The organism is Paraburkholderia tropica (assembly GCF_914484835.1).
GTDB classification, from domain to species: domain Bacteria; phylum Pseudomonadota; class Gammaproteobacteria; order Burkholderiales; family Burkholderiaceae; genus Paraburkholderia; species Paraburkholderia tropica_A.
Window position 1 is genome coordinate 132 of the sequence record NZ_CAJZAR010000050.1, and the last position, 56226, is coordinate 56357.

Consider the following 56226-nt stretch of genomic DNA (forward strand, 5'->3'; position numbering starts at 1 on the left):
TCGCGCTCGGCCGCAAGGTCGCCGACGAACTGATCGCCCAGGGCGCGCTCGAGATCGTGCGCGCGCTGTCTGAAGCGGGTCCTGAAGAACAACGCGTGCCGAATGCCCCTCCGGCCTCCTCCGGCAACGCCAACCGCGCGGGCGACGATCCCGCCGAGCCGCGATGACTGCCGGCCCGTGGCAGCCGCGCCAGGGCGGCCCGGGTTCGGCCCAGCCCGACGAGTGGCGCGGGCCGGCCGATTCGGCCGTGCCGCGTGAGGAAGCGGGCGGTGATATCGCGGGCCATGCCGCCGCTGCCGATTTCACCGTCGTCATCACCCGTCCGGCCGGTCAGTCGGATGCGCTCTCGGCGCAACTCGCCGCACGCGGCCTGCGCGCGCTCGAATTCCCGCTGATCGCCATCGCGCCCGTGGGCGACGACGCGCCGCTGCGCGACGCGCTCAACGCGCTCGACCGTTATGCGCTCGTCGTGTTCGTGTCGCCGAATGCGGTGGATCGCGCGTTTGAGTGCTACCGCTCGATTTCGTCGATCTGGCCGCACGCGCTGCCGGTCGGCGTGGTCGGTCCGGCCAGCGTCGTCGCGCTTGCGCGCCACGGCGTCGCCGCGCCCGAGCATCGCGTGATCAGTCCGGCGGGCTCCGCCGACGAGGAACCGGCGCGCTTCGACTCCGAATCGCTGTACGCCGCGCTCGAAAAGCAGTTCGGCGAGAACGCCTTCGCCGGCAAGCGCGTGCTGATCGTGCGCGGCGACGGCGGGCGCGAATGGCTCGCCGACCGCCTGCGCGAAGCGGGCGCGGAAGTCGAAGCCGTCGCGGCCTACCGCCGCATCGTGCCCGAGCCGCCGATGGGCGCGTGGGCGGCGGTCCACGCGCTGCTCGAAGGCGCGCCGCACGCCTGGCTCGTGACCAGCTCGGAAGGCGTGCGCAACCTCGACGAACTCGCGCGCGAGCACCTCACGGCGGGCGAGATCGTCGAGTTGCGCCACGCTCAACTGGTCGCACCGCATCCGCGTATTGCCGAGACGGCGCGCGGATTGGGTTTTGATAGGATGACGGTGTCCGGCGCGGGCGACGAGCGCATCGTCGAGACGCTGCTGGGGCTTGCCGCTTCTGCGTCAGCGTCCGCCGCCACGGTTTCTTCCGATCTCTCTCCAGCCGCTGCTTCAGCGGCTCAACCGGTTCAGAACACCCCGGCCTCGCCGCCGGCACAACCACGCATGACTGATTCGAACGATTCCAGCCACGTTCCCAATCAAGGCGCCGCTTCGACGGGCGCTTCGCACACCGCATCATCGTCGGCTTCCTCGTCTGCGAAGCCTGCCAGCGCGAGCGCGCGGCCCGCGTCGTCGTCGTCCTATGCGTCGGCGCCGCTGACGCCGCCCGGCAACGGCGGCGCGCGTCGCGGCGCCGGCAACGCGATCCTCTGGCTCGTGGTCGTGCTGCTCGCGGCCGGTGCGGCGGGCGGCGGCTATGCGCTCAACCGCAAGCTCGACCGCGTCGACGCCTCGCTCGCGCAGCGCCAGCAAAGCGCCGACCAGCAGACCGCCGCGCTGCGCGCGCGCGCCGACGAGGCCGCGTCCAGCGCCCAGCAGATCGACAAGCAGATGGCGCAGCTCGAAGGCAAGATCGCCGACGCGCAGAATTCGCAGCAGGCGCTCACGCAGCAATACGCCGACCTCGCGCGCAACCGCGACGACTGGATGCTCGCCGAAGTCGGCCAGATGCTGTCGAGCGCGAGCGAACAGCTTCAGCTCACCGGCAACACGCAGCTCGCGCTGTTCGCGCTGCAAAGCGCCGACACGCGTCTCGCCGCGTCGGCCAGCCCGCAGGCGCTCGCCGTGCGCAAGGCCATCGCCGCGGACATCGACAAGCTCAAGGCCGCGCCGTCCACCGACCTCGCCGGTCTCGCCATCAAGCTCGACACGGCGCTCGCCGAAATCGACGCGCTGCCGCTCGCGGGCGAAGCGCTCGTCGCGCACACGAAGCCCGAAACCGCCGCGCCCGCCGACGTCGCCGTCACGGCCGCCGCCACGGGCGAGCCGCGCTGGAAGGCCTGGCTCGACACCTTCGTGCACGGCATCGGCCAGCAGATCGCGAGTCTCGTCCAGGTGCGCCGCATCGACAACGCCGACGCCATGCTGGTCTCGCCCGATCAGGGCTACTTCATGCGCGAGAACCTGAAGCTGCGCCTGCTGTCGGCGCGCCTGTCGCTGCTCTCGCGCAACCCGGCCACGCTCAAGTCCGATCTCGCCGCCGCCGACGCCTCGCTCGCGCGCTACTTCGACAGCGCGTCGAAGGAAACGCAGAACGTGCGCGACCTGCTCAAGCAGGTGGACGCCGGTTCGGCCGCCGTCGCGCTGCCCACGCTCGACACGAGCCTGAAGGCGCTGCAGCAATACCAGAGCCGGGGGTAAGCATGGCGATCCGTGGACTTCTCTGGCTCGCGCTCCTGTTCGTCGTGGCGGTCGCGCTCGCGACCGTCGGCCGCTTCGACGCGGGGCAGGTGCTGCTCGTCTATCCGCCGTATCGCGTGGATGTCTCGCTCAATCTGTTCGTGGTCGGCATCGTGGTGGCGTTCCTGCTGCTCTACGCGATCCTGCGCTTCGTGCGCAACATCGTGACGATGCCGCGCCGCGTGGCCGCTTACCGGGCGCGCGCGCGCAAGGAAAAGGCGCATTCGGCGTTGCGCGACGCGGTCGGCAATCTCTACGCGGGCCGTTTCTCGCGCGCCGAGAAGGCCGCGCGCGATTCGCTCGCCGACGACAACAACAAGGGCGCCGCGGGCCTGATCGGCGCGAACGCCGCGCATCGTCTGCACGAATACGCGCGCCGCGACGACTGGCTCACGCAGGTCGACGACCCCGAGTTGCAGGAAGCGCGTCTGATGGCGACCGCCGACATGCGCGCCGATGGCCGCGACGCGGACGGCGCGCTCGCCGCGCTCACCGAAATGCGCTCGCAGGGCGGCCGCCGCATCCACGCGCAGCAAATCGCCTTGCGCGCGCAGCAGCAGCTCAAGAACTGGAGCGAGGTGCTCAAGCTCGTCAAGACGCTCGAAAAGCGCGAGGCGCTGCATCCGGCCGTGGCGGTGCGTCTGCGTCAGCTGGCGGCGGAAAACCTGCTGCGCGACCGTCGCCATAACGCCGACGCGCTGCTCGAACTGTGGCACGCGCTCTCGCCGGTCGAACGTCATTCGCCGCGTCTGGCCGATTGCGCAGCCGAACTGCTGATTGCGCTGGAGCGGCCGGCGGACGCGCGCAAGATCGTCGAGGAAGCGCTCTCGCACAACTGGGACGCGCGCCTGCTGCGCCGCTATCCCGACACCGCGGGCGACGACGCGCTGCCGCTCATTCAGAAAGCCGAGGCGTGGCGCAAGGAGCGTCCCGAGGACGGCGACCTGCTGTTCGCGCTGGGCCGCCTGTGCCTGAAGCAGCAGTTGTGGGGCAAGGCGCAGTCGTTCCTCGAAGCGGCGCTGAAGTCGGCCAACGCGCACGGCAACGAGCCGCTCAAGATCCGCTCGCATCGCGCGCTCGCGCGTCTGCACGAGCAGCTCGGCGACGCGGACAAGGCCGCGACGCACTACCGTGAAAGTGCGATGTCGATGAACGTGGTGTGACGCTGCGTTCGCGCACGAAAGCAGCACTCGCTGCAACGAAAAACGGCCGCTAAACCAGCGGCCGTTTTTTTATCGACGGATGTGTGGCGCGTTTATCGATCCACCAGCGCCTTCGGCGCCGAAAGCGCGAGCAGCCCACCGAGAATCATGAACGCCGCGAGCATGTACATGCCCGAGTCGTTGGCCGCGGTAGCCTGCTTGAGCCAGCCCACGGCGTAGGGGCTCAGGAAGCCCGCGAGATTGCCGATCGAGTTGATCAGCGCGATGCCCGCCGCCGCGCCCGTGCCCGCAAGCCACGCCGTGGGCAGGCTCCAGAACAGCGGCAGCGTGGTGAGGATGCCGAAGGTCGCGAGCGTGAGCGCGGCCATCGCGAGCGTGGTGTCGTGCGCCCACGTCACCGAGAGCACGAGGCCGAGCGCGCCCGCCGCCGCCGGAATCGCGATGTGCCAGCGGCGCTCGCGGCGACGGTCCGCGCTTCTCGCCACCAGCACCATGCCGACCACCGCCGCCGCGAACGGAATCGCCGAGAGCAGCCCGATCGCCAGCGCGTCTTTCACGCCGGTCGCCTTGATGATGGTCGGCAGCCAGAAGCTCACGCCGTACAGACCCATCACGAACGAGAAGTAGGTGAAGCTCATCAGCAGCACGCGCGGGCTCGTGAGCACGGTGACGAGCGGCGGATCTTCCTTGGTGGCGTCCTCGGCGGCGATGTTGCGTTCGAGCAGCGCGCGTTCCTCCGCCGTAAGCCACTTCGCGTTGGCGATGCGGTCGTCGAGCACGAAGAACACCAGCACGCCGACGATCACCGAAGGCAGCCCTTCGAGCAGAAACAGCCACTGCCAGCCTTGCCAGCCGTTCGCGCCGTCGAAGGCCTTGAGAATCCAGCCCGACACCGGCCCGCCGATCACGCCCGAGAGCGCGATCGCCGTCATGAACCACGTCGTCATGCGGCCGCGCCGGTGCGCCGGATACCAGTACGTGAGATACAGAATGATGCCGGGAAAGAAGCCCGCTTCGCACAGGCCGAGCAGAAAGCGCATCACGTAGAACATCGTCGGCGTGGTGACGAACATCGTCAGGATCGAGACGAGTCCCCACGTGACCATGATGCGCGCGATCCAGATGCGCGCACCCACGCGATGCAGGATCACATTGCTTGGGACTTCGAACAAAAAGTAACCGATGAAGAAAATGCCCGCGCCGAAGCCGTAGACGGCATCGGAGAGATTGAGCGCGGCGCTCATCTGCAATTTGGCGAAGCCGACGTTCACGCGGTCGAGATACGCGACCACGTAGCAGAGCATCAGGAGCGGCGTGAGCCGCCAGGCGACCTTGCGGTAAGTGGCTTCCTCGAACGCCGACGTCGGCGCGCCCGCGTTGGCGTGCGGCAGGGGATTCGCTGGACTGGACATGGTGTCTCCAATGTCGTGTGTTGGCTGTTTTTGATCTCGACGATGCCAGGCAAAAGCACGACCATTCTAGCCGCGCCGCCGGGGCGCGGCGGCGCGGGAAAACACTCATACGTCAAGCACTTACGATGAGGCCGATGGCGCTCAGACGCAGCGCCCGCCATCCACTTCGAGACACGTGCCGGTGATGAACGCCGCCTCGTCAGACGCGAGATAGAGACACGCGTTGGCCACGTCCTGCGGCGTGGAAAAACGCCCGAGCGGAATCGTCGCGACGAAGCGCGCGCGGTTCTCGGGCGTATCGGGCACGCCCATGAATTCGGCCGTGAGCCCCGTATCGCCGATCACCGGATTCACGCAGTTCACGCGGATGCGGTCCGGGCCGAGTTCGGCGGCGAGCGCCTTGCTCGCGACGATCATCGCGCCCTTGCTGCCGTTGTACCAGACGAGTCCGGGGCGAGGCCGGATGCCCGCCGTCGAGGCGATGTTGACGAACGCGCCGCCGCCGCGCTCGCGAAAATGCGGCACGAACGCGCGCACGCTCCAGTAGAGGCCTTTGACGTTGACGGCGTAGACGCGGTCGAATTCCGCTTCGCTGACTTCCATGACGGGCTTGTTGCGATGCGTGGTGCCCGCGTTGTTGACGACGATCTCCACGCTGCCGAAGCGGCCGATGGCGGCTTCGCGCAACGCGTGCCAGTCGGCTTCGCGCGTGATGTCGCCTTGCACGGCGAGCGCGCTGCCGCCCGCGTGCGCGATCTCGCCCGCCACGCGCTGCGCGGCCTCGGCGTTCAGATCGTTGACGACGACATTCGCGCCTTCGCGCGCATAGGTCTTGGCGATGCCTTCGCCGAAGCCCGAACCGGCGCCCGTCACGACGGCCGTCTTGCCTTTGAGTCGCATGTTGTCTCCGAAATTTTTATGCGTGGTGTAGAAGCGGCGTCAGCCGTGCTTGAGCGCGATGGTTTTCAGCACCGTGAAACCGTAGAGCGCTTCGAAGCCTTTCTCGCGCCCGTAACCCGACTGGCCCGAGCCGCCGAACGGCAGTTCGACGCCGCCGCCCGCGCCATAGTTGTTGACGAACACCTGGCCCGCGCGCACGCGCCGCGCGATGCGCATCTGGCGCGCGCCGTCGCGCGTCCACACGCCCGCGACGAGGCCATAGGGCGTGCCGTTGGCGAGCGCGAGCGCCTGTGCCTCGTCGTCGAAGGGCATGGCGGCGAGCACCGGTCCGAACACCTCTTCCTGCGCGAGGCGGCTTTGCGGCGGCACGTCGCGCAGGAGCGTCGGCGCTTCGTAGAAACCGCCGGACGGCGCGCCCGCGTCGAGCGTGCCGCGCGCGGCCACGGCGATGCCGTCGCGCTGCGCTTCGTCGAGGAAGTCGCGCACGCGCCGCCGCTGCTTCTCGTTGATGAGCGGACCGCAGTCGAGATCGGCGCCCGCAGGCCCGACGCGCAGCGCCGCGAACGCCGTCGCGAGCCGGTCGAGCAAGGGCGCGTAGGCGCTGCGCTCGATCAGCACGCGGCTGCCCGCCGAGCAGGTTTGCCCCGCGTTCTGCACGATGGCGGCGACGAGCACGGGCAGCGCGGCGTCGAAGTCGGCGTCGGCGAACACGATCTGGGGCGACTTGCCGCCGAGTTCGAGCGTGACCGGCACGTGATGGCCCGCAGCGGTCTGCGCGACGAGCTTGCCGGTTTGCGGCGATCCCGTGAACGAGATGTGATCGATGCCCGGATGCGCCGAGAGCGCCGCGCCCGCCTCGTGCCCGAGACCGGTGACGAGATTGAGCGCGCCCGGCGGGAAACCGGCTTCGTGCGCGAGCGCCGCGACACGCAGCAGCGACACGCAGGCGTCCTCGGCGGGCTTCACCACGCAGGCGTTGCCGGCGGCGAGGGCGGCGCCCACGCTGCGTCCGAAGATCTGCATCGGGTAATTCCACGGCACGATATGGCCCGTCACGCCGTGCGGTTCGCGGATCGTGAGGACCGTGTAGCCGTTTTGATAGGGCAGCGTTTCGCCGTGCAGTTTGTCGGCGGCGCCCGCGTAGAACTCGAAGTAGCGCGCGAGCGCGGCGGCATCGGCGCGGGCCTGCCTGAGCGGCTTGCCGGTGTCCTGCGCCTCGAGTTGCGCGAGCGCTTCCTGATGCTGCAAGACGAGACCCGAGAGCTTGAACAGCAGGCGTCCGCGTTCGGCGGGGCTCAGCGCGCCCCATGCGCCTTCATACGCGGCGCGCGCGGCCTGCACGGCGGCGTCGATGTCGGCGGCGTTGCCGCGCGCGAGTTGCGCGAAGGGCTGGCCGGTGGAGGGATCGATGGCGGCGATCGTCTCGCCGCTGGCGGGCGCGCGCCACGCGCCGCCGATGAAATGCTTCGCTTCTTCCATGCATGCGCCTCGTAAATAGGGAATGAAACGAGGGAAGGGGAATGCAAGACGAAACCACGTGTCGACCATCATCAGGCATGCGCCGCGCATGGCGGGCGCGAGCGCCTGGACCGCCGGGTCATTATCGCGCCAATCGCGGCGCGCGCGGGCGTTTTCAGGAGACGCTTCATGCCGCGTTCACGGGGGATTCGCTCGGGGTTCATCCGGGCGCCGCAGCCGATTGGCTATAATGCTGCGAACCTCCGACGTCCGGTTTCGCACCGGCACGCCTTGCGCGAGAGCCGCGTGCTCGCCGCGCGCCACGCGTGAACCGTCGCTTTTTTCCCCTTCTCACAGAGAGCGCTCATGAGCTTCGCAAATGTCCCCGCCGGCAAGGATCTGCCGCACGACTTCAACGTGATCATCGAGATTCCGGCGCAGAGCGATCCGGTCAAGTACGAAGCCGACAAGGAAATGGGCGTGCTCGTCGTCGACCGTTTCGTCGGCACCGGCATGCGTTATCCGGTCAACTACGGTTTCATTCCGCAGACGCTCTCGGGCGACGGCGACCCCGTCGACGTGCTCGTGATCACGCCGTTCCCGCTGCTGGCCGGCTCGGTCGTGCGTTCGCGCGCGCTCGGCATGCTGCAGATGACGGACGAGTCGGGCGTCGACGCGAAGCTGATCGCCGTGCCGCACGACAAGGTCTGCCCGATGACGGCCAACATCAAGTCGCTCGACGACGTGCCCGAGTACCTGAAGGACCAGATCAAGCACTTCTTCGAGAACTACAAGGCGCTCGAAAAGGGCAAGTGGGTCAAGGTCGAAGGCTGGGTCGGCATCGAAGCCGCTCACAAGGAAATCACCGAAGGCCTCGCGAACGCGAAGAAGTAAGCGTCGCAACGCCCGGTTTCCAGGCTGTAAAAAAAACCGCACGTGCCGAAAGGGCGTGCGGTTTTTTCATGGGCGTCGGCCAGGCGAACGCGCTCGCTTCAAGCGGGCGCTTCGGTCTCCGGCTCGCCGCTCTCGGGCGCGTCCACAGGCGCTTCCACAGGCACCGGCGGCAGCACCGATTCGAGCGTGCGCGCGCCCGCCGCGAGCGCGCGCTTTTCGCGCGGCGTGAGGCGCTTGACCCAGTATTCGGCGCGCGAGGCGCTCGCGCGGTCGGCGAGCTCGAATTGCGCGAGCACCTGCACGGGCTTGCGCGAGCGCGTGTAGCGCGCGCCCGTGCCGTCGGCGTGCTGCGCGAAGCGCGCGGCCACGTCGAGGGCGATGCCTGTATAGACGCTGCCGTCGGCGCATTCGAGCAGGTAGAGGAACCACGGCATATTTCTGGAAGCGATGATCGTGAGGCGGGTATAGGTTCAGGTCTGGACGCGTGTCACGCCCGAAACGGATTGTGCTCGTTCAGCTCGTGCATATAGGCGTGAATCTGATTCGTCTCGCTGTCGAGAAAACGCGCGACGGCGTCGGCGAACGCGGGATGTGCGAGCCAGTGCGCCGAGCGCGTGACGGTCGGCATGAAGCCGCGCGCCATTTTATGCTCGCCTTGCGCGCCGCCCTCGAACACGTCGAGTTTTTCCTCGATGCAGAATTCGAGCGGCTGATAGTACGCGGTCTCGAAGTGCAGGCAGGGCACGTGTTCGAGCGCGCCCCAATAGCGGCCGTAGAGCGTGCCGCCGCGCCCGTCGGCGCCGCGCTGATACACCACGAGCGAGCTGGCGATCGGCTTGCCTTCGTATTCGGCGATCACGAGCAGCAGGTTCTCGGGCATCGACGCGCCGATCATGCGGAAGAAATCGAGGTTCAGATACGGCGACGAAAAATGCTCGCGGTAGGTCTGCCGATAGCAGCGGCTGAAAAAGCGCCAGTCTTCGTCGCGGATATCCTCGCCGCGCACGCGCCGCAGCGTCACGCCCGCGTCGCGCACCTTGCGGCGTTCGGCGCGGATGTTCTTGCGCTTTTTCTGTTCGAGCGTCGAGAGGAAATCGTCGAAGTCGCGGTAGCCGTTGTTGAGCCAGTGAAACTGCACGCCTTCGCGCTGCATCATGCCGAGATCGGTGAGCGCGCGCGCGTCGTCCTCGGGCGGAAACAGCACGTGCAGCGACGAGACTTCGGCCTGCTCCGCGAACGCCAGCAGCGTGGCGGCCAGATGGCGGCGCGCGGTGTCGTCGGCGGCCAGCAGGCGCGTGCCTTGCACCGGCGTGAACGGCACGGCGCACAGCAGCTTCGGGTAGTACTCGAGGCCGTTGCGCTTGTAGGCGTCGGCCCAGGCCCAGTCGAAGACGTATTCGCCGTACGAGTGGCCCTTGAGATAGACCGGCGCGGCGGCCGCGAGCTGGCCGGTGCGCGTGTCGGTGAGCGTGACGAACTGCGGCGCCCAGCCCGCGTCGGGCGCGGCGCAGCGCGTGGCGTCGAGCGCCGTGAGGAATTCGTGGCGCAAAAAGGGCGTCGGCTGCGCCTGGCGCGCGAGCAGCGCGTTCCATTCGGCGGCGTCGATCTCGGCCGGTGAGCCGAGAATGCCCGTGCGATAATCGAAATGTTCCTTTTTCAACTTGCGTGCCCGTTCTGGCGTGGCGAGGTGGAGGCGGGCGGGCAGGCGTTCGGCCTGTCGCGGCGAGGTGCGCCGGTTTCGCCGCGCCGCGGCAAGCGGTCATGGTAAAGCAAACCCTCCGAACGGGTGAGCGCCCGCGCGCCGCCGTTCTCACGCCGACCGTCGCCATGACGTCGTTCTGCCGCCGACAGCACGAACAGCACGATTCGCTTGCCAGGCGCCTCGCGCGCCGAATGCCTCAAGGGCCCCAAGGTTATCGACATGAAAGAGCGCTTCTTCAATCTCTATTCGCATGGTTTCGCGCGCGTGGCCGTAGGCGTGCCGCGCTGCCACGTGGCCGATCCGGTCTTCAACACCGAACAGACGCTCGCGCTCGCGCGCGAGGCCGCCGCCAGGGGCGCGGCGCTGGTCGCGTTCCCGGAACTCGGTTTGTCGGCGTATAGCTGCGACGATCTCTTCCATCAGCAGGCGCTGCTCGATGCCTGCGAGCACGCGCTCGCGCAGATCGCCGAAGCCTCGAAGACGCTGCCGCTCGCGATGATCGTCGGCTTGCCGGTGCGCGTCGGGCACTCGCTGTTCAACTGCGCCGCCGTGGTGGCAGGCGGGCGCGTTGCGGGCGTCGTGCCGAAGACCTATCTGCCGAACTACGGCGAGTTCTACGAACGCCGCCAGTTCAGCGCCGCCGACAACGCGAGCGTCGACAGCGTGCGCATCGCGGGCGCGGACGTGCCGTTCGGCGCCGCGCTGCTGTTCGACGTGCCCGAGATCGCGGGCCTGCGCTTCCAGGTGGAAATCTGCGAGGACGTCTGGGTGCCGATTCCGCCGTCGTCGTTCGCGGCGCTCGCGGGCGCTTCCGTGCTCGTGAATCTTTCCGCGTCGAACGTCGTGGTCGGCAAGGCGGGTTATCGCCATCAGCTGGTTTCGCAGCAGTCGGCGCGCTGCCTCGCGGCCTATCTCTACACCTCGGCGGGCAAGGGCGAATCGACCACCGACCTCGCGTGGGACGGCCAGGCGCTCGTCTACGAGAACGGCGAGCTGCTCGCGCAGTCCGAGCGCTTTCTCGACGACTCGCACATCATTTACGCCGATGTCGATCTGGAGCGTTTGCAGCAGGAGCGCATCCGCCAGACCACGTTCGGCGATTCGATCCGCCGTCACGCCGACGAGATCGCGAAGTTCCGCGTGATCGAGTGCGCGCTGGGCGCCGCGCAAGGCGCCGCGCCGTGGCAGCAGGAAACGCTCGCGCTGGAGCGGCGCGTCGAACGCTTCCCCTATGTGCCGGCCGATCCGAAGCGCCGCGACGAGCGCTGCAACGAGGTCTACAACATCCAGGTGCAGGCGCTCGTGCAGCGTCTTTCGCAGGCCAACCTCAAGAAGGTCGTGATCGGCGTGTCGGGCGGGCTCGACTCCACGCACGCGCTGCTGGTCTGCGCGAAGGCGATGGACCGTCTGAAGCTGCCGCGCGCGAACATCCTCGCGTACACCATGCCGGGCTTCGCGACCAGCGAGCGCACGCTGCGGCAGGCGCGCGAGCTGATGGATCTCGTGGGCTGCACGGCGCGCGAAATCGACATCCGCCAGAGCTGCATGCAGATGCTCGAAGACCTCGGCCATCCGTATTCGGAAGGCAAGGAAAGCTACGACATCACTTTTGAAAACGTGCAGGCGGGCGAGCGCACGAATCATCTGTTCCGCCTTGCCAACTTCAATCACGCGATCGTGATCGGCACGGGCGATCTGTCCGAGCTGGCGCTCGGCTGGTGCACCTATGGTGTCGGCGATCACATGTCGCATTACAACGTGAACGCGAGCGTGCCGAAGACGCTCATCACGCATCTCGTGCGCTGGGTCGCGGAAACCGGGCAGATCGGCCAGAACGGCGAGAGCGGCCGCGACGTGCTCGAAGCGATTCTCGGCACCGATATCAGCCCTGAACTGATTCCCGGCAAGTCGGACGGCGCGCCCGAGCAGAAGACCGAAAGCACGATCGGGCCGTACGAATTGCAGGATTTCAATCTCTACTACACGCTGCGCTTCGGCTTTGCGCCCGCGAAGGTCGCGTTTCTCGCGCGTCACGCGTGGCGCGACCGCGAGACGGGCGCGTGGCCGGAGAACGCCGAGGTGGCGCGCAATCAGTACGATCTCGCGGCCATCAAGCGCAATCTGCGCATCTTCCTCGACCGTTTCTTCCGCCAGAGCCAGTTCAAGCGCAGCTGCATTCCGAACGCGCCGAAGGTGGGCACGGGCGGCTCGCTGTCGCCGCGCGGCGACTGGCGCGCGCCGAGCGATTCGGAATCGGTCGTCTGGCTCGCCGATCTGGAGCGCGTGCCCGCGCAGGAACCGGCGGCGTAAAATCACGCATACCGATTGCCCATTTACCGCAAATCACCGCGCCAATCACCGATACGTAACCGATACCGAACGAGGATCGCCATGAAACGCATTACCGCCGTCATCAAACCGTTCAAGCTCGACGAAGTGCGCGAGGCGCTCGCCGAAGTGGGCCTCACGGGCCTGACCGTTACCGAAGTCAAGGGCTTCGGCCGCCAGAAGGGCCACACGGAGCTTTATCGCGGCGCCGAATATGTGGTCGACTTTCTGCCGAAGGTGAAGATCGAAGTCGTGGTCGCCGACGAGCAGACCGACCAGGTGATCGACGCGATCATCGGCGCGGCGCGCACCGGCAAGATCGGCGACGGCAAGATCTTCGTGACCAACGTGGAGCGCGTGATCCGCATCCGCACGGGCGAAGAGAACGAAGCGGCCGTCTGATCGTCCGCACGATCGAGCACCATCGCGCACGATCGAGCACGATCGCGAAGCCATAAAAGAAAAGGGCGGCCAGAAGGCCGCCCAGCAATAAAAAACGGTGCGGTACCCTTTCGGACACCGCACCGATACGCGCCTCTCGCAGCAGCGTGAAAACGTCGATGTAGCTGTTCTGTCTACACTCGCCCTGGATTAGAACGAGTGCTGGATGCCTGCGTACACGCCGGTCTGGCTGTGGCCCGGCAGCGGGTTGCCCGTGGCAGCCGAGTCGCCGTAGTTGTTGGCGTTCAGACCGAAGTTGGCCGACTTGCTGTTCTGCACCGTGGCGACCTGCAGGTCGAGCAGCGTGCGCTTGGACAGGTTGTACGAGCCGCCGATCGTGTACAGCGTGGCGTTGCCGCCGCCGTTGTTCGCGTTGACGTGGTAGACCGCAGCGATCAGCGCGGCAGCCGGCGTGGCTTGCCACGTCACACCGCCCCACTCGTGATCGAGCGTGCTCGGCTGGCCGATCGCCAGACCCGACATGCCCGACGAACGCACGGCTTCATAGCCGCCCTGGACCTTGAACGGGCCGAGGAACACGTTGACCATCGCCATGTAGTCACGCGAGTAGGCGAACACGCCTTGCGACGAATTGGTCGAGTTGATCTGGTCGTACGAGCCGCCCAGCGAACCGTTGGCCGGATTGCGGATTTCGTCGTAGATACCGCGGATCTGGAACAGCGAGCTCGTGTAGGTCAGCTGGATACCGTCCTGACGGCCTTGAGCGGTCGTGCCGTTGCCGTTCCAGCTCGTGGCGTTCGAGAACGAGTACTGGCCGTACACGTCGAAGCCGTAGAACTTCGGCGACTGGTACGAAATGTTGTTGCTCGATTGCGGCCAGTTACGGCCACGGACCATCGATGCCGACGACCAGTTCGACTGACCGAACGGGTCGAAGTCCCAAATGCCGTTCACGAGCATCAGTTCGCGGCCCATCAACAGCGTACCGTACATGTCGTTCGACATACCGACGGTGGCCCAGCGATTGAAGAGACCGCCGTTGCCCGGGCCTGCGCCCGTTGCCGTGCTGAAGCTGCCTTCCAACTGGAAGAGTGCCTTGTTGCCGCCGCCCAGGTCTTCAACGCCCTTCATGCCCCAGAGGCTGGTGCCCCAGTAGCCGCTTTCGAGCTGGACCTGGCTCGAGCCGTGCGTGGCCTGGCCATTCGCACCGGAGCCTGCGCCGATGCCGTTCATCCATGCGATACCCGCGTCAAGACGACCGTAGAGCGTAACGCTGCTTTGCGCATGCGCCACGACGCCGGCCGACATCAATGCTGCGGCGAGCAATGCTTTCTTCATCTTCTCCTCCATACCCTGTCAAAGAGTCAACCTTAGTACTGCGAAAGACGTCCGCGCGCCTTCGGGGTGCTGCGGACAGAAACGGTCGCGTAAAGGGAGTGTGACCCGGAGGATCGGCGTACGGAAACGATGCGAGCAGGACAACCTGATCGAGTCGTCTTGCAGATCCCCTGGTTGACTGGCATCTCCCGTTCTTATTTGAAGTGAAACTACTTTTAAAGAAGTTTGTTTTGCTACTTTGGTTACTAATTTAGCAAAAAAGGTGGACGGTGGCGAACGAAATCGCGCGGCCGTCGCGGGGTGTCGTCAAATTGCCATATCACCTTCCTGGATGGTGGTCACCCTGGTCTCAAAAGTATGTCTAAATCCTTATTGGATAAGGGACACACGGATCAGCCAGGGGACTCCTCAGGATTGCCACTATTGACGCGCGGATGGCGCAGGAGTAATGCGCATAAACGCGTTTTTTACGGCTTTTTGCGGGTGCGGACGGCCCGGCTTGCGGAAAAAAGAAAAGGCGCTGAAAGCGCCTTGAAATACTACTTTTACTACATCGCTGCGTTAGCGGATGGAGTCGACTACAAGCCGACTAAAAGCCGGCTAAAAACGCGGCATCACTTGAGACTGCCCGACAGGAACTGGCGCAGACGATCGCTTTTCGGATTGGCGAACACCTCGGCGGGCACGCCTTCCTCTTCCACGCGGCCTTGATGCAGGAACATCACATGATTCGAAACGTTGCGCGCGAAACCCATTTCGTGCGTGACGACGATCATCGTGCGGCCTTCCTCGGCGAGCTGTTGCATCACCTTGAGCACTTCGCCGACGAGTTCGGGGTCGAGCGCCGAAGTCGGCTCGTCGAACAGCATCACGTCGGGGTTCATGGTGAGCGCGCGGGCGATCGCCACACGCTGCTGCTGGCCGCCCGAGAGATGCGACGGATACTGCTTCTCGACGCGCGGCGCGAGCCCGACCTTCTCCAGATAGACGCGCGCGCGGTCTTCCGCTTCCTTGCGCGAGAGGCCGAGCACGTGCACGGGCGCCTCGATCACGTTCTCCAACACCGTCATGTGCGACCACAGGTTGAAGTGCTGGAACACCATCGCGAGCTTGGTGCGCACGCGCTGCAACTGCTTGACGTCGGCGGCCACGAGCGCGCCGCTGCGGCGGTCGGCTTTCGTGATGACTTCTTCGCCGTCGACGAAAATGCGGCCCGCGTTCGGCTGTTCGAGAAAGTTAATGCAGCGCAGCATCGTGCTCTTGCCGGAACCCGACGAGCCGATCACGCTGATCACGTCGCCGGCGTTCGCCTTGAGCGAGACGCCTTTGAGCACTTCGTTGTCGCCGTACTGCTTGTGGATCGAATCGACGAAAAGTTTCTGCTTCTGGGAATTCATCAAAGACCTCGTTGGCTCACTTGCCTTGCGGTCGCAGGTATGCGAGCCAGCGGCGCTCGGCTTGGCGGAACAGCCACACGAGCGTGAAAGAAATGATCAGGTACAGCATGGCGGCGATGCCGAACGCGCCGAACGACTGGTAGGTCGCCGAGTTCACGTCGCGCGCGATCTTCAGGATGTCCGGCACGGTGGCCGTGAACGCGACGGTGGTCGCGTGCAGCATCAGGATGACTTCGTTGCTGTAGTAGGGCAGCGCGCGGCGCAGCGCCGACGGCAGGATCACGCGGCGATACAGCGTGAACGGGCTCATGCCGTAGGCGCGCGCGGCCTCGATCTCGCCATAGGGCGTCGCCTTGATGGCGCCCGCGAAGATCTCGGTGGTGTACGCGCAGGTGTTGAGCGTGAACGCGAGCAGCGTGCAGTTCATGCCGCTGCGGAAGAACGCGCTCGTCAGCTCATGATTGCGGATGATCTCGAGACTGTAGAGGCCCGTGTAGCAGAGCAGCAGCTGCACGTAGAGCGGCGTGCCGCGGAAGATGTACGTGTAGAGCCACACGAGGCTCGAAAGCCACTTCTTCTTCGAGACGCGCGCCACGGCGAGCGGCACCGAGAGGCAGAAGCCCAGGCCGATCGAAATCACCAGCAGCCAGGCCGTGATGGCGACGCCGGTGAAGTGGTAGCCGTCGGTGTAGAGATAGTTGCGCCAGTACTGCTGGATCAGCTGGATCAGGTCTTGCATTGTCGTTGGCCTTGTCTTGTCTTCTGCCTAAGCCTGGATCAGAGATCCGCCTTGCGCACGCCGGTGGAGTAGCGCTTGTCGAGATACATCAGCACGAAGTTCGAGACCGTCGTGATGCCGAGATAGATCGCGCCCGCGAGCAGCGTGAAGAAGAAAAAGCGCAGCGTGCCCTTGCCGGCGTCCTGGCTGGCCTTCACGACGTCGGCGAGGCCGATGATCGAGACGAGCGCCGTCGACTTCACGAGCACCTGCCAGTTGTTGCCGATGCCGGGCAGCGCGAAGCGCATCATCTGCGGGAACATGATGCGTTTGAATACCTGCCAGTTCGTCATGCCGTAGGCGTGGCCCGCTTCGAGCTGGCCGCGAGGCACGGCGAGAAACGCGCCGCGGAAGGTCTCCGTGAAATACGCGCCGTAGATGAAGCCGAGCACCACCACGCCCGCGAGGAACGGGTCGATGTCGATCTGATCCCAGCCGAGCATGTCGGTGAGATCGTTCAGCCAGATCTGGATGCTGTAGAACAGCAGCAGCATCAGCACGAGATCGGGCACGCCGCGGATCAGCGTGGTGTAGGCCGTGCCCGCGCCGTGCACGACGCGGTTTTTCGAGAGCTTCGCCGCCGCGCCGATCAGCCCGAGCACGAAGGAGAGCACGAGCGAGAGCACCGCGAGCTTGACGGTCTGCCAGGTGCCGGCGAGGATCAGCGGGCCGTAGCCTTGAAGAAACATAGGTGAGTCCTCGACGAAGCGTCCTCGATGCCGAGGGGCGCCTCGCGAAAGGCGCGGCAGCGACTGCCGCGGTTCAAATCCGGTCAAGCGCGGCTGGCGAGGCTTCGCCGCGTGGCCGTCGGTCTCCGTGTCCTGGAGGCGCGTGTCGAACGGCGCCTGGGACTGCGTCTCGAAGGGCGCTTCTCATCGCACTTCGTATTGCGATGGCACTGCGTCTGCACTGCGATTGCACTGTATACGAAGCGCCTGCGCGGTCCATCGGGGCGAGCCCCGGGCGGCGCGCCGGTGACGTGCGCCGGCGCAGTTGCCCGGTTAAGTTGCCCGGCGCAGTTGCGAGGCTTACTTGCCCTTGTAGATCGGGAAGTCGAAATACTGCTTCGCGATCTTGTCGAACGTGCCGTCCTTGTGCAGCGACGCGAGCGCCGCGTTGAACTTCGCCTTCAGGTCGGCGTCGTCCTTGCGCAGGCCGATGGCGGTGCCGTCGCCGATGGTCGCGAGATCCTCGACTTCCGGGCCGGCCCAGCCGAAGCCCTTGCCGCGCGGCGTCTTGAGGAAGCCGTAGTCGGCCTGCACCTCGTCCTGCAGCGTGGCGTCGAGACGTCCGCCGATCAGATCCTGATAGACCTGATCCTGATTCTGGTACGACACCACGTTCACACCCTTGGGCGCCCAGTGGACCTTCGCGTACGCTTCCTGGGTCGAGCCCTGCTCGACGCCGACGTTCTTGCCCTTGAGCGACTCGGGCGTCGGCAGCAGCGGCGAACCGCTGCGCGCGATCATGCGCGCGGGCGCGTCGAACAGCTTGTCGGAGTAGTCGATCTGCTGGCGGCGCTGCGGCGTGATCGTCAGCGACGAGACGATCGCATCGAACTTGCGCGCCTTGAGCGCCGGAATGATGCCGTCGAGGTCGTTTTCCACCCACACGCACTTCACGTTCATGCGCGCACAGAGCGCTTTCGTGAGGTCGACGTCGAAACCGACGATCTGGCCGTTGGCGGCCTTGGACTCGAACGGCGGATAGCTCGCATCGACGCCGATGCGCACGGTATGCCATTCCTTGGCCGCGACGCTGCCCGCCATCAGGGCGAGCGCGACGCACACTGCGAACTTCTTCATCTTTCTCCTGTCGGGGCGGAGTGAGTGGTTCATCACCGACTCCGTCCCATCCATAGCTGAGGCGGGCGCTTCGGGACCGCGGCGCCGGGCGGCGCGCACCGGTGCCGGCGCTCGCTCGCGTCATGCGCGAACCGGCTCGTGGCCGGAGCGCCGCCATTGTAGGCGATCAAAAATACGGGTCGGACGCGCTGGACATCCAGGCTTGCGTCCCAAGCCGGCGTTGCGACGCGCCGTGACGGGCGTGCGCCGGGCGTATGCACCGCGCGACGCGCCGTGCGCGGGGTGGCGCTGGCCGAAAAGCGCGGTATTTTACCCGAAGCCAGCGCCCGCGCGGGCGACTCGGGACCCGGCATGTGGTTCAGGTCTGACAGAGTTGGCGACATCGTCTGACAGGGGCCGGATCAGTGGACGGCGGCGCCGGTGGACGAGAGGCAGCGGCGGAACGCCGCAGCGCCCGCGCGGGCCATTGATGTTGCTGGCGAAACGATCCGGTGCGCCGGTGCGGATTGTGCATCGGGCCGTCCGCCCCTACCTTCGGACATCGACATCATTGAACGGAGAACGCCATGCTTGCCATCCGACGCGCCGACGAACGCGGCCACGCCAACCACGGCTGGCTCGACTCGTATCACAGCTTCTCGTTCGCGGACTATTTCGACGAAGCGCATATGCACTACGGCGCGCTGCGCGTGCTCAACGACGACCGCATCGCAGGCGGGCGCGGCTTCGGCGCGCACGGCCACCGCGACATGGAGATCGTCACCTATGTGCTCTCGGGCGCGCTCGCGCACCGCGACAGCATGGGCAACGGCTCGACCATCCGTCCCGGCGACGTGCAGCGCATGAGCGCCGGCACGGGCGTGATGCACAGCGAGTTCAACGGCTCGCCGGACGAGGAAGCGCATCTGCTGCAGATCTGGCTGCTGCCGACCCAGCGGGGCGGGGCGCCCGGCTACGAGGAAAAGCGTTTCGACGACGCCGACAAGCGCGGCCGCCTGCGCGTGATCGCCTCGCCCGACGGGCGCGACGGCTCGGTGACGGTACAGGCCGACGCCTCGATCCACGCGGCGCTGATCGACGGCGACGAGCGCGCGCAATACGCCGTGCCGGCGGGACGGCGGGTCTACGTGCAGGTGGCGCGCGGCGCGCTGGAAGTGAACGGCGAACGCCTGAACACCGGCGACGCGGCGATGATCGAAGCCGAAACGTCCGTGGTGCTCGCGAAGGGCGAGGACGCTGAAGTGCTGCTGTTCGATGTGGCCTGAGGCGGCCTGACCCAGCCGGAAGCCGACTGATACCGCGCCAGCGTGCGCGGCCATGAAAAAAGCGCCGCGAGTGGCAAGACTCGCGGCGCTTTTGCGTGAAAGGGGCGGCGACGCCCGTGGGCTCTGGCCCGAGCCGACGTCCGGCGGCGCGACCCGCCGGACGCCCGCTCAGACGCGGGCCTGGTCGAACGACTGCGCGCCGGCCCGGGTGCCGGCCGCGCAGATGGCGACGGCGGAGAGGCTTACTGTGCGCCCGGCGCCGAAGCCGCGCCCTTGTCCTTGTGGTGCTGTTCCCAGCGCTGACGCATCTTCTCGTGGCGCTGTTCCATCTTCGCGAAGTGCTCCTTGAGCGCTGAGCTGACGGTGGTCTTCTGCTGGTCGTTCAGGCCGTTGTAGAACGCGAGCCAGGCTTGCGCGGTCTGCTCGCGCAGTTGCGCTTCCTGCTGCTCGATCTGCTGATGCGTGGCGTGCATCGCGTTCAGGTCGAGGATCGGCTGGTTCTTCTGCGCGTCGAACTGCTGCTTGAGCTGTTCGTGGTTCTTGCGCATGGCCTGGCCGTTCTGCTTCATCGTGTCGACGGCGGTTTGCCACTGCTTTTCCTGCGCGGCGTTCAGGTTGAGCTTGTCGTGCAGCTTTTTGGCGCCCATCATGAAGTCGCCGTGCATGCCCGGGCCGCCATGCGGACCGTGCATCATGCCGGGACCGCCCGGGGGCGGCGGCGGCGTTTGCGCGTTGGCGGCGGTGGCGCCGACGGTGAGAGCGAGCGAGGCAGCGGCAATAGCGAGAAGGCGCGACGTAGTCTTGTACATGGTGAAGCTCCTGACAAATCCTTGAAGGTTTGGTCCGGTTTGGCACGGTGCCGAAATAGGGGCAGCCGCAACCGGTGTCCCTAGCGTATAGGCCGTCCAGGAGCGGCGTGTTACGGCCCGGGGCGTTGTCATTACGCGACATTACATGCGCCTTTCGCAGTAACTTCTCGTAACCCAAAGCGCCTCCATGTAAGCGAATGGCTTACATGCGCGCGTTAAACTTCGTCCCATGGCTACTCAAATTCTGGTCGTCGATGACGACGTCGAACTGCGCGACCTGCTGCGCGACTATCTGGCGCGGCAAGGCATGGAAGTGTCGGTGCTGCACGATGCGGGCTCGCTCGAGCGCCGCCTCGAGCGCGAGCGCCCCGACCTGATCGTGCTCGATCTCATGATGCCGGGCGTCGACGGGCTCACCGCGCTGCGCAAGCTGCGCGCGTCCGGCGACGACATCCCCGTGATCATGCTGACCGCGCGCGCCGACGACGTGGACCGCATCGTCGGTCTCGAACTCGGCGCCGACGATTACCTCGGCAAACCCTTCAATCCGCGCGAACTGCTGGCGCGCGTGCAGGCCGTCCTGCGCCGCCGCCGCACGCTGCCCTCGGCCGCCGCGCCCGAACAGCGCGAGCCGTTCTCGTTCGGCCGCTTCACGCTCGACTTCCAGTCGCGCACGCTCCAGCAGGAAGGCAAGCCCATCATGCTGTCGGGCAGCGAGTTCGCGCTCCTGAAGATCTTCGTCAATCACCCGATGCGCACGCTCACGCGCGAGCGCCTGCTCGAACTGCTGCACGGTCCTGAATACGATGGCACCGACCGCGGCATCGACGTGCAGGTGTGGCGTCTGCGCCGCATCCTCGAAACCGATCCGTCCACGCCGCGCTTTATCCAGACGGTGCGTGGCCGCGGCTACGTTTTCGTGCCGGACGGCGAGCAGAGCGGTCATGCGCCGGCCGGTTGATTCGCTGTTCGGGCGGCTTGCGCTGCTGTTCGTCGGCGTGCTGCTGCTCTCGCACGTCGCGTGGTTCGCGCTCATGCGTCTCGAGCGCGACCAGATGCAGTCGCGCTACGCGGTCGAAGAGGCCATGTTCCTCGTCGACGCAGTGCGTCAGCACGTCGAGCGCGAGCCCGACCAGCCGCTGCCCTCGCGGGTTCAGCTGGTGCCGGCGGACAGCCCCGACGTGCCGCCCATGCGCACCGAGATGCCCGAGCCGCTGCATCGTTTCCTCGACGACATGCGCGAGCGCATGCCGCCGGGCACCGAGGTGCGCCCCGGTATGCCGGGCCGTGCGCCCACGCTCTGGGTGAAGGGGCCGCAGGACGCCAAGTGGATCGTCGTGCCGGGCCAGCCGCTGCGCATCATGCGGCCGATCGACCGCGCGCCGTGGTTCATCATCATCTTCGCGGCGGCGCTGGTGGCCGCGCTTGTGGCGGCGTGGATGGTGCAAAAGCCGCTGCGCGCGCTGGCTCAGGCGGTCGCGCGTTTTGGCCGCGGCCAGCCGGTGCCGCCGCTGCGCGAGCGCGGTCCGCGCGAGCTGCGTCAGCTCACGCGGGGCTTCAATCAGATGGTCAAGGAAGTCGAGCGCACCGAGAAAGACCGTGCGGTCATGCTCGCGGGCGTGGCGCACGACCTCAAGACGCCGCTGGCGCGCCTGCGCCTGCGCGCCGAAATGATGGACGAGCAGAAGGTGCGCGACGGCGTGGTGCGCGACGTGGAATCGATGGCGCACATCGTCGACCAGTTTCTGGTGTTCGCGCACGACGGCGCCGACCGCAGCGAGCCCGTCGAAGTCGACGAGCAGTGCGAGCGCATCGCGCGCAATTACCGCACGGTGGGCGGCGAGACGCTGGCGATCGAGCGGCGCTTCAAGGCCGGTGCGGATTTCCGCCTGCCGACCGCCACGCTCGACCGCGTGGTGGCCAATCTGCTCGACAACGCGCACGCTTACGGCGCGCCGCCCGTGGTGATCGAAACCTCGCGCGACGCCGAGGGTTACACGCTCACGGTGAGCGACCACGGCAAGGGCATCGCCGACCAGGATCTCACGCAGGCGAGCCGTCCGTTCGTGCGGCTCGATCCGGCGCGCGGCGGCAACGGCCATAGCGGCCTGGGTCTCGCCATCGTCGAGCGGCTGGTGCGGCGCGCGGGCGGCGAGATCGCCATCGGCAACGGTGCAAGCGGCGGCCTCGCGGTGCGTATGAGTTTTCCGTTCGAGGTGGTCGAGCGCACGGTCGCCGAAGCGGCGCAGATCTGGTGAGCGCTGGCGCGTGAACCTGCGCGCATTGGGCGTGCTACGGAACGGCTGAGGGCAGTGCGGGAAAGTGCGATGGAGAACTGCGCGGCGGGCGTCCGGGCTGTGCCGGAGCCGACCGAAAGTAGTGCGGATGTGATGCAGCGGATGTGATGCAGCGGCTGTGATGCAGCAGACGCGATGCAGCAGAAGTGATTCAGCAGAAGTGATTCAGTGTGACCCGGAGCGGCTGCGAACCAGCCGCTCTTTTTATTTTCAGGCCGAGAACAGCGTGTCGAGCGCGGCGGCGGCTTCGCTGTCGACGGTGTTGTAGACGACGCTGTCGGCTTCGAAAATATAGTGCGTCGTGTACTTGCCGATGCGGGCGAGAATTTCTTCCTGGACCAGCTCGGGCGCGGCTTCGAGCTTCAGATACCACGCGGTCGAAGAGAGGCGCGTCTGGAACGCACCGTATTCCACCATCAACTGGTCGAACGCGAGAGCATCCTGATCGCGGCAGACGATGACCAGATTTCCCTTCATGCATGCCTCCTGATATGTGCTGTGAAACGACCTGACGCGCCGTGCACCGGATTTCGGCGATGCGCTCTGCATGGCGGCGCGTGCTGCGCTGGTCCGATGATACCGCGTCGGACCGGTTTGCCCCGGTCGAGTTCTCCAGTTAAGTGAGTGCGTGCTTGCGGCGCGCCGGTGGGGTGAAGCGATGCTCACCACGTTTCGGCGGCCGCGCGCGGCGGCACGGCGCCGTCAGCGGTCATGGCCTCGCAGCGGTCGCGGCCGCCCGCTTTCGCCATGTAGAGCGCCAGATCGGCGCGGCTCATCAGCCGTTCGGGCTGGTCCTGCGAGGCCGCGAGTTCGGTGACGCCGATGCTCACGCTCAGGTTCGACTCGGCGGGCAATTCGGCGCACGGGCTCGACTTCACTTCGCGGCGTAGACGCTCGATCACGTCGTGCGCGGTCGACAGCGACGTGTCGGGCAGCAGGATGCCGAACTCCTCGCCGCCGAGCCGGCCCACCGCATCGTCGGAGCGCAGTTCGGCGCGGCAGGTCTCCACGAAATGCTGGAGCGCGCGGTCGCCCGCCGGATGGCCGAAGCGGTCGTTGATCTGCTTGAAGTGGTCGAGGTCGGCGATCGCCATGCACAGCGGCTTGCCTTGCGCATAGGCGGCGTCGATCTCGCGGCGCAGCAGGTCGAGGAAGTAGCGGCGCGACAGCGCGCCCGTGAGCGCGTCGTGGCGCGCCTCGGCGGCGAGCAGCGCATTGGCCGCCTGCAATTGCCCGGCGAGGTCGCGGCTCGCGCGATGCAGACGCCGCTCGCGCACCCACGAAATCGAAATCACGGCCGCGAGCGCCGCCGTGCCCGCGAGCGTCAGAAAAATCAGCAGCCGGTCGCGCCGATGATTGGCGAGCAGTTCGGTCCACGCGTTGAGCGGATCGACGAGATGCGCCGAGAGCCCCGAGTTCAGGCCGCCGCGCACTTCGTAGAGCGCGGGCAGGCGCTGGCCGGGCAGATCGACGAGCGACTGCGCGGCTTGCGCGGGCATCCACGGCGCCTGGTTCGTGGCGGCTTCGGCGGCGCTTTGCAGCGCGAGTTCGGAGAAGCGCTCGCGCAGGTAGGTGTTGACGCGGTCGACCGCGTTCATTTCCTCGACGTGCGAGCCCGGCATCGCGAGTCCTTCGATCGCGCTGTCGTGCGCCATCACGATCACGCCGTTGCTGTCGGAGACGAAGGTGCCCGGATGCGTGACCCAGTGGCGCAGCCGCGCGATGCTGACCTTGGCGACCACGGCGCCCACCAGCACCCCGTTGTCGTAGGCGGGCGCGGCGACGAAGATGCCCGGCTCGCCGCTCGACGTGCCCACGCCGTAGGTTTCGGAGAATGCGCCGAGCAGCGTGTCGCTCAGATACGCGCGCGGACGCATGTCGACGCCCACGTAGGAAATCTTGTCCATCGCGTTGCTCGACGCGATGCAGATGCCGTTGCTGTTGACGAGCCAGATCGCGTCGAGGCCGGAGAAGCCTTGAGCGTCGTGCAGGAAGCGGTTGACGGTGGCGAGCTCGGGCGCCTGCTGCAACGCTTCGCGTCGCGCCAGTTCCGTAGATGTGCGCAAAGCGGCATAATGCCCGGCCTCGGTCAGCGCCTGCTGCACCACGTGGGTCTCGGCCATGGTGGCGGGAATCGCGCGCGACATGGCGAGATCGCTGGCGATCACTTCCGCCATGTTGTCGACGACGGAGCGCGTCATCTGACGCTGGACCTTGAGCGCCGTATCGAGCTCCTGACGCACCATGCGGTCGGCGAGCCAGCCGGCGCCCAGCCAGCAGATGAGCGCGGCCGCCACGACACAGAGGGGCCCGGCTGCCTGACGCAAGAGTCTCCTGTTCATCGGCCTTCTGGTTCGTGGATGGGCATGGCGCGCCTGATGCTTGAGCGGGCGGCTGGCCCGATATGCCGGCGCGTGACGCACCGGCCCGGCACAACGGGGCACTGCGTGGCGAGGGGGTGGCCGTCGCCGCGTGACGATTCTACCTCTCGAATGGCGTCAGCGAGCCTCCCAACGCCGTCCAGCGGGCCTTGCGCGTATCTGGCATGTGCGAGGGCGCACGTTTGGGAACCTGCGGGCGGCCGCGCCGGAAGGTTGCCGGAATGCCGCCGAAAGCGCCCGGAAAGTGGCCTGAAAGCCCCGCCGGACGGGCGTTCCCCGATGCCCGGGCGACGCGCCGCGCGAGGTTGAATGTGTCACGGAGGTTGTAGTAGTGTCGTGCCGTTCCGAACAAGGCAAGCCTGCCGGGCGAGCGGGCGGCTCCGGGTGGCAGTGCGCGTCCTCGTGCGCCGTCGCCGCGTCTTCAACGCTAACGAAATACTCAGTCCATGCGCCTTGCCTTTGCTGATTTCCGCTCTCCGCGCGCTGCTGCTCGTGTCGCCTGTGTCACATGTGTCACGTGTGCAACGCGCGCCCCGCGCCGCGAGGCCACCGCATCAATGTTCAACGGAGAGCGCGCCTGATGGAATTCAAGTTCAACCTGAACCGCACGGCCAACGCTTCGGCGTGGCGCGTGCTGCCCAACCGCTGGGACTTCGTGGCGTTCCCGCTCATCATCTGCCTGATCGCGATGGCGGCCGTGGGCTTCCACGAAACGATGGCGCCGATCGCCACGCTCAAGGCGCAGCCGATTTCGCTCGACGCATCGAACCTGCCCGAGTACGCGATGCGCACGACGCTGCGCATGCTGGCCGCGATGATCGCCTCGCTGATCTTCACGCTGGTTTACGGCACGCTCGCAGCCAAGAGTCGCCGCGCCGGACTCGTGCTGGTGCCGATTCTCGACATTCTTCAGTCGGTGCCGGTGCTGGGCTACATCTCGTTCACGGTCACGTTCTTCCTCGCGCTGTTTCCCTCGCGCGTGCTCGGTGCCGAACTCGCGGCGATCTTCGCGATTTTCACGAGCCAGGCGTGGAACATGACGTTCAGCTTCTATCAGTCGCTGCGCACCGTGCCGCGCGATCTCGATGAAGTGTCGAAGGGCTTCCACCTGACCAACTGGCAACGCTTCTGGAAACTCGAAGTGCCGTTCTCGATGCCGGGCCTCATCTGGAACATGATGATGTCGATGTCGGGCGGCTGGTTCTTCGTGGTGGCCTCCGAAGCGATCACGGTCGGCAACAACACGATCACGCTGCCGGGCGTCGGCGCCTATCTCGCGCAGGCGATCGCCGAGCGCAACATGCACGCCATCGGTTGGGTGATCCTGACGATGACGGTCGTGATCCTCGCTTACGACCAGTTGTTGTTCCGTCCGCTCGTCGCGTGGGCCGACAAGTTCCGCATGGAGAACACCAGTTCCGGCGACGCGCCCGGATCCTGGCTGCTCGACCTGATCCGCCGCACGCATCTGATTCACGAACTGCTCGTGCCGCTCGGCTGGATTTTCGCCAAGGCCGCGCGTATTCCGTTCCGCCTGCCCGCGTTCCCGACGATCCAGCGCGCCGCGTCCGCCGCGCCCGCACGCAGCGGCGCGCGCTCGAAGCTCGGCGATATCGTCTGGGCGCTGTTCTTGATCGCGCTCACGCTGTTCGTGGTCTGGCGCGTGGTCGCCTACGTGCGCACCGGCGTCTCGCTCGACGAAGTCGGCCACGTGCTGGTGCTCGGCCTCATCACGCTGCTGCGCGTGGTCGTGCTGATCGCGATCGCCTCGGTGATCTGGGTGCCGCTCGGCGTGCTGATCGGCATGCGCCCGGCGCTCGCCGAAAAGATCCAGCCGCTCGCGCAGTTCCTCGCGGCGTTCCCGGCGAACCTGCTGTTCCCGGTGTTCGTGATCGTGATCGTGCGCTTCCACCTCAATCCTGACATCTGGCTGTCACCGCTGATCGTGCTCGGCACGCAGTGGTATATCCTGTTCAACGTGATTGCCGGGGCGAGCGCCTACCCGAACGACTACAAGGAAGCGGCGAAGAATTTCCGCATCCGTGGCTGGCAGTGGTGGCGGCAGGCGGTGCTGCCGGGCATCTTCCCGTACTACATCACGGGCGCGATCACGGCCTCGGGCGGCGCGTGGAACGCGAGCATCGTCGCCGAATACGTGCAGTGGGGCGACACGAAGCTCGAAGCGCACGGCCTCGGCGCCTATATCGCGCAGATGACGGCCGCCGGCGACTTCCCGAAAATCATTCTCGGCATTGCTGTGATGTCGCTGTTCGTCACGCTGTTCAACCGCGTGCTCTGGCGCCCGCTGTACACGCATGCCGAATCCCGGCTGCGCCTCGATTGATCGCCCTCGGGCGAACACTGCGACAATTCAGCGAATCAACGAAGGATCGAAGGTAACGCGATGCAAAACCCCAAGACCCTGAGCACCGCGCACGGCGACGTGCAAACGGCCCCGAATCCGCCGCGGCTCGGCGAGGAAATCCTGCGTGTCAAGGACGTGTGCCGGGGCTTCAACAAGTCGCAGGGCGAACTGCTCGTGCTCGACGACGCCAATCTCTCGCTGCGCGAAGGCGAGATTGTCGGGCTGCTCGGCCGTTCAGGCTCGGGCAAGTCGACGCTGCTGCGCATCATCGCCGGGCTGATCGAACCGACCGACGGCGAAGTGACGTGGCGCGGCAAGCCGCTCGACGGCCCGGCCGAAGGCGTGGCGATGGTGTTCCAGACCTTCGCGCTGTTTCCGTGGCTCACGGTGCTGCAAAACGTGGAAGCGGGTCTCGAAGCGCAGGGCGTGGGCGCGCGCGAGCGCCGCGAACGCGCGCTGGCGGCGATCGACCTGATCGGTCTCGACGGCTTCGAAAACGCCTATCCGCGCGAACTCTCGGGCGGCATGCGCCAGCGCGTGGGTTTCGCGCGCGCGCTCGTCGTCGACCCGATGCTCATGCTGATGGACGAGCCGTTCTCCGCGCTCGACGTGCTGACCGCCGAAACGCTGCGTACCGACCTGCTCGACCTGTGGACGCAAGGGCGTCTGCCGATCAAGTCGGTGCTGATCGTCACGCACAACATCGAGGAAGCGGTGTTCATGTGCGACCGCATTCTGGTGCTGTCGTCGAATCCGGGGCGCGTGGTCGCGGAAATCAAGGTGCCGTTCAAGCACCCGCGCAACCGTCTGGATCCGGCGTTCCGCAAGCTCGTCGACGACATCTACGCGAAGATGACCGCGCGTCAGACCGACGAGAAGACGAAGAAGGGGCTGGAACTCGGCAGCTGGCTGCCGCGCGTGTCGACCAACCTGATGGCCGGTCTGATCGAAACGCTCGCCGCCGCGCCGTATCACGGCCGCGCCGACATGCCGGAAATCGCGCGCTCGCTGCATCTGGAAGTCGACGATCTGTTTCCGATCGCGGAAGTGCTGCAACACCTCGGTTTCGCCGATGTGCGCGAAGGCGACGTGCTGCTGACGCCGCCCGCGCGCGTGTTCGCGGAATTCGGCACGCAGGAGCGCAAGATGATGTTCGCCGAGCATCTGCTGCGTCATGTGCCGCTGGCGGCGCGGATCAAGAAGGTGCTCAACGAGCGTCCGGGCCATCGCGCGCCGCGCGTGCGCTTCGAGCAGGAACTCGAAGACTTTCTCTCCGACGGCGCCGCTGAAGAAACGCTCGACACGGTGATCGACTGGGGCCGTTATGGCGAGATCTTCTCGTACAACGACCAGTCGGAAATCTTCAGTCTCGAAGACGTGGAGTCCTGATCGATCGACGGTATCGTCCCGATCGTCTTGATCACGTGCAATGAAAAACGGTCGCCTCGGCGACCGTTTTTTTTCGTGCTGCGCGAGCTTATTGCAGCGAGCCCCAGCGCTCCACGGCAGGCTCGGCGGTTGCCCATTTCCACGTGCTCTGATCCTGGCACGCGGTGGCGGTGTACCACTGCTCGGGCGCGTTGGCGGCGTCGCCGTCCTGCACCGAGAACACGAAGTCCTTGCACAGCGCGAGCGCCGACGCGAACGCGCGCGTCACGCGCACCTTGCCGTGGCCGTTTTCCACGGGCAGCGTGTGCTTGATGCGCCAGGTGTCGGTGCCGTCGACGGGCAGACGGCCGGCGGTTTCGGCGATCAGCTCCTGCTGGTCGGCGTGCATGCCTTTCATGAAGCGGGCGACGGCTTCGTCGGTGGCCGCCTGCACGGCGATGCCGACGCCCACGCCCACGGCCGGATTCGCGGTCACGATGCCGGTGGCGGCCGCCGCCGCCGCGCCGCTGGCCGCGCCGATCGAACTGCAGCCGCTCGTGGCGAGCGCGACGCCCGCGCAGAGCGCCGCGAGCGTGACGAGACGCGTCGCGCAATGACGCCGCGCACGTCGCGCCTCTCGTGTAACCCGCGCGTGCCGCGCCGGCGTGCCGTGCGATGTCACGCCGCTCATTGCAGCGCGCCCCAGCGAGCCGTGGCCGGTTCGGCCGACGCCCACTTCCAGTTCTGTCCGTCGCGGCACACCGAGGCCACGTAGAACGCGCTCGTCGCGGCTTTGTCCTTGGTCGCGTTGTGATCGACGGAAAAGACGATTTCCTTGCAGTCGAGCGCGCCCGAGCTGATCGTGCGGCTCACGGTCACGCGGCCGTGTTCGTCGTCTTCGATGGGAAACGAGTGGACGATCGACCAGGGCGCGACGCCGCCGACGTCGAGCGGGCCCGCGGCCTTCGCGATGCTGTCCTGGGTGTTGGTGTGCACGACTCGTTCGGAGTACTGCACGCCGGCTTTCGCGGCCGCCACGGCGCCGAGGCCGATGCCGGTCGCGACCGCCGCGTTGTTCGTCACCTGCGAGGCGATGGCCGCGCCCGCGATGCCCGCGCCGGTTTGCGCGCCCTCGGAATAGAGCGAACTGCACGCCGAGCACGCGAGGCTGGCGGCGGCGAGCAGCGTGAGCGACGCGGCGCGGCGCCAGCGCGCGGACGGCATCGCGCTGCGGGGCAACACGACGTGAATCGATGCCAGCGTGGAGTCGATGCGCGATTCGATTCGCGAGGCCGGCGACGGCGCGTTGCACGCCAGAGCACTTCGTTCTTGCATGGTCCTTTCCCTGCCGCTTGCGGCCGGAAGCCGCGTTGCGCAAGCTTCCAGCACGTTTTCGTGCTGCGGATTGTGCAGGAAGGACTTACACAAGGGGATAGGTAAAGTGCAAGAAATTGCAAAATGCCGTGCACCCCTGACCGTATCGTGATCGCGGTCATGGCAAATTCGCGTAATTTGCTTGCGTTTTGCTGACCACTTGGCGGCTGTTGGCGGTTTTCCTGAAACCGCGACGACGATGCGAGGCGCGCTGCGCCGTCGCGATCGTCATCGTCATGCCATCGTCATTCGGTGTCGCGCGTGTCGTCGGCTTCGTTGATGCCGGTGTCGTCGGGTGCGCCGGTTTCGCCGTCCTCGGCGCCGTAGCTGCCGAGCCGGTTGTAGAGCGTCTTCAGACTCACGCCGAGCGTGCGCGCCGCGAGGCGCTTGTCGCCGCCGCAGTGCTTGAGCGTGCCGAGAATGATCTGCTTCTGCGCGTCGGCGAGCGGCGTGCCGATCCACACGCTCATCGCATCGCCCTGCGTGACGGGCTTCTTCACGCGCGGCACGAGTTGCGGATGCGCGATCTCCACGTGCTTCTCCGCGAGGATGAAGGCGCGATACACCGCGTTCTTCAGCTCGCGCACGTTGCCGGGCCACGACCAGTTGCGCACCGTTTCGAGCGCGCGCTTGCTGAACGCCTTCTGCGTGCCGGCTTCGTCGTTGAGTTCGGTGAGGAACAGCTGGGCGAGCAGCTCGCGGTCGCGCTCGCGCTCGCGCAGCGGCGGCGCGCGCAGCGGAAACACGGCGAGGCGGTACATCAGATCCTCGCGCAGCGCGTTGTCGCGCACGGCGGCCAACGGATCGCGGTTGGTCGCGGCGATCACGCGCACGTCGCCGCGAATCGCCTCGTTGCTGCCGACCGGGTAGTACTCGCCGGACTCCAGCGCGCGCAGCAGCTTGACCTGATGCAGCAGCGACATCTCGGTGACTTCGTCGAGGAACAGCGTGCCGCCGCGCGCGTGCTCGAAGTGACCGTCGCGCGCCTGCACCGCGCCCGTGAAGCTGCCTTTTTCGTGGCCGAACAGTTCGGCTTCGATCAGCTCGTCGGGGATCGCGCCGCAATTCACGGCGATGAACGGGCCGTCGCGGCGATGGCTTTCTTCGTGGATCGTGCGCGCGACCAGCTCCTTGCCGGTGCCCGATTCGCCGACGATCAGCGCGGTCGCATCGGTGACGGAGACGCGGCGGATCTGCTCGTAGAGGTCCTGCATGACCGCCGAGGAGCCGTAAAGGCGTCCGTACGATTCCAGTCCCGCGACGCGCGCGCTGCGTTGCTCGCTCATGCGCGCGTCGTTGCCTGCGTTGTCGGCTTTATCGCCTTTGTCGCTGCGGCGTGCGGCGCGCGGCTTGTCGCTGCGCTTTTCATCGCGCTTCTCGTCCCGCTTTCGATCAACCTTCTCGTCACGTTGTTCATCGCGCATCTCATCGCGTTCGGCGGCGGGCGAGCCCGGCTCGATTGTCGCCATACGGTAGTCGTCCTGCAAAATGGGGTGGGTGGCCCGAAACCGGGCGCGTGCGCTGCGCGCGTCGTCGACGCGGCGCATGACGCAGGCGCGCAGGGCGGATCGGGCATGGCTTGCCGGCCTCGGCGGCTGGCGAGCCGCACGATCGGGCCGACTGGCTGTGCGAAACGGCGCGGGCGATGCGTTGCCCGGCGGCCACGGGATTTCCATCTCGTAAACATTTAACCACTGCCGCGCGTCGCAGGGCAATGGACGTGCCCGGATTGCCGGCGCGCGCGCATGGCCGACAGTGCGCATCGCGTGCGCCGCGCCCGGGCGCGATATCGGTACGAGCGCGGTACGAGCGCGGTACGAGCGCGGTTCGATAACGGTTCAATAACGGTTCGATAGCGGCTTGTCGCTGGCGTGAAATCGGCGTATCACGGGTTTCACGCGCGGCGAGCGTGCAACTTTTGCGCTCGGTCTGCCCGTGCACCCTCGGCCTGGCACGTCTCGTGCTGCGCAACTTGCACTGTGCGCGGTCGTCTATCCTACGTGGCGCGGCTTATGTGCCGACAAAGCATGGGCCGTCCCGCACGCGGACGGCGGCCGATTTCGACATTTCCGACCGCATTTCCGACAACAAACTGGGAGAGTGCGACATGGCGAAGAACAGACCTGGATTGATTGGAACCCTCGTGGCGGTGGGCGCGCTCGGCGCGACGGCGGGCATGCTGGCCTGGCGTTTCGCGCAGCGTCACCGCATGCAGCGTCAGACCGTTCACCGCGAACTGAGCCGCTGGGAAGGCGAGGGCGGCGCGCTGGCGGAGAGCGGCGCAGCGCCGAACGCAGCGGCCGCAGCAGCCGATGCGATGGCCGCGGGCGTGATGGCGCGGCGCGATACGGTCAATGGCACGGCCGACGAGGCCGCGACCGGCGCCTGGCCGTTTCCGCAGAGCGGCAGCGATCCGGCCACGCGGCATTGATCGGGCGTTGACGAGACATTGATGAGGGCATCGATGTGGCGCTTTCATGCGGCGCTGAAGCCGTATCGACGTGGCGCGCGCATCCTGCCGACGCGCGCGCCTGGAGGATGGCGGCGAGGCCGGGGCCGCCATGAAGGCGACGCATCCGCATCTCGAATATGTCTATAATGGCCATATCCACAACAATCGAGGTTCGGGTTGACTGCGGGTCGCGCGATTGTTGCGATCATGCAGCTAAAAGACCACGCTCGCCGTCCTGAGCGTACCCGGCCGTTTCGCACTCCACTTGCCGTGCCACTCACGCGCCGCGCAGCCCGCGGCGTCGGACTCCGTTGTCCGGCGCGCAGGAATTTGCCGCGGCGCGGCCTGCTGTGCGCAAGGGAGCCACTCACCTTTCAGGGCTGACGAGACGCGATGCCACATGTATTGATTGTCGATGACGACGCAGAAACCCGCGAAGCGCTCGCCGCCGTGGTGGGCGAAGACGGGCTCACCACCGCACAGGCCGGCGACCTGCGCGAAGCGCGCATCCAGCTGATCCGGCAGATGCCGGACGTCGTGTTCACCGATCTGAAGCTGCCCGACGGCAGCGGCACCGATCTGTTCCAGGACCTCGATCCGCGCTCGGGCGTGGAACTCGTGGTCATCACCGGTCACGCGACCGTGGAGACGGCCGTCGACGCGCTCAAGAGCGGCGCGATCGACTATCTCGTGAAGCCGATCAACCTCCAGCGCGTGAAGGCGATTCTCAACCGCCTGCCGCGCGCGGGCGACCTCAAGGCCGAAATCGGCACGCTGCGCGGCGAACTGCGCCGCATGGGCCGCTTCGGCCTGATGCTCGGCAATTCGCCGGTCATGCAGGACGTCTACGACCAGATCAGCCGCGTCGCGCCCACGCCCGCGTCGGTGATGCTGGTCGGCGAGTCGGGCACCGGCAAGGAAGTGGCCGCGCAGACCATCCATCAGCTGAGCCTGCGCCGCAAGCACGAATTCCTCGCGGTGAACTGCGGCGCGATTTCGCCGAACCTGATCGAATCGGAAATGTTCGGCCACGAGCGCGGCTCGTTCACGGGCGCGGACCGTCAGCACAAGGGCTATTTCGAGCGCGCGAACGGCGGCACGCTGTTCCTCGACGAAATCACCGAAATGCCGATCGAGCTGCAGGTGAAGCTGCTGCGTGTGCTGGAAACCGGGCTGTTCATGCGCGTGGGCACGACCAAGGAAATCGAGACCGACGTGCGCCTGATCGCGGCGACCAATCGCGATCCCGAGCAGGCCGTGGCCGAGGGCAAGCTGCGTCTGGACCTGTATCACCGCCTGAACGTGTTTCCGATCAACCTGCCGCCGCTGCGCGAGCGCGGCAAGGATGTCGAGCTGCTGGCGCAGGCCTTCCTCGACGAACTCAACGAACGCCACGGCACGAAGAAGCAGTTTCCGCCCGCCGTGCGCGAGATGCTCGCGGCCTATCCGTGGGCCGGCAACGTGCGCGAGCTGAAGAACTACGTGCAGCGCGCGCACATCATGTCGGGCAACGAGGGCGATCTCACGGCCGCCGTGCCGTTGCAGATCTCGCTGTCGAAACCGGTGGCGGGCACGGCGGTGACGATTCCGTTCGGCACCTCGCTCGCCGATGCCGATCGTCAGCTGATCCTCGCGACGCTGGAGCAGTGCGGCGGCGTGAAGACGCGCGCGGCGGAGATTCTCGGCATCAGCCTGAAGACGCTCTACAACCGGCTCGTCGAATACGGCAACGAGACCGGCAAGGGCGAGACGCCCGCGCGCGCGGGCGCCTGAGGCGCGCGCACTCCACGCACCCCACGCATCCCTTAAGCACCTTCAAGCCACTTCACGCCCGTTCGTGCCGGTACGCGATGTAAATCGCGCCCGGACGAACGGGCGTGTTGCAGGGTGCGGCCGCTCCGGTGCGCATCGGCGCGGCTGGTATGTCGCTTGCAGACGCTGTCATCGACGACCTTTCGAGGAGCGCACGATGCCCAGCTGCAAACAATCCGATCCGCTTCGCTTCAAGCCCTGGCTCGCGCATACGCCGCAGCCCGACGATCCCCCGCCCAGCGAACCCGGCACGCCCGATGTGCCGCCGGTCGGCGATCCGCCGCCGCAGCCGGCCGAAGTGCCGCGCTCGATCCGCCACTATCCGGTGATGCGCGCGCCGGATTCCCTCGCCGATTCCGCCGCCGACGACAGGTCGCGCGTGGCCGCTTACGCGCGTCAGGCGGGCCGCGCGGCGTGGGCGCGCTGGGCCCGATGGGCCAGCTGGACCTGCCGGCCGGGCGGCGATCGAGGCCTGTCGTCTTCGCCGTCTTCGCCGTCTTCGGGGTCGGAAATGTCGTCGGCAACCTCGCTGCGACGCGCGCCACTGTTGCAGCATCGGTGATAGTCGCGGTTTTTATGTACGAGTTACAAACCAATCGCCATTTTTACCGGCAAATTCACGCGGCGAACCCTAGACTATAAAAACGCCAACGCCGCGTGGCAGCCTTCCCGCAGGAGGCATCGACATGAGACATCCCGCATTGCGCCGCTCCGCCCGTCACTCGGCCCGGCGTGGCTCGCGTGACGGAGAGCAGAAGGGCGCCAGTTTCGCCGATACGGCTTCCGCCGCATCCGGCCCTCCGGGTTCCGCGAGCGTGTCGGGCGCGACTTCCGGCGCTTCCGGCTACAGCCACGATCCGGCCGGCCAGAATCGCCCCGCGCCCGGCGTACCGCCCGATGGCGAGCACAACCAGGGCGGCGCGCGTGCCGAAGGGATCGACTATCAGCGCGATCTCGGCTCCGAGCAGGACGCCTGAGCGGCACGTGAACAAGGTGCCTGGGCAGGACGTCTGAGCGGCCAGTTTGCGGACGCGCTTTCGAGCGTCCGGCGCATCACCGATCGCATTTGCACGGCGCTGTCGCAGCAAGCGCGGCTTGCGGCGGTGCGCACCGATTTCGCCTGCGCCCCGTTTTCTTCCTTACCCGATCGGGCAAGGAGGCACGGGTCTTGCGTGCATACCCAAGGCATCGTCCCCGGACGCACGAAACAACGAAACAGGAGGGTTGGCCGCAATGGGCAGACTGATCGTGGTATCGAATCGCGTGGCACCGACGCAAGAGGGCCGTCCCGCAGCAGGCGGGCTGGCGGTCGGCGTGCTCGACGCGCTCAAGGAAACCGGTGGCGTCTGGTTCGGCTGGAGCGGCGAGACCGTCTCGGAGCCGACGGAGCCGGTCATCGAGCAGCAGGGCAGCGTCACCTACGCGACGGTAGGACTCACCCGCCGTGACTACGACCAGTACTACAAGGGTTTCTCGAACACGACCCTTTGGCCGACGTTCCACTACCGCAACGACCTCGCGCGCTACGAGCGTCAGGAGTACGGCGGCTATCTGCGCGTGAACGTCACGCTCGCGCGCCAGCTCAAGCCGCTGATCCAGCCCGACGACATCATCTGGGTTCACGACTATCACCTGATTCCGTTCGCGCGCTGCCTGCGCGATCTGGGCGTGAAGAACCCGATCGGCTTCTTCCTGCACATTCCGCTGCCGGTGCCGGAAGTGATGCGCTCGGTGCCGCCGCACGAAGAACTGATGAAGTTCATGTGCCACTACGACGTGGTCGGCTTCCAGACCGACGCGGACCGTCAGGCGTTCCTCGACTACATCGAGCGCGGCGGCCACGGCACCGCGAGCGACGACGGCATGGTGCACGCGTGGGACCGCTTCCTGAAAGTGGGCACCTACCCGATCGGCATCTATCCCGACGTGATCGCGAAGTCGGCGGCGCAGTTCACCGACCGCAAGCCGGTGCGCAGCCTGCGCGACGCGATGCGCGGACGCAAGCTCATCATGAGCGTCGACCGTCTCGACTATTCGAAGGGGCTCGCGGAGCGCTTCCAGGCGTTCGAGCGCATGCTGCAAAACGGGCCGGGCTGGCATGGCCGTGTTTCGCTGTTGCAGATCGCGCCGCCGACGCGCTCCGACGTGCAGACCTATCAGACCATTCGCCGCAATCTCGAAGGCGAGGCCGGGCGCATCAACGGACGCTTCGCGCAGCTCGACTGGACGCCGATTCAATACCTCAACCGCAAGTACGAACGCAATCTGCTGATGGCGCTGTTCCGCCAGGCGCAGGTCGGCTATGTCGCGCCGCTGCGCGACGGCATGAACCTCGTCGCGAAGGAATATGTGGCGTCGCAGAATCCCGATGATCCGGGCGTGCTGGTGCTCTCGCAGTTCGCGGGCGCGGCCGAGCAGTTGCCTGGCGCTTTGGTTGTGAATCCTTACGATCTGAATCAGACCGCCGAGGCGCTCGAGCGCGCGCTCTCGATGCCGCACGCCGAGCGCCAGTCGCGCTACGAGGACATGATGGCGTCGATGCGCGAGAACAATCTCTCGGTGTGGCGCGATACCTTCCTCGCCGATCTGCGCAGCGTGGCGACGGCGGCTTCGGTCACGGCCACGGCGAAGGCGCGCAGCGCCGCGCCGGTGGCGCCGGTTGCTTCGATCGCGCCGGTTTCGCCGCTTTCGCCGGTTTCTCCGGCTGCGACGATCAAGGCGGTGACGAAGCCCGCGCAGGCGGCGCAAGCCGACGCGCCCGCGAAAGCTGCGGTGAAGGCCGCGCCGCCGGTGGCATCGGCGTCCGCATCGGTGGTCGGCAAGGCGAAGGCGCAGTGATGGCGATGCGCGTCGTCGTCACGCGTTAGCGTTCGCGGCGCGGCGTCCCGATATCGCGATATCGGGACTTACGGCACACGGTTCACCCCCCGGCGGCTTTCGAGCCGCCGTTTTTTTGCGCGCGCCGATGCACAGGCCCCGCTCAGGCGCGCTGTACGCCCGCTTCGGCGAACGGATGCGGCGCGACCGTCGGATCGAAATCCGCCCAGTGGCCGCCGTGCCATTGGCCCGAGGCGCGCTCGATATCGTCGGCGCCTGCTTCGCGCAGCACGTCGGCGGCGACGGTCTGGTTATCGGGGCTCACGTGGACGGTGAGCAGCACGCCCGACTGGCGCGTCTCGTGATGCACGCGCTCCTCGTGCTCGCTCGCGCGGTGCCAGCCCGAGCCGATGCGCGCGCCGAGCCACGCGCCCACGCCCGCCGCGATCACCACCGAGGGCAGCGACGCCGACAGCAGCGCGCCGAACAGCGCGACGCCCGCCACGGCGCCGGCGACCGCGCCCAGCGTGAGATTGCGTATTCGATGCGGCGGCGCGGCCGCGACGGCCACGGGATGCGGCGTGTGGCGCGCGTGCTGTCCGCGCGGATTGACGAAGAACAGGTTGACGTCTTCTTCGACGAAGCCGCGCGCGAACAGCTTTTCGGCGACGGTTTCGGCGGCGGGGAAGGTCGTGAAGCGCCCGGCGACGATCAGTGACATGGGCATCCCCCTTGTGCAAGGTTGACCCACTGAAGGAACGCGCGCCGCGCGTGCGGCGCGCCGTAATCCCATGTTAGTGCGTGCTTTTGAGAAGCGTGAGCCGATCGACGCGTGCGCTGCGGATTGCCTCGGTCGTCACTGCCTCTGCCACCCGGGTCGCTACCTCAGCCGCGCAGGCGCGCGTTGCGCTGCGGCACGAGCCGCATCAGGCTGACGACGGCGGCCACGGCGGAAAACGCCGTCGCCACGTAGAGCGCGAGCGCCGGTCCGTGCTGCGGCGCGACGCCGAAGATCAGCGCGACCAGCGCCGCGCCGAGCGTCTGTCCCGTGAGCCGCGCGGTGCCGAGCATGCCACTCGCGCCGCCGCTGCGTTCGCGCGGCGCGGACGAGAGAATCTGCCGGTTGTTGGGCGACTGGAAAATGCCGAAGCCCGCGCCGCACAGCGCCATGCGCCAGCCGATCTCGAACACCGTCGGATGCGCGCCGAGCGTCGCGAGCGACAGCAGCCCGAGCGCGAACAACGCGAGCCCCACGCCGCCGAGCATGCCGGCCGGATAGCGGTCGGACAGCCAGCCCGCGAGCGGCGCCGCGCCGATGATCACGAGCGGCCAGGGCGTCATCAGAAAGCCGGTATCGACCTGCGAGAAGCCGAACGCGTCCTGCAACATGAACGGCAGCGCCACGAACGCGAGCATCTGCGCGCAGAACGAGCACACCGAGGTGCTGATCGAGAGCGCGAACACCGGATTGGCGAGCAGATCGACGGGCAACAGCGGCGCGGGCTGCGTGAGCTGGCGGCGCACGAAGAACCAGCCGACCACGAGCGCGCCCGTGAGTTCGGCGGCGATCCATATGAGGTTCTCGCCGTGGCCGAAACCGTCGACGGCGAAGATCAGGAGACCGAACACGATGGCGTTGAACACCGCGCTGATGTAGTCGTAGGGCGCCGGATGGCCTTCGTTCATCGGCAGCGCGCGCAGGCCGAGCACGAGGGCGGCGATGCCGATCGGCACGTTGATCGCGAACAGCCACGGCCACGAGGCGATGGCGAGCACGCCCGACGCGAGCGTCGGGCCGACCGCCGAGGCCACGGCGACCACCATCGCGTTGATCGCCACGCCGCGTCCGAGCTGCGTGCGCGGATAGATCATGCGCACGAGCGCGGTGTTCACGCTCATGATGCCCGCGCCGCCGAAGCCCTGGATCATGCGTGCGAGCGCGAGCTGCGTCAGCGTGCCCGCGAGTGCGCAGCCGAGCGAGGCGACGGTGAACAGCGCGAGACCGGCCAGATAAACGCGCTTGTAGCCGATGCGGTCGCCGAGCGAGGCGAGCGGCAGGAGCGAGATCGTCACCGAAAGCTGGTAGGCGTTGACGATCCAGATCGAGCTGGCCGCGCTCGCGCGCAGATCGTGCGCGATGGTCGGCAGCGCGACGTTGGCGATCGCGCCGTCGAGCACCGCGAGCGTGATGCCGAGCGCGACCACGAGGATCGCGTAATAGCGTTGGGGAAAGGGCAGGCCGGATTCGGCGTCGTCGTCGGCGGCGTTGTGGAGGGTGGGCGCGTCGGGCGCGCGCGATGTGGCGGCGTGTTGCGTGGTGATGGGCATCGATACAAGGGCGGCGCGCAGCATGCTCGCGCGCCGCCGGCGGGTGCGTGGGCGATCGGCGTGCGTTGATGCGCGCCTATTTCAGTTCGTAGAGCCCGACGTAAGTCGTCGAGTCGATTTCGTTCAGGTGCGTCATGAAGCGCGCGACCGCGTTGGTGGTCTCGGGCGTGACGGGCAGTTGCGCCGCCTTCAGCGCGTGCACGCGGAAGATGTAGCGGTGCGGCTTGTCTCCGCGCGGCGGCGCCGCGCCGCCGAAGCCGACCGTGCCGTAGTCGTTGCGCATCTGCACGGCGCCTTGCGGCAGCAGGCTGCCGTCGGGCTTGCCCGCGTTGCGCGCGAGCGAGCGCACGTCGGGCGGGATGTTGACCACGACCCAGTGCCAGAAACCGCTGCCCGTGGGCGCGTCGGGATCGTAGACGGTGAGGGCGAAGCTTTGCGTGTCGGCGGGCGGCGTGTCCCATTGCAGCGCGGGCGAGACGTTGTCGCCATCGACGCCGAAGGCTCGATCGTCGAACTCCTGCGCCTTCGGCATGAAGCCGTTACTCGGAAAATCGTCGGACCAGAGTCGAAAATCAGCCATCGGTTGCCTCCTTTTCGTGGGTTCTTGGTCTTGAACAGGATGCGGCGGACCGGCGCGAGGGCGCGACGCCACGCAGCCTGCCGATCCAGTTTAGCACCGCGTCGCGCGGCGGCTTGCCGCAACGTCGCCCCTGCGCGCGCCATCGTGCACGCCTCACGCGCGCGCTTCGAACCACGCGCCTTGTCCGCTCTCCAGCCACGCCGCGAGCCGGTCGACGACGCCCTGCGGATCCTGCGCCGCGCCGCGCAACGCGCACTCCCAGATCACGGCCACGCGCCAGCCCTGGGCGGCGAGCGCGGCGATGGCTTTGGCGTCGTTGGCGCGGTTGCGGCCGATCTTGTCGCGCCAGAACTCGGGGCGCGTGGCGGGCCACTTGAATAGCGCGCAGTCGTGGCCGTGCCAGAAGCAGCCGTGCACGAACACGGCGGCGCGGTAACGCGGCAGGACGATGTCGGGGCGGCCCGGCAGCTCGCGCACGTCGAGGCGAAAGCGAAAGCCGCGCCGGTGCAGCAGGCTGCGGATCAGGATTTCCGGCTTCGTGTTGCGCCCGCGAATGCCGGACATCATCCGGCTTCGGGTGGCGGCATCCACGACGTCGACCATGCGGATTCGTCCTGGCGTGCGTGCGAAGGTCCGCTCAGGCCGAGGCGGCGGCTTCGGCGGAGGCGGGGGAAGACGCTCGCGCGCGGCGGTGGGCGGCTTTCACGACGGGTTCGGCGGCGGGTTGGGCGGCGGTATCGACCGCGGCCTGCGTGGCCGATTTGGCCGCCTTCTTCGCCGCACGCTTGCCGGCGGGGGCCTTCGCGAGCAGCGCGTCGAGATGCGGCATCATCGTGCGCGCCACTTCGCGCATCACCGGCATCACCACGCTGTTGCCGAACTGGCGATACGCCTGGGTGTCGCTGACGGTAATGCGGAACGTGTCGGGAAAGCCCATCAGGCGTGCGCACTCGCGCGGCGTCAGGCGGCGCGGACGCAGCCCTTCGCCCTGATGCACGAGGATCTCGCTGCCGTCCTTGTGATAGCGCGCCGACAGCGTGCGCGTGACGCTCTCGGGAAACGCGAGGCCGTATCCAAAACCGTTGCCCGCCGCGCGATGCTTTTCGGCGTATTGCTGGAGATAGGCCCAGAGTCCCGGCGTCAGCGTGTATTTCGGCTGCACGCGGCGCGCGGTGTGATCGAAAAAGCGCTCGCCGTCCCACGGCAGGACGGGCTCGCTGCCGTCGGTGCGATGCAGGATCGAGGCGAGGCGCGGTCCGTCCTCGGGCAGGCCGAGCGCGTCCCACGAAAACGAAGTCGGCTCGCGAAACCCGGCGATGATGATGCGCTCGCGATGCTGCGGCGTGAAATGACGGCCGTCGATCACGCGGTAATGCACGTCGTAGCCCAGTTCGTCGCGCAGCACCTGAAGGATCACGTCGAAGGTGCGGCCCTTGTCGTGTGACAGCAGGTTCTTGACGTTCTCCAGCAGAAAGGCGGCGGGCCGCTTTTCGGCGATGATGCGCGCGACGTCGAAAAAGAGCGTGCCTTGCGTGGTGCACTCGAAACCGTGCGGACGGCCGAGCGCGTTCTTCTTCGAGACGCCCGCGATCGAGAACGGCTGGCACGGAAAGCCCGCGAGCAGGACATCGTGATCGGGCACGTCGGCGGCCTCGAATGCGGTGATGTCGCCGACGAAGGCGTGGCCTTCGGCATCGGTTTGCGCGTAGTTCTCGAGATAGGTCTTCTTCGAGAACGGATTCCACTCGCTCGTCATGACGCAGCGTCCGCCGTGCGCCTCGAAGCCCATGCGGATGCCGCCGATGCCCGCGAACAGGTCGACGAAACGAAAGCGCGCCGGTGCGGCGCTGGCGTCCGAGGCGGCGCTCCTGACGGGTTCGGCGCTGCGCAGCAGTTCGCGCAGCGCGGCTTCGAGCATGGCGGGGCAAGGCGTTTCGCCTTTTTCCCACCGGCGCACGGTCTTGACGTCCTTGCCGACATGGGCGGCGATCTGCTGCTGCGTGAAGCGCTGACGTGCCTGCGCTAGCAGGTCTCGCGGTTGGGCCGGGTGCACGAAGTCCTCTCTGGGTATTTTGGCGGACATTATGACCGATGGTCGACCCGCGGCACCAGGATTTCCGGGCACGATCACGCAGACGCGTGCGCGCCACGCTTGTGACGTGGCGGCATTGCGGCGGATTTGCCGCGGCGCGTATTCGTGAAGCAGCGCGAAAAGCCGCGAAAAATCGCGGGAAAACGGCGAAAAACGGTGGAAATCGGTGAAAAACAGCGCGAAGCGCTGGCAGCCGTGAAGACGCGCGGATCAGTGGCGCGCGGCGATGCCGATGATCTGCTTGGCGGCCACGGCGGCGGACGTCTCGGCGTTCAGTTCGTGGAGATCGAGCTGGATCAGCAGACTGTCGATCTTGGCGAGCTGGCCTTTGTTGACGTGGCCGGTGTCGAGCAGCCGGTGCAGGCGCGAGCGCCAATAGGTGACGGGGAGGATCGGGCCGCCGAAATCGCCCGAAAGCGAAAGCGGCATGACGCGCCGAATGTGCGCAATGTCCTGGTCGATGAGATTCGACATCAGGTGGCCGGCCGGGAGGGGACGTGTCGTGTCCATGTCCGAAGATTACGACAGTTCCGACCCTAACTTAAGGGTCGCATGTCCCGGTATTTACCCTAATGCGCGCGCCGCGCTCAGCCGAGAATCAGCATGGCCAGCGAGGACGCGACCATCGTCGCGAGCGCGGCGATCAAGGCGAATACATACCGGGACGTCATGATCATGGTCTCCTTTTCGTGCTGGAGACCATCGTAGGCGAAGCCGCGCCGCGTGACCGTTAACAATTGACAAACCGCTGTCAGAACTCGCGCGCGGCGTCGTGCGCTTATTCCTCGGGCGTGTCGGACGTGTCCGCTTCGACCGGCGCCGGGCCTTGCGCCGCGCCTTCGAGGAAGCGGCGCGTCGCCTCGAACGAAGCGAGCATCTGCTCGGGCCAGGGCGTTTGCAGCATCACGGCCTGATGGTTTTCGAACGCCGAGTTCAGCAGCTTCACGAGTTCGGGCGAACTCAGATGGCGCAGCAGCACGCTCACGGCGATCGCGGTGGCCTGGCTCGCGCCGGCCGTCTGCAGTTCCGAATGGGTGAGGGCGGCGACTTGCTTGTGGATGTCCATGGTGAATCTGCCTGGAAAAAATTAAACGCGGTGGAGGCGAAATGGGCGCGCCAGCGCCAACGCAATCCGTAGCCAGCACGACGAAATGGAAACGCCGAGGGCGGCGGATGGGGCAAGAGCGGAAAACGGCGCGCAGGACGCGTGCCGCGGGAAACGGTGCGGACGGCGCAAGCGAGGCGAACGGTCTCGCGCGTGGGCTGGTCCCCCTGGCAGGAATCGAACCTGCATCTAGCGCTTAGGAGGCACTTGTTCTATCCATTGAACTACAGGGAGCGGTCAGGTCCGCTGCGAGGCGCATGCGCCGGGCTCCGCCAAGCCGCCATGTTTCCCAAGTCACCCGTCATGGCGCGGAGCTGTCGCACGCGTCGCACAGTTTGGGGCGGCCCGGAATGGACGCGGATCGAACCGCGGCCGGGCTGCGCACCACGTGCGACGCAGGCGCAAGAGTATAGCAAACACGCTCCGGCAGGAAAGCACCTCGAAACCGGCGCCGGTGCGAGATCCGGCCAGTGTGCAGGCGCGCGCGTCCCGATCAGAACTCGACGACGGCGAATTCCGCCTTGCCCACGTCGCAGAGCGGGCAGCGCCAGTCTTCGGGGATATCCGCGAAGCGCGTGCCGGCCGCGATGCCTTCGTCGGGCAGGCCTTCTTCTTCGTTATAGATCCAGCCGCAGATCAGGCAGACCCAGCTCTTGTATTCGATCACTTCGCTCACAACACACCTTTCGTTCAATTCGATGCCGATGCCCGTCATTTGCCCCCTTTTGGCGGGGCGATGGGCGACCCGCGATGTTACCGGAAAACGCGCGGCGCGCCGAAAGCGGGCTCGGCCAACGTGTCGCAGCTTGACGGCGCGCAGTCACGGACGCGGTGTATGCTGGGTCGCAAACAAAAAATGGATCGCAAACCGGCGCGCGGAAACCGCAGGGCTGACCACGAGCAGTCGACAACACCAACACAACACCCTCGACATCCTTCTCAGGAGCATCACGATGACTCGCAAAATCTGGCTGGCCGGCGCGGCGTTGAGCGCCTTCGCAACCTTGTTCGCGGCAAGCGGCGCGGCGCGCGCCGAGGGCGTCTATTTCGTCGAGCCGAAAGACGGCGCGACGGTCAGCAATCCCGTGCACGTGAAATTCGGCGTCGACGGCATGACGGTCGCGCCCGCCGGCACGACCACGCCGAACACGGGCCACCACCATCTGCTGATCGACGGCAAGGCGCTGCCGCAGGGCGAAGTCGTGCCCGTCAACGAAAAGTCGATCCACTACGGCAAAGGCCAGACCGAAGCCGACGTGACGCTGCCGCCCGGCGATCACACGCTCACGGCGCAGTTCGCCAACGGCGCGCACCAGTCCTACGGCCCGGCCTGGAGCCAGACGATCACGGTGCATGTGAAGTAATCCGCGCAACCGCATGACGGCGCGCGGACGGGCGGCCTGACTGGCAACCGAACTGGCAACCAGATTGGCAACCGATTTGGCAACCACAAGCCCGGCCCGCGCGCCCCGGTACAATACGCGCTTGCTCTCCAACGCAGGCCACGGTCCCCTCCATGTCGCTTTACACCATCACCGGCGCGCAACTCGCGTTCGGCCACGTCGCGCTGCTCGATCACGCGGACTTTTCGCTCGAAGCCGGCGAGCGCGTCGGCCTGATCGGCCGTAACGGCGCGGGCAAGTCGTCGCTGCTCACGATCGTCGCCGATCTCGCGAAGCCCGACGACGGGCTCGTCACGCGTCAACAGAATCTCTCGACCGTCTACGTGCCGCAGGAGCCCGATTTCGACGTCGAGGCCACGGTGTTCGACACGGTGGCCTCGGGTCTCGCCACGGCGCGCGCGCTGCTCGACGAATACGACACGGTCGCGCATCAGCTCGCCGACACGCCCGAAGGCGCCGAACACGACGCGCTGCTCGCGCGCATGAACGTGCTGCAATCGTCGCTCGACGCGGCCGACGCCTGGAGCTGGCGCACCCGCGTCGCGACCACGCTCGCGCAGATCGGCCTCGACGGCGACGCGCGCGTGGGCGCGCTCTCGGGCGGCATGCAAAAGCGCGTGGCGCTGGCGCGCGCGCTGGTCGTGCAGCCCGACGTGCTGCTGCTCGACGAACCGACCAACCACCTCGACTTCGACGGCATCCGCTGGCTCGAAGAACTGCTGGTCTCGCAGCGTTCGAGCCTGCTGTTCATCACCCACGACCGCGCGTTTCTCGACCGCGTGGCCACGCGCATCGTCGAACTGGACCGCGGCAAGCTGCTCTCGTATCCGGGCAACTTCACGCAGTATCAGGAGCGCAAGGCGCAGCAGCTCGAAGTGGAGCGCGTCGAGAACGAGAAGTTCGACAAGCTGCTCGCGCAGGAAGAGGTGTGGATCCGCAAGGGCGTGGAGGCGCGCCGCACGCGCAGCGTCGGCCGCATCGCGCGGCTCGAGCAGATGCGCCGCGATCGCAGCGAACGCCGCAACGTGCAGGGCAACGTCAAGCTCGACGTTTCGCAGGGCGACAAGTCGGGCAAGATCGTCGCCGAACTGACCGACGTGACCAAGCGTTATGGCGGGCGCAGCATCGTCGATACGTTCTCGGCGACCGTGATGCGCGGCGACAAGATCGGTTTCGTCGGTCCGAACGGCGCGGGCAAGACCACGCTGCTCAAGCTGATTCTTGGCGACCTGAAGCCCGACGAGGGCACGGTGCGCATCGGCACCAACCTGCAGGTGGCGTACTTCGACCAGATGCGCGCGCAGCTCGACCTCGAAAAGAGTCTCGCCGACACCATCAGCCCGGGCAGCGACTGGGTCGAGATCAACGGCGCGAAGAAGCACGTGATGAGCTATCTGGGCGACTTCCTGTTCGCGCCCGAGCGCGCGCGTTCGCCCGTGAAGTCGCTGTCGGGCGGTGAGCGCAACCGTCTGCTGCTGGCGCGTCTGTTCGCGCGCCCGGCGAACGTGCTGGTGCTCGACGAACCGACCAACGACCTCGACATTCCCACGCTCGAACTGCTCGAAGAACTGCTCGCCGATTACGACGGCACCGTGCTGCTCGTGAGCCACGACCGCGCGTTTCTCGACAACGTGGCGACCTCGGTGATCGCGTCCGAGGGCGAGGGCAAGTGGCGCGAGTACGTGGGCGGCTTCAGCGACTGGCAGACGCAGAGCGCGCGCTCGCAGGAAATCGCCGAAGCCCGCGCGCCGAAGGAAGCCGCGCCGGCCGCCGCCGCGCCCAAGGACAGCGCGACGGGCCGCAACGCGCAGCGCAGCGTGAAGCTCTCGTTCAAGGAGCAGCGCGAGCTGGAGGAACTGCCCAAGCGCATCGAGGCGCTGGAGACGGAGCAGAAGACCATCGGCGCGACCATCGAGGAAGGCTCGATCTTCGCGAAGGACGCGCAGGAAGGCACGCGTCTGAGCGAGCGTTATGCGGCGATCGACGAGGAATTGCTGCTGGCGCTGGAGCGCTGGGAGGAACTGGAGGCGAAGCGGAAGTGATGGGGAAGGCGGCCTGATGAGGGCCGCTTTTTTATTCCACTTTCAATTTCAACAGCTTGCGCTCCAGGTCGGGCACCCACGTTTGCACGGTGCTCCAGACGATGCTTGTGTCGACGGAAAAATACGCGTGCGAAACTCGATTGCGCATGCCATAAACGGCTTCCCACGGTATTTCCGGGTGAGCGGAGGCAAACGCCGGGTCGCCGCGCATGATATTGCGGGCTGCTTCGCCGATGATTTCCAGGTTCCGCACGACGGCGTCGATCGCCATGGGTGCCGCTTCGAAGCTTTCCTGTGAAAGCGGCGCGACGTAGCTGCGAATACGGTCGACAGCGTCGAGCATGTGCTGCAGGTAATCCGGCGTACGCAGATTTTCCTTCCTCATACCGGCACCGAGTCCGCAACGACGCGCTCGCGGAATTTTTCCGGCAACGCTTTGGGTGTCAGCACGTCGACCTTCACGCCCAGCAGCGCTTCCAGCCGCAGCTGCATTTGCGCGATATCGATCAGTGTGGTCTGAGGAGTCGGATCAACGAGCAAATCCAGATCGCTCCCCTCATCGTCCTCGTCGCGCGCGGACGAACCGAACACGCGCGCATTCGTCGCGTGATGGCGTGCGACGATTTCGCGGATTTCCGCGCGATGCGCGCGCAAAGCTTCGGACGGTCTCATGACAGCTCCAGGCTTCCCCACATTCCGGCAAAGGTTGCAACGAACAGTCCACCCCGATCCGGCGCCGGACGCGGCCCGAAAACGCCGCGATCTTCCGCGCCAAACCCCTTCCAGCAAGCGGCCCATTCTACGCGAAGCGCGCCTTGCGCCGCCCCTCGGCCGAACGGCCGACCTCTTCGCAAATTGCCGCGCGGTCCCAAATCAGTACAATACCTCGCGAATACGGTGGACCGGGCACGCGCGCCGCGCCTGCGAGCCAGGCGAGCAGCCCGTCCACGCCCTTGTTTCGTTTCGATTTTTTTGAACGCTCAACGCGTTTTCCACGCAGATGTCCACAGGACCTGTGGACAAGCGCGCGGACAACCCCCTGTGGATCACCATGTCAACGAAGAAGTCCAACGCTGGAAACAGTGGCTATAGCGAAGCGTCGATCAAGGTGCTCAAGGGCCTCGAGCCCGTCCGGCAGCGGCCGGGCATGTATACGCGCACCGAGAATCCGCTGCACATCATCCAGGAAGTCATCGATAACGCCTCGGACGAGGCGCTCGGCGGCTACGGCAAGCGCATCACGGTGACGCTGCATGCCGATCATTCCGTGTCCGTCGAGGACGACGGCCGCGGCATCCCGTTCGGCCTGCATCCCGAAGAGAAGGTGCCGGTCGTCGAAATCGTGTTCACGCGCCTGCACGCGGGCGGCAAGTTCGACAAGGCCGCCGGCGGCGCCTACACGTTCTCGGGCGGCCTGCACGGCGTCGGCGTCTCGGTGACCAATGCGCTCTCGACGCGCCTCGACGTGACCGTCTGGCGCGACGGCAAGGTCGCCGAACTCGGCTTCTCGAACGGCAACGTCACGAAGCCGCTGACCTCGCGCAGCGCCTCGCGCGACGAAAAGAAAACCGGTACGCGCGTGACCGCGTGGGCCGATCCCAAGTATTTCGACTCGCCCAATCTGCCGCTCGGCGAATTGCAGCGTCTGCTGCGCTCGAAAGCCGTGCTGCTGCCCGGCGTCGAAGTCACGCTCGTCATCGAGAAGACCGGCGAGCGCCAGAGCTGGAAGTACGAAGACGGCCTGCGCGGCTATCTGCTCGAAGGCATGGGCGGCGCCGATCTGCTGATCCCGCTGTTCGAAGGCGAGCGCTACGCCGACGCCCGCACGACCGACGACACCTTCGCCGAAGGCGAGGGCGCCGCGTGGGTCGTGGCCTGGAGCGAGGAAGGCTCGCTCACGCGCGAGTCCTACGTCAACCTGATCCCCACGCCCGCGGGCGGCACGCACGAAAGCGGCCTGCGCGACGGCCTGTTCCAGGCGGTCAAGAGCTTCGTCGAGCTGCACAATCTGCAACCGAAGGGCGTCAAGCTGCTGCCCGAAGACGTGTTCGCGCGCGTCTCGTTCGTGCTCTCGGCGAAGGTGCTCGATCCGCAGTTCCAGGGGCAGATCAAGGAGCGCCTGAACAGCCGCGACGCCGTCAAGCTCGTCTCGTCGTTCTCGCGTCCGGCTTTGGAGCTGTGGCTCAACCAGCACGTCGAGCACGGCAAGAAGCTCGCCGATCTCGTCATCAAGCAGGCGCAGGCGCGCACGCGCGCGGGCCAGAAGGTCGAGAAGCGCAAGAGCTCGGGCGTGGCCGTGCTGCCCGGCAAGCTGACCGACTGCGAAGCGACCGACATCGCGCGCAACGAACTGTTCCTCGTCGAGGGCGACTCGGCGGGCGGTTCGGCGAAGATGGGCCGCGACAAGGAATACCAGGCCATCCTGCCGCTGCGCGGCAAGGTGCTCAACACCTGGGAAACCGAGCGCGACCGCCTGTTCGCCAACAACGAAGTGCATGACATTTCGGTGGCGATCGGCGTCGATCCGCATAGCCCGGACGAGACGGTCGATCTCTCGAACCTGCGTTACGGCAAGATCTGCATTCTCTCGGACGCGGACGTCGACGGCTCGCACATCCAGGTGCTGCTGCTCACGCTGTTCTTCAAGCATTTCCCGCAGCTGATCGAGCGCGGCCATGTGTACGTGGCGCGCCCGCCGCTGTTCCGCGTCGACGCGCCCGCGCGCGGCAAGAAGCCCGCGCAGAAGCTCTACGCGCTCGACGAAGGCGAACTCGAAGCGATTCTCGACAAGCTGCGCAAGGACGGCGTGCGCGAGACGCAATGGAGCATCAGCCGCTTCAAGGGTCTCGGCGAAATGAGCGCCGAACAGCTCTGGGACACGACGATGAATCCCGACACGCGCCGCCTCTCGCCCATCCTGCTCGGCGACCTCGACTACGAGTCGACCGTCGCGCGCATGACGATGCTGATGGGCAAGGGCGAAGCGGCTTCGCGCCGCTCGTGGCTCGAAGAGAAGGGCAATGAAGTCGAAGCGGACATCTGACCGCCTCCCGCTCACCCGCCCGCACACGATTACGGACTGATTGAAACATGGACGATCTCTTTGCTGAAGTGAATGGCGCCGCGGAAGGCGGCGACTCGCTCACGCTCGGCCACTACGCGGAGCGCGCGTATCTCGACTACGCCGTGAGCGTGGTGAAGGGCCGCGCGCTGCCCGACGTCTGCGACGGCCAGAAGCCGGTGCAGCGACGCATCCTGTTCGCGATGAACGAAATGGGCCTCGGCGACAACGCCAAGCCCGTGAAGTCGGCGCGCGTGGTCGGCGACGTGCTCGGTAAGTACCACCCGCACGGCGACCAGTCGGCGTACGACGCGCTCGTGCGTCTCGCCCAGGACTTCTCGATGCGCTATCCGCTCATCGACGGTCAGGGCAATTTCGGCTCGCGCGACGGCGACGGCGCGGCGGCCATGCGTTACACCGAAGCGCGCCTCACGCCCATCGCGAAGCTGCTGCTCGACGAAATCGACATGGGCACCGTCGATTTCATGCCGAACTACGACGGCTCGTTTCAGGAACCCAAGACGCTGCCCGCGCGTCTGCCGATGCTGCTGCTCAACGGCGCGTCCGGTATCGCGGTCGGCCTCGCGACGGAAATCCCGTCGCACAACCTGCGCGAAGTCGCGGCGGCGGCCGTGGCGATGATTCGTAATCCGAAGCTTACGCACGCGGAGATCATGGAGAAGGTGCCGGGTCCCGATTTCCCGGGCGGCGGCCAGATCATTTCGAGCGAAGCGGAAATCGCGGCGGCCTACGAGACGGGTCGCGGCAGCCTGAAGGTGCGCGCGCGCTGGAAGATCGAAGACATGGCGCGCGGCCAGTGGCAACTGGTCGTCACCGAACTGCCGCCGAATACGTCGGGCCAGAAGGTGCTCGAGGAAATCGAGGAGCTGACCAACCCGAAGCTCAAGCTCGGCAAGAAAACGCTCACGCCCGAGCAGTTGCAGAACAAGCAGACCATGCTCGGCCTGCTCGACGCCGTGCGCGACGAGTCGGGCAAGGACGCGCCCGTGCGTCTCGTGTTCGAGCCGAAGACCAGCAAGATCGATCAGGCCGAGTTCGTCAATTCGCTGCTCGCCAACACGAGCCTCGAATCGAACGCCTCGCTCAATCTGGTGATGATCGGCGCCGATGGGCGCCCGCGCCAGAAGGGCATCAGCGAGATCATCGGCGAGTGGATCGGCTTCCGTTTCGCCACCGTCACGCGCCGCACGCAGCATCGCCTGGCCAAGGTCGACGACCGCATCCACATCCTCGAAGGGCGGATGATCGTCTTCCTCAATATCGACGAAGTCATTCGCATCATCCGCGAGTCGGACGAGCCGAAGGCCGCGTTGATGAGCGCGTTCGGTCTGTCCGAGCGTCAGGCCGAGGACATTCTTGAAATCCGTCTGCGTCAGTTGGCGCGGCTCGAGAAGATCAAGATCGAGAAGGAACTCGCCGAACTGCGCGAGGAGAAGGCCAAGCTCGAAGAACTGCTCGCGAACGAGTCGTCGATGAAGCGACTCATCGTGAAGGAAATCGAAGGCGACGCGAAGCAATACGGCGACGATCGCCGCACGCTGATCCAGCAGGAAAAGCGCGCGACGTTCGAAGCGCGCGTGGTCGACGAGCCGGTCACGGTCGTGGTCTCGCAGAAGGGCTGGGTGCGTGCGCTCAAGGGCCACGGGCTCGACAGCCAGAGCTTTACGTTCAAGGCCGGCGACGGCCTCTACGCGGCGTTCCAGTGCCGCACGCCCGACGTGCTGATCGCGTGGGGCAGCAAGGGCCGCGTCTATTCGGTCTCGGTCGCGCAACTGCCGGGCGGCCGCGGTGACGGCGTGCCGGTCACGTCGCTGATCGAACTCGAAGCGGGCACGCATCTGCTGCACTACTTCGCGGCGAGCGCCGACCAGGCGCTGCTGCTCGCATCGAGCAACGGCTTCGGCTTTATCGCGAAGATCGGCGACATGGTCAGCCGCGTGAAGGCGGGCAAGGCCTTCATGACGATCGACGAAGGCTGTACGCCGCTCGCACCGATGCCGATGCTGCCGGGCGCGATTCAGGTCGCGTGCCTCTCGTCGGGCGGACGCCTGCTGGTGTTCGGCCTCGACGAGATGAAGACGCTTTCGGGCGGCGGCCGCGGCGTCACGCTGATGCAGCTCGACGACAAGGAAACGCTCACGCAGGCGCTGGCGATCTCGGCGGCGGGCGTGGTGCTCGTGGGCACGGGACGCGCGCAGAAGCCGGGCGAGGACCTGATGGCGGGCGCGGTGCTGGCGCCGCAGATCGGCAAGCGCGCGCGCAAGGGCCGCGCGCCGGACTCGAAGCTCAAGGTCATCACGGGCATGCGCCCGGTGCTGCCGGCTTGAGTGGCGTAACTCAAGTGGCGTAACGCAAGTCACGTAACCCAAGTCGCGCAATTCAAGCGGCACACCTCCGGTACGAACGGCTGGCGGGCATGGAATAATGCCGCGGCGGTTCGTACCGGAATCTTTTTAAGCACAAGGAAATTTCAAGCATGGGTCACGCGATCGAAGTCGCGCTGTTTTTGCATCTCTTGAGCGTGGCCGTGTGGGTGGGCGGCATGGTGTTCGCGCACTTCTGCCTGCGTCCGGCGCTCGAGGATCTCTCGCCGCAGTTGCGCCTGCCGCTGATCGAGTCGGTGTTCAGCCGCTTTTTCAACTGGGTGGGCATCTCGATCATCGTGATCCTGCTCACGGGAGGCTTCCTGCTGATGCAGTTCGGCGGCGGTCACGCCACGTGGCAGCTGCACGCGATGGCAGGTCTCGGCGTCATCATGATGCTGATCTTCGGCCACGTGCGTTTCGCGGTGTTTCCGCGCATCCGCCGCGCCGTGCAGGCGCAGAAGTGGCCCGACGGCGCGCGCGCCGTGGGTTCGATGCGTCGCCTCGTGTTCATCAATCTCGTGCTCGGCGTCGTGACGATCGGCGTGGCGGCGCTGGCGCGCGGGTTCTGATTTGTCCTTGCCTTAACACGGTCGCGGCGCGTCGCCGGGTCAAGTCTCCAGGACGGCTCAAAGACGCTCCGCGAGCGCATAACGCTGCATGCAGCGCTCCATCGCGCCGAAGAACGCTTCTTCGGCCGCATTCATCTTGCGGTCCCGATGCCACAGCAAGTGGATATCGACGTCCGCGAGACCTTCCTCCGGCGGCAGCCGCCATAAGCGCTGCTGCGCCAGATCGTCCTTCACCGCGTGCTCGGGCAGGCAGCCGATGCCGTAGCCCGCGAAGATCAGCCGCCGCACTTCGTCCAGACTCGGCGACGACGCCACGATCCGCCCCGTAAAGCCGCGCTGATCGCGAAACACCGTGAGCGGCGAGAGGCTGTCGCCGATCTGGTCGCTCGTGAACGACACGAAATTCTCCGCGAGCAGATCCTCCATCGTCAGTTGCGAGAGGCCGAACAGCCGGTGATGGCGGCCGCAGAAAATCGCGTAGCGCTGGCGCAGGAAGCAACGCATCTCCAGCTTGTCGACTGGCGTGCGGCACAGGCTCAGGCCCGCGGTCGCGGTCTTCTGCAACACCGACGAAATGATGTCCGACGAGCGCATCACCTCGATCTGCAGATCGATACGCGGATACGCGACGTGGAATTCCGCGAGGAATTCGTCGTAGACGCGCGACTCGATGCGGCTCACCGTGAGCAGGCGGATCGAGCCGGTGATATCGGCGGTGCGCTCGTCGAGTTCGGTTTCGAGCCGCGAGATGTTGCCGTAGATGTCGCTCGCGATCCGATAGACCTCTTCGCCGGCCTGGGTCGGCACGAACTGCGCGCCGCGCCGCTCGATGAGCTTGCGGCCGAGCGCGTCTTCGAGGCGCTTGAGCGCCTGGCTCACGGCGGGCTGGGTGACGTAGAGGCGCGCGGCGGCGCGGCTCAGGCTGCGCTCCTGCATGATCGCGAGGTAGGTGCGCAGCAGGTTCCAGTCGAGTCGGTCGTTCAGAAAACGGGTGGTGTCGGCGCGCATGGCGTCTCCGAAAGGCGGCGCGGCGGGGTTTTCCGCCGTAGGTATTAGCCAGATTTATGCGCTGAATAATAACGCGAAATTTGACTAATGATTTGTGGCCAGCGATAAAGCTTGCATGCGCGTTGCGTGCTGTCCGGCCTGGGAGCGACGCGCAAGACGATTAGCGCCTGAGGAGACTGACCAGATGACCACCCCGCAAACCACCGCCCGGCAACCGGTGCGCGCCGCCGCCGCGGCGTTCATCGGCACCATGATCGAGTGGTACGACTTCTACATTTACGCCACGGCCGCCGCGCTGGTGTTCGGCGAACTGTATTTCCCGTCCGAAGACCGCTTCGTGAGCACGATGGCCTCGTTCGCCACGTTTGCCGTGGGCTTCTTCGCGCGTCCGCTCGGCGGCCTGATCTTCGGCCACCTCGGCGACCGCATCGGCCGCAAGAAAGCGCTGATGACCACGCTGATGATGATGGGCGTGGCGACCGTCTGCGTCGGCCTGCTGCCGTCGTATGCGAAGGTCGGCGCGCTCGCGCCCGTGCTGCTCGTGCTGCTGCGCGTGGTGCAGGGCATCGCCGTGGGCGGCGAGTGGGGCGGCGCGGTGCTGATGGCGGGCGAACACGCGCCCGAAGGCCGCCGCACGTTCTTCGCGTCGTTCGCGCAGCTCGGCTCGCCCGCGGGCCTGATTCTCTCGCTGCTCGCGTTCCGCTCCGTCACGTCGCTCGACAAGGCCGACTTCCTCTCGTGGGGCTGGCGGCTGCCGTTCCTCGTCTCGGCCGTGCTGCTCGTGGTGGGCATCATGATCCGCCTGGGCGTGAACGAATCGCCCGAATTCGAGAAGCTCAAGAAGCAGCAACGCACCGTGAAGCTGCCGGTCGCCGAGGTGTTCAAGTCGGCGTGGGGCCTCGTGCTGCTGTGCATCGGCGCGAACACGATCGGCATCGCGGGCGTGTACTTCACGAACACCTTCATGATCGCGTACACGACGCAGTACGTCGGCATCACGCGTTCGATGATCCTCGACTGTCTGTTTATCGTCGCCTTCATCCAGTTCCTTTCGCAGCCGCTCGCCGCATGGCTCGCCGAGCGCATGGGCGGCGCGCGCTTCCTCAAGTGCGCGGCGGTCGCGGCGATGGTTTCGCCGTATCCGATGTTCGTGCTCGTGCAGACGGGCCGGGTCGTGCCGATGGTGATCGGCATCGCCATCGCGGTGGTCTGCATGGCGAGCTTCTATTCGGTGATCGCGGGCTTCGTCTCGGGCGTGTTCCCGACGCGCGTGCGCTACTCGGCGATCTCGCTCTCGTATCAGGTCTGCGGCGCGATCGCGGGCGGCCTGACGCCGCTCGTCGGCACCTGGCTCGCGCATCGCTACACGGGCCAGTGGTGGCCGCTGGCGGTGTTCTACACCTGCCTCGCGGGCGTCTCGCTGCTGTGCATCGTCGGGCTCGACGCGCGCCGCAGCCAGCACGCGCACGACGAGTCCGCCGCGAAGGCCGTGGGCTCGCATTGATGCGTGCGCATCAATGATTGTTGGACCGGATATCGACGTACCAGGCAGTCAATCGAGGAAATGAAGCGATGAAAGACAACCTCCTGCATATCGACGGCCCGCGCCTGTGGGCGAGCCTCACGGAGATGGCGAAAATCGGCGCGACGGCGGGCGGCGGCGTGCGCCGTCTCGCGCTCACGGAAGAAGACCGGCGCGGCCGCGAGCTGTTCGCGACGTGGTGCCGCGAGGCCGGCATGAGCGTGTGGACCGACGAAGTCGGCAACCTGTTCGCGCGCCGCGCGGGCACCGACGCGAACGCCGCGCCCGTGATGATGGGCAGCCATCTCGACACGCAGCCCGAAGGCGGGCGCTTCGACGGCGTGTACGGCGTGCTGGCCGCGCTCGAAGTGGTGCGCGCGCTCAACGACGCCGATATCGTCACCGACAAGCCCATCGAGATCTGCTCGTGGACCAACGAAGAGGGCGCGCGCTTCACGCCCGCGATGCTCGGCTCGGCGGTGTTCGCGGGCGCGATGACGCTCGACGACGCGCTCGCGCGCACCGACGCCGAAGGCGTGACGCTCGGCGCGGCGCTCGACGCGTGCGGCGCGCGCGGCACGCGTCCCGTACAGGGCGTGGCCGTCGACAGCTACTTCGAGGCGCATATCGAACAAGGTCCGATTCTGGAGGCGAACGGTACGACCATCGGCGTGGTGACGGGCGGCCAGGCGATCCGCTGGTTCGACGTGACGGTGACGGGCGTGGCCGCGCACGCGGGCACGACGCCGATGCGCTATCGCAAGGACGCCTTCTTCGGCGCGGCGCAGATGGCGCTGGAAATCGAGCGCGTGATGGCGCGCTACGCGCCGCTCGGCCTCGTGACGATCGGCCAGATCCAGGTCGCGAATTCGTCGCGCAACACCATCGCCGCGAATCTCACGTTCACCGTCGATCTGCGCCATCCCGACGATGCGCAGATCGATGCGATGGAGCGCGATCTGCGCGCCGTCTGCGCTTCGGCGGCGGCGGCGCGTGGGCTCGGCGCGCAGATCCAGCATTGCTGGACCAGCCCGGCGACGCCGTTCGACGCCGCGTGCGTGGGTCTCGTCGCCGAGGCCGTGGAGGCGCTTGGCTATCCTAACGAACGCATCGTGAGCGGCGCGGGCCACGACGCCATCCACCTCGCACGCTATTGCCCG

At 66.7% G+C, this 56226-nt stretch carries 48 protein-coding genes, 1 tRNA gene and 2 pseudogenes (1 of these 51 cut by a window edge); 23 read left to right on the top strand and 28 right to left on the bottom strand.

Annotated elements, in window-relative coordinates; all coding sequences use genetic code 11:
* From LDO54_RS39260 to LDO54_RS17190, 3 genes and pseudogenes are all read left to right on the top strand, one after another.
* Positions 1–167 (top strand): annotated as a pseudogene (locus LDO54_RS39260) (hypothetical protein); the annotation flags it as partial.
* The gene (gene hemDX / locus LDO54_RS17185) at positions 164–2413 is read left to right on the top strand and encodes a fused uroporphyrinogen-III synthase HemD/membrane protein HemX (RefSeq protein WP_224011897.1); all 2250 of its coding nucleotides are present in this window, start codon (positions 164–166) and stop codon (positions 2411–2413) included. The pseudogene LDO54_RS39260 and the gene hemDX, both read left to right, overlap by 4 nt.
* A gap of 2 nt (positions 2414–2415) precedes the next feature.
* On the top strand, positions 2416–3615 hold the full coding sequence (locus LDO54_RS17190) for a heme biosynthesis protein HemY (RefSeq protein WP_224011898.1): 1200 nt from the start codon (positions 2416–2418) through the stop codon (positions 3613–3615).
* Between the two features lie 92 nt (positions 3616–3707).
* Here the strand turns inward: LDO54_RS17190 and LDO54_RS17195 are convergent, their stop codons facing one another.
* The 3 genes from LDO54_RS17195 to LDO54_RS17205 form a co-directional block, all read right to left on the bottom strand.
* Positions 3708–5027 carry an MFS transporter gene (locus LDO54_RS17195; RefSeq protein WP_224011899.1) on the bottom strand — a complete coding sequence of 440 codons (1320 nt, stop codon included), beginning with the start codon at positions 5025–5027 and terminating at the stop codon, positions 3708–3710.
* Between the two features lie 141 nt (positions 5028–5168).
* A complete protein-coding gene (locus LDO54_RS17200) occupies positions 5169–5927 on the bottom strand; it encodes an SDR family oxidoreductase (protein WP_224011900.1) in 759 nt (252 codons plus the stop codon).
* 39 nt (positions 5928–5966) lie between these two features.
* Positions 5967–7406, bottom strand: coding sequence for an aldehyde dehydrogenase family protein (locus tag LDO54_RS17205; protein ID WP_224011901.1), 1440 nt, complete (start codon positions 7404–7406; stop codon positions 5967–5969).
* A gap of 345 nt (positions 7407–7751) precedes the next feature.
* On the opposite strand from LDO54_RS17205, the gene ppa reads away from it, so the two are divergent.
* On the top strand, positions 7752–8279 hold the full coding sequence (ppa, locus tag LDO54_RS17210; RefSeq protein WP_224011902.1) for an inorganic diphosphatase: 528 nt from the start codon (positions 7752–7754) through the stop codon (positions 8277–8279).
* A 98-nt stretch (positions 8280–8377) separates the two neighbouring features.
* Here ppa and LDO54_RS17215 read toward each other — a convergent pair whose 3' ends face one another.
* Both LDO54_RS17215 and LDO54_RS17220 read right to left on the bottom strand, forming a co-directional pair.
* Positions 8378–8713 carry a GIY-YIG nuclease family protein gene (locus LDO54_RS17215; protein ID WP_224011903.1) on the bottom strand — a complete coding sequence of 112 codons (336 nt, stop codon included), beginning with the start codon at positions 8711–8713 and terminating at the stop codon, positions 8378–8380.
* Between the two features lie 53 nt (positions 8714–8766).
* Positions 8767–9939, bottom strand: a complete 1173-nt coding sequence (locus LDO54_RS17220) for a GNAT family N-acetyltransferase (protein WP_224011904.1) — start codon at positions 9937–9939, stop codon at positions 8767–8769.
* 261 nt (positions 9940–10200) lie between these two features.
* On the opposite strand from LDO54_RS17220, the gene LDO54_RS17225 reads away from it, so the two are divergent.
* Both LDO54_RS17225 and glnK read left to right on the top strand, forming a co-directional pair.
* Entirely contained in the window at positions 10201–12291 is a 2091-nt protein-coding gene (locus tag LDO54_RS17225; protein WP_224011905.1) for an NAD(+) synthase, read from the top strand.
* 81 nt (positions 12292–12372) lie between these two features.
* The gene (gene glnK / locus LDO54_RS17230) at positions 12373–12711 is read left to right on the top strand and encodes a P-II family nitrogen regulator (RefSeq protein ID WP_224011906.1); all 339 of its coding nucleotides are present in this window, start codon (positions 12373–12375) and stop codon (positions 12709–12711) included.
* 189 nt (positions 12712–12900) lie between these two features.
* Here glnK and LDO54_RS17235 read toward each other — a convergent pair whose 3' ends face one another.
* The 5 genes from LDO54_RS17235 to LDO54_RS17255 form a co-directional block, all read right to left on the bottom strand.
* Positions 12901–14049, bottom strand: a complete 1149-nt coding sequence (locus tag LDO54_RS17235) for a porin (protein ID WP_224011907.1) — start codon at positions 14047–14049, stop codon at positions 12901–12903.
* 614 nt (positions 14050–14663) lie between these two features.
* Positions 14664–15446, bottom strand: a complete 783-nt coding sequence (locus LDO54_RS17240) for an ABC transporter ATP-binding protein (protein WP_224011908.1) — start codon at positions 15444–15446, stop codon at positions 14664–14666.
* A 16-nt stretch (positions 15447–15462) separates the two neighbouring features.
* Positions 15463–16176, bottom strand: a complete 714-nt coding sequence (locus LDO54_RS17245) for an ABC transporter permease (RefSeq protein WP_224011962.1) — start codon at positions 16174–16176, stop codon at positions 15463–15465.
* A 47-nt stretch (positions 16177–16223) separates the two neighbouring features.
* Complete coding sequence (locus LDO54_RS17250; RefSeq protein WP_224011909.1) at positions 16224–16913, bottom strand: ABC transporter permease; 690 nt, start codon at positions 16911–16913, stop codon at positions 16224–16226.
* 339 nt (positions 16914–17252) lie between these two features.
* A complete protein-coding gene (locus LDO54_RS17255) occupies positions 17253–18029 on the bottom strand; it encodes an ABC transporter substrate-binding protein (RefSeq protein ID WP_224011910.1) in 777 nt (258 codons plus the stop codon).
* Positions 18030–18595: 566 nt separating this feature from the next.
* On the opposite strand from LDO54_RS17255, the gene LDO54_RS17260 reads away from it, so the two are divergent.
* Positions 18596–19294, top strand: a complete 699-nt coding sequence (locus LDO54_RS17260) for a pirin family protein (RefSeq protein ID WP_224011911.1) — start codon at positions 18596–18598, stop codon at positions 19292–19294.
* 242 nt (positions 19295–19536) lie between these two features.
* Here the strand turns inward: LDO54_RS17260 and LDO54_RS17265 are convergent, their stop codons facing one another.
* Complete coding sequence (locus LDO54_RS17265) at positions 19537–20103, bottom strand: periplasmic heavy metal sensor (RefSeq protein WP_224011912.1); 567 nt, start codon at positions 20101–20103, stop codon at positions 19537–19539.
* Between the two features lie 229 nt (positions 20104–20332).
* On the opposite strand from LDO54_RS17265, the gene LDO54_RS17270 reads away from it, so the two are divergent.
* Both LDO54_RS17270 and LDO54_RS17275 read left to right on the top strand, forming a co-directional pair.
* Positions 20333–21064, top strand: a complete 732-nt coding sequence (locus LDO54_RS17270) for a response regulator (protein ID WP_065063743.1) — start codon at positions 20333–20335, stop codon at positions 21062–21064.
* Positions 21048–22361 carry an ATP-binding protein gene (locus tag LDO54_RS17275; RefSeq protein ID WP_224011913.1) on the top strand — a complete coding sequence of 438 codons (1314 nt, stop codon included), beginning with the start codon at positions 21048–21050 and terminating at the stop codon, positions 22359–22361. Before LDO54_RS17270 ends, LDO54_RS17275 begins: the two co-directional genes overlap by 17 nt.
* Positions 22362–22610: 249 nt before the next feature.
* On the opposite strand, the gene LDO54_RS17280 is transcribed toward LDO54_RS17275, so the two are convergent.
* A complete protein-coding gene (locus tag LDO54_RS17280) occupies positions 22611–22877 on the bottom strand; it encodes a double-stranded DNA-specific endonuclease (RefSeq protein WP_065063739.1) in 267 nt (88 codons plus the stop codon).
* Positions 22878–23062: 185 nt separating this feature from the next.
* The gene (locus LDO54_RS17285) at positions 23063–24742 is read right to left on the bottom strand and encodes a sensor domain-containing diguanylate cyclase (RefSeq protein ID WP_224011914.1); all 1680 of its coding nucleotides are present in this window, start codon (positions 24740–24742) and stop codon (positions 23063–23065) included.
* 619 nt (positions 24743–25361) lie between these two features.
* Between LDO54_RS17285 and LDO54_RS17290 the strand changes: the two genes are divergently transcribed.
* Together LDO54_RS17290 and LDO54_RS17295 are read left to right on the top strand one after the other, a co-directional pair.
* Positions 25362–27125 (top strand): ABC transporter permease, encoded by a 1764-nt coding sequence (locus LDO54_RS17290; protein ID WP_224011915.1) that lies wholly within the window; start codon positions 25362–25364, stop codon positions 27123–27125.
* Between the two features lie 60 nt (positions 27126–27185).
* On the top strand, positions 27186–28535 hold the full coding sequence (locus tag LDO54_RS17295; protein WP_224011916.1) for an ABC transporter ATP-binding protein: 1350 nt from the start codon (positions 27186–27188) through the stop codon (positions 28533–28535).
* An 88-nt stretch (positions 28536–28623) separates the two neighbouring features.
* Here the strand turns inward: LDO54_RS17295 and LDO54_RS17300 are convergent, their stop codons facing one another.
* The 3 genes from LDO54_RS17300 to LDO54_RS17310 all read right to left on the bottom strand — a co-directional run bounded on the left by LDO54_RS17300 (position 28624) and on the right by LDO54_RS17310 (position 31174).
* On the bottom strand, positions 28624–29205 hold the full coding sequence (locus LDO54_RS17300) for a hypothetical protein (RefSeq protein WP_224011917.1): 582 nt from the start codon (positions 29203–29205) through the stop codon (positions 28624–28626).
* Positions 29202–29738, bottom strand: coding sequence for a hypothetical protein (locus LDO54_RS17305; RefSeq protein ID WP_224011963.1), 537 nt, complete (start codon positions 29736–29738; stop codon positions 29202–29204). The genes LDO54_RS17300 and LDO54_RS17305 overlap by 4 nt, the downstream gene beginning before the upstream one ends.
* A gap of 395 nt (positions 29739–30133) precedes the next feature.
* Entirely contained in the window at positions 30134–31174 is a 1041-nt protein-coding gene (locus LDO54_RS17310) for a sigma-54 interaction domain-containing protein (protein ID WP_224011964.1), read from the bottom strand.
* A gap of 821 nt (positions 31175–31995) precedes the next feature.
* On the opposite strand from LDO54_RS17310, the gene LDO54_RS17315 reads away from it, so the two are divergent.
* The 5 genes and pseudogenes from LDO54_RS17315 to otsA form a co-directional block, all read left to right on the top strand.
* The gene (locus LDO54_RS17315) at positions 31996–32319 is read left to right on the top strand and encodes a hypothetical protein (protein WP_224011918.1); all 324 of its coding nucleotides are present in this window, start codon (positions 31996–31998) and stop codon (positions 32317–32319) included.
* 414 nt (positions 32320–32733) lie between these two features.
* On the top strand, positions 32734–34113 hold the full coding sequence (locus tag LDO54_RS17320) for a sigma-54-dependent transcriptional regulator (protein ID WP_224011919.1): 1380 nt from the start codon (positions 32734–32736) through the stop codon (positions 34111–34113).
* Positions 34114–34309: 196 nt separating this feature from the next.
* Complete coding sequence (locus LDO54_RS17325) at positions 34310–34714, top strand: hypothetical protein (RefSeq protein WP_224011970.1); 405 nt, start codon at positions 34310–34312, stop codon at positions 34712–34714.
* Positions 34715–34838: 124 nt separating this feature from the next.
* A complete protein-coding gene (locus tag LDO54_RS17330) occupies positions 34839–35129 on the top strand; it encodes a hypothetical protein (RefSeq protein ID WP_224011920.1) in 291 nt (96 codons plus the stop codon).
* Between the two features lie 256 nt (positions 35130–35385).
* A pseudogene (gene otsA, locus LDO54_RS17335) lies at positions 35386–36792 on the top strand (alpha,alpha-trehalose-phosphate synthase (UDP-forming)); the annotation flags it as partial.
* 340 nt (positions 36793–37132) lie between these two features.
* On the opposite strand, the gene LDO54_RS17340 reads toward otsA, so the two are convergent.
* The 9 genes from LDO54_RS17340 to LDO54_RS17380 form a co-directional block, all read right to left on the bottom strand.
* A complete protein-coding gene (locus LDO54_RS17340) occupies positions 37133–37690 on the bottom strand; it encodes a hypothetical protein (protein WP_224011921.1) in 558 nt (185 codons plus the stop codon).
* 164 nt (positions 37691–37854) lie between these two features.
* Positions 37855–39321, bottom strand: a complete 1467-nt coding sequence (locus LDO54_RS17345) for an MFS transporter (protein ID WP_224011922.1) — start codon at positions 39319–39321, stop codon at positions 37855–37857.
* A 52-nt stretch (positions 39322–39373) separates the two neighbouring features.
* The gene (locus tag LDO54_RS17350; RefSeq protein WP_224011923.1) at positions 39374–39877 is read right to left on the bottom strand and encodes a YbhB/YbcL family Raf kinase inhibitor-like protein; all 504 of its coding nucleotides are present in this window, start codon (positions 39875–39877) and stop codon (positions 39374–39376) included.
* A 153-nt stretch (positions 39878–40030) separates the two neighbouring features.
* Positions 40031–40480 (bottom strand): very short patch repair endonuclease, encoded by a 450-nt coding sequence (locus LDO54_RS17355; protein WP_224011924.1) that lies wholly within the window; start codon positions 40478–40480, stop codon positions 40031–40033.
* A gap of 34 nt (positions 40481–40514) precedes the next feature.
* On the bottom strand, positions 40515–41960 hold the full coding sequence (gene dcm / locus LDO54_RS17360) for a DNA (cytosine-5-)-methyltransferase (RefSeq protein WP_290371101.1): 1446 nt from the start codon (positions 41958–41960) through the stop codon (positions 40515–40517).
* A 219-nt stretch (positions 41961–42179) separates the two neighbouring features.
* A complete protein-coding gene (locus LDO54_RS17365; protein ID WP_224011925.1) occupies positions 42180–42479 on the bottom strand; it encodes a hypothetical protein in 300 nt (99 codons plus the stop codon).
* 268 nt (positions 42480–42747) lie between these two features.
* Entirely contained in the window at positions 42748–43035 is a 288-nt protein-coding gene (locus LDO54_RS17370) for a hypothetical protein (protein ID WP_224011926.1), read from the bottom strand.
* Positions 43036–43233: 198 nt separating this feature from the next.
* Positions 43234–43308 (bottom strand) — tRNA-Arg (locus tag LDO54_RS17375).
* Positions 43309–43567: 259 nt separating this feature from the next.
* Positions 43568–43789 (bottom strand): rubredoxin, encoded by a 222-nt coding sequence (locus LDO54_RS17380; protein ID WP_224011927.1) that lies wholly within the window; start codon positions 43787–43789, stop codon positions 43568–43570.
* Positions 43790–44027: 238 nt separating this feature from the next.
* Between LDO54_RS17380 and LDO54_RS17385 the strand changes: the two genes are divergently transcribed.
* Entirely contained in the window at positions 44028–44438 is a 411-nt protein-coding gene (locus LDO54_RS17385) for a DUF4399 domain-containing protein (RefSeq protein WP_224011928.1), read from the top strand.
* A 152-nt stretch (positions 44439–44590) separates the two neighbouring features.
* Positions 44591–46519 (top strand): ATP-binding cassette domain-containing protein, encoded by a 1929-nt coding sequence (locus LDO54_RS17390; protein WP_224011929.1) that lies wholly within the window; start codon positions 44591–44593, stop codon positions 46517–46519.
* A 31-nt stretch (positions 46520–46550) separates the two neighbouring features.
* On the opposite strand, the gene LDO54_RS17395 is transcribed toward LDO54_RS17390, so the two are convergent.
* Together LDO54_RS17395 and LDO54_RS17400 are read right to left on the bottom strand one after the other, a co-directional pair.
* On the bottom strand, positions 46551–46862 hold the full coding sequence (locus LDO54_RS17395; protein WP_224011930.1) for a HepT-like ribonuclease domain-containing protein: 312 nt from the start codon (positions 46860–46862) through the stop codon (positions 46551–46553).
* Between the two features lie 38 nt (positions 46863–46900).
* Positions 46901–47191, bottom strand: a complete 291-nt coding sequence (locus LDO54_RS17400; protein ID WP_224011965.1) for a nucleotidyltransferase family protein — start codon at positions 47189–47191, stop codon at positions 46901–46903.
* 379 nt (positions 47192–47570) lie between these two features.
* On the opposite strand from LDO54_RS17400, the gene LDO54_RS17405 reads away from it, so the two are divergent.
* The 3 genes from LDO54_RS17405 to LDO54_RS17415 all read left to right on the top strand — a co-directional run bounded on the left by LDO54_RS17405 (position 47571) and on the right by LDO54_RS17415 (position 52536).
* Positions 47571–49562 carry a DNA topoisomerase IV subunit B gene (locus tag LDO54_RS17405; protein ID WP_224011931.1) on the top strand — a complete coding sequence of 664 codons (1992 nt, stop codon included), beginning with the start codon at positions 47571–47573 and terminating at the stop codon, positions 49560–49562.
* Positions 49563–49609: 47 nt separating this feature from the next.
* On the top strand, positions 49610–51928 hold the full coding sequence (gene parC, locus LDO54_RS17410) for a DNA topoisomerase IV subunit A (RefSeq protein ID WP_224011932.1): 2319 nt from the start codon (positions 49610–49612) through the stop codon (positions 51926–51928).
* A gap of 149 nt (positions 51929–52077) precedes the next feature.
* Positions 52078–52536 carry a DUF4149 domain-containing protein gene (locus tag LDO54_RS17415; protein ID WP_065063706.1) on the top strand — a complete coding sequence of 153 codons (459 nt, stop codon included), beginning with the start codon at positions 52078–52080 and terminating at the stop codon, positions 52534–52536.
* Between the two features lie 57 nt (positions 52537–52593).
* On the opposite strand, the gene LDO54_RS17420 is transcribed toward LDO54_RS17415, so the two are convergent.
* Positions 52594–53544 (bottom strand): LysR family transcriptional regulator, encoded by a 951-nt coding sequence (locus LDO54_RS17420; protein ID WP_224011933.1) that lies wholly within the window; start codon positions 53542–53544, stop codon positions 52594–52596.
* A gap of 184 nt (positions 53545–53728) precedes the next feature.
* Between LDO54_RS17420 and LDO54_RS17425 the strand changes: the two genes are divergently transcribed.
* Both LDO54_RS17425 and LDO54_RS17430 read left to right on the top strand, forming a co-directional pair.
* Positions 53729–55048 carry an MFS transporter gene (locus LDO54_RS17425; RefSeq protein ID WP_224011934.1) on the top strand — a complete coding sequence of 440 codons (1320 nt, stop codon included), beginning with the start codon at positions 53729–53731 and terminating at the stop codon, positions 55046–55048.
* Positions 55049–55116: 68 nt separating this feature from the next.
* Positions 55117–56226, top strand: partial view of a Zn-dependent hydrolase gene (locus LDO54_RS17430; RefSeq protein WP_224011935.1) — the 5' portion only. The gene runs 165 nt beyond the window's last position; the window shows 1110 of its 1275 coding nt (coding positions 1–1110); its start codon is at positions 55117–55119; the stop codon falls past the right edge of the window.

Bases quoted from the DNA above. Each gene is read 5' to 3' on its own strand.
- hemDX (WP_224011897.1), top strand. From the start codon at position 164: ATGACTGCCGGCCCGTGGCAGCCGCGCCAGGGCGGCCCGGGTTCGGCC.
- LDO54_RS17190 (WP_224011898.1), top strand. From the start codon at position 2,416: ATGGCGATCCGTGGACTTCTCTGGCTCGCGCTCCTGTTCGTCGTGGCG.
- LDO54_RS17195 (WP_224011899.1), bottom strand. From the start codon at position 5,027: ATGTCCAGTCCAGCGAATCCCCTGCCGCACGCCAACGCGGGCGCGCCG.
- LDO54_RS17200 (WP_224011900.1), bottom strand. From the start codon at position 5,927: ATGCGACTCAAAGGCAAGACGGCCGTCGTGACGGGCGCCGGTTCGGGC.
- LDO54_RS17205 (WP_224011901.1), bottom strand. From the start codon at position 7,406: ATGGAAGAAGCGAAGCATTTCATCGGCGGCGCGTGGCGCGCGCCCGCC.
- ppa (WP_224011902.1), top strand. From the start codon at position 7,752: ATGAGCTTCGCAAATGTCCCCGCCGGCAAGGATCTGCCGCACGACTTC.
- LDO54_RS17215 (WP_224011903.1), bottom strand. From the start codon at position 8,713: ATGCCGTGGTTCCTCTACCTGCTCGAATGCGCCGACGGCAGCGTCTAT.
- LDO54_RS17225 (WP_224011905.1), top strand. From the start codon at position 10,201: ATGAAAGAGCGCTTCTTCAATCTCTATTCGCATGGTTTCGCGCGCGTG.
- glnK (WP_224011906.1), top strand. From the start codon at position 12,373: ATGAAACGCATTACCGCCGTCATCAAACCGTTCAAGCTCGACGAAGTG.
- LDO54_RS17235 (WP_224011907.1), bottom strand. From the start codon at position 14,049: ATGAAGAAAGCATTGCTCGCCGCAGCATTGATGTCGGCCGGCGTCGTG.
- LDO54_RS17240 (WP_224011908.1), bottom strand. From the start codon at position 15,446: ATGAATTCCCAGAAGCAGAAACTTTTCGTCGATTCGATCCACAAGCAG.
- LDO54_RS17250 (WP_224011909.1), bottom strand. From the start codon at position 16,913: ATGTTTCTTCAAGGCTACGGCCCGCTGATCCTCGCCGGCACCTGGCAG.
- LDO54_RS17255 (WP_224011910.1), bottom strand. From the start codon at position 18,029: ATGAAGAAGTTCGCAGTGTGCGTCGCGCTCGCCCTGATGGCGGGCAGC.
- LDO54_RS17260 (WP_224011911.1), top strand. From the start codon at position 18,596: ATGCTTGCCATCCGACGCGCCGACGAACGCGGCCACGCCAACCACGGC.
- LDO54_RS17265 (WP_224011912.1), bottom strand. From the start codon at position 20,103: ATGTACAAGACTACGTCGCGCCTTCTCGCTATTGCCGCTGCCTCGCTC.
- LDO54_RS17270 (WP_065063743.1), top strand. From the start codon at position 20,333: ATGGCTACTCAAATTCTGGTCGTCGATGACGACGTCGAACTGCGCGAC.
- LDO54_RS17275 (WP_224011913.1), top strand. From the start codon at position 21,048: ATGCGCCGGCCGGTTGATTCGCTGTTCGGGCGGCTTGCGCTGCTGTTC.
- LDO54_RS17280 (WP_065063739.1), bottom strand. From the start codon at position 22,877: ATGAAGGGAAATCTGGTCATCGTCTGCCGCGATCAGGATGCTCTCGCG.
- LDO54_RS17285 (WP_224011914.1), bottom strand. From the start codon at position 24,742: ATGAACAGGAGACTCTTGCGTCAGGCAGCCGGGCCCCTCTGTGTCGTG.
- LDO54_RS17290 (WP_224011915.1), top strand. From the start codon at position 25,362: ATGGAATTCAAGTTCAACCTGAACCGCACGGCCAACGCTTCGGCGTGG.
- LDO54_RS17295 (WP_224011916.1), top strand. From the start codon at position 27,186: ATGCAAAACCCCAAGACCCTGAGCACCGCGCACGGCGACGTGCAAACG.
- LDO54_RS17300 (WP_224011917.1), bottom strand. From the start codon at position 29,205: ATGAGCGGCGTGACATCGCACGGCACGCCGGCGCGGCACGCGCGGGTT.
- LDO54_RS17305 (WP_224011963.1), bottom strand. From the start codon at position 29,738: ATGCCGTCCGCGCGCTGGCGCCGCGCCGCGTCGCTCACGCTGCTCGCC.
- LDO54_RS17310 (WP_224011964.1), bottom strand. From the start codon at position 31,174: ATGAGCGAGCAACGCAGCGCGCGCGTCGCGGGACTGGAATCGTACGGA.
- LDO54_RS17315 (WP_224011918.1), top strand. From the start codon at position 31,996: ATGGCGAAGAACAGACCTGGATTGATTGGAACCCTCGTGGCGGTGGGC.
- LDO54_RS17320 (WP_224011919.1), top strand. From the start codon at position 32,734: ATGCCACATGTATTGATTGTCGATGACGACGCAGAAACCCGCGAAGCG.
- LDO54_RS17325 (WP_224011970.1), top strand. From the start codon at position 34,310: ATGCCCAGCTGCAAACAATCCGATCCGCTTCGCTTCAAGCCCTGGCTC.
- LDO54_RS17330 (WP_224011920.1), top strand. From the start codon at position 34,839: ATGAGACATCCCGCATTGCGCCGCTCCGCCCGTCACTCGGCCCGGCGT.
- LDO54_RS17340 (WP_224011921.1), bottom strand. From the start codon at position 37,690: ATGTCACTGATCGTCGCCGGGCGCTTCACGACCTTCCCCGCCGCCGAA.
- LDO54_RS17345 (WP_224011922.1), bottom strand. From the start codon at position 39,321: ATGCTGCGCGCCGCCCTTGTATCGATGCCCATCACCACGCAACACGCC.
- LDO54_RS17350 (WP_224011923.1), bottom strand. From the start codon at position 39,877: ATGGCTGATTTTCGACTCTGGTCCGACGATTTTCCGAGTAACGGCTTC.
- LDO54_RS17355 (WP_224011924.1), bottom strand. From the start codon at position 40,480: ATGGTCGACGTCGTGGATGCCGCCACCCGAAGCCGGATGATGTCCGGC.
- dcm (WP_290371101.1), bottom strand. From the start codon at position 41,960: ATGTCCGCCAAAATACCCAGAGAGGACTTCGTGCACCCGGCCCAACCG.
- LDO54_RS17365 (WP_224011925.1), bottom strand. From the start codon at position 42,479: ATGGACACGACACGTCCCCTCCCGGCCGGCCACCTGATGTCGAATCTC.
- LDO54_RS17370 (WP_224011926.1), bottom strand. From the start codon at position 43,035: ATGGACATCCACAAGCAAGTCGCCGCCCTCACCCATTCGGAACTGCAG.
- LDO54_RS17380 (WP_224011927.1), bottom strand. From the start codon at position 43,789: ATGACGGGCATCGGCATCGAATTGAACGAAAGGTGTGTTGTGAGCGAA.
- LDO54_RS17385 (WP_224011928.1), top strand. From the start codon at position 44,028: ATGACTCGCAAAATCTGGCTGGCCGGCGCGGCGTTGAGCGCCTTCGCA.
- LDO54_RS17390 (WP_224011929.1), top strand. From the start codon at position 44,591: ATGTCGCTTTACACCATCACCGGCGCGCAACTCGCGTTCGGCCACGTC.
- LDO54_RS17395 (WP_224011930.1), bottom strand. From the start codon at position 46,862: ATGCTCGACGCTGTCGACCGTATTCGCAGCTACGTCGCGCCGCTTTCA.
- LDO54_RS17400 (WP_224011965.1), bottom strand. From the start codon at position 47,191: ATGAGACCGTCCGAAGCTTTGCGCGCGCATCGCGCGGAAATCCGCGAA.
- LDO54_RS17405 (WP_224011931.1), top strand. From the start codon at position 47,571: ATGTCAACGAAGAAGTCCAACGCTGGAAACAGTGGCTATAGCGAAGCG.
- parC (WP_224011932.1), top strand. From the start codon at position 49,610: ATGGACGATCTCTTTGCTGAAGTGAATGGCGCCGCGGAAGGCGGCGAC.
- LDO54_RS17415 (WP_065063706.1), top strand. From the start codon at position 52,078: ATGGGTCACGCGATCGAAGTCGCGCTGTTTTTGCATCTCTTGAGCGTG.
- LDO54_RS17420 (WP_224011933.1), bottom strand. From the start codon at position 53,544: ATGCGCGCCGACACCACCCGTTTTCTGAACGACCGACTCGACTGGAAC.
- LDO54_RS17425 (WP_224011934.1), top strand. From the start codon at position 53,729: ATGACCACCCCGCAAACCACCGCCCGGCAACCGGTGCGCGCCGCCGCC.